This window comes from Sphingomonas mucosissima (assembly GCF_002197665.1).
Lineage (GTDB): Bacteria > Pseudomonadota > Alphaproteobacteria > Sphingomonadales > Sphingomonadaceae > Sphingomonas > Sphingomonas mucosissima.
On record NZ_NBBJ01000001.1, the window covers coordinates 901,771 to 959,441 of the forward strand.

A 57,671-nucleotide genomic window follows, 5' to 3' on the forward strand; every position below is an offset into this window, starting at 1 on the left:
TGCCGGAGGGCGAAGAGGGCCGCGAGCGGCTCCACGCCAAGATGGATCATCCTGAGTGGGAACATGTCGCGACGCTTGGCGCAACGCTCGGCGCGGACGAGCTTGCCGATCCCGCACTGCCGCTCGAGACTTTGCTTTGGCGCCTCTTCAACGAAGAGGATGAGGTGCGCGTGCTCGCCAGCACCGGCCTTTCGCGTGGTTGCCGATGCGATGCGGCTTACATTCGCTCGGTGCTGGCGAAATTCCCCGTCGAGGAGCAGCGCGCGATGGCCGATGCCGAGGGTGTGATCGGCGTCGACTGCGCCTTCTGCTCGAGCACCTTCCCCATCAAGGTTGACGAGCTGGTGGATTGATCATCGCGGCAGGATCGCTCGCAGGAAAAAGCATGCGAACCTCGGGCGATAGCTGAAGCTCTTCTCGCTCGCCCTTAAAGGCGAGGAAGCGTGACGCCGCGTTGCCCCATGTACTTGCCGGCGCGATCGGCATAGCTGATCTCGCAAGGCTCGTTGCCCTGCAAAAACAGGAACTGGCACGCGCCCTCGTTGGCGTAGATTTTGGCGGGCAGGGGGGTGGTGTTGGAGAATTCCAGCGTCACATGCCCCTCCCAGCCCGGCTCCAGCGGAGTGACGTTCACGATGATCCCGCAGCGGGCATAGGTGGATTTGCCGAGGCAGATGACCAGCACGTCGCGCGGCACGCGGAAATATTCCACCGTGCGGGCCAGCGCGAAGCTGTTGGGCGGGATGATGCACACGTCCGTCTTGCGATCGACGAAGCTGTTGGCGGCGAAATCCTTGGGGTCCACCGTGGCCGAATCGACGTTCGTGAAGATCTTGAAATCGTCAGCAACCCGGGCGTCATAGCCGTAGGAGCTAAGACCATAGCTGATGCAGCCGTCGCGTCGTTGCGCCTCGACGAACGGCTCGATCATGCCGTGCGCCAGGGCCTGTTCGCGAATCCAGCGGTCAGAAAGGATGGACATGTGCAGGCTCCCTCGGCCGCGCTCTTCGCCGTCTGGCGTTCTGCTGGCAAGTCCCGATCAGGACGTCGCGGTAGAGCATCCTGAGCCGCCCATTACCCGCGCGCCGGGGCTTCGGATGTCGGGAGTGCGATGATCGCCATCAGCCCGCCGCCGCTTCTATTGGACAGGGTGATCGTTCCGCCTGCGTCGTGCACGATCGCCTGCGCCAGGGCGAGGCCGAGGCCAATGCCACCCGTCTCGCGGCTCCGCGACACTTCCAGGCGCGTGAAGGGATCGAAGACCGCCGTCAGGGCCTCTTCGGGAATCCCGGGCCCGCGATCTGCGACGCAGACGCGGATCTGCGTTGGTTCGGCCACAATCGTCACCTCGGCATGGCCGGCGTATTTGAGCGCGTTTTCGATCAGGTTGCGCACCGCGCGCCGAAAGAGCGTCGGGCGCAAATGCAGGCGAATGCGCTCGGCTTCCTCGAACACCACCTCCGCGCCGAGATCGCGGAAATCCTCCACCACGGCGTCGACCAGCGCGGTGAGATCCACCTCGGTGATCCGCTCACTGGGGCGACCCAGGCGAGCAAGCGACAGGATATCGTCGAGCGTGCGGCTCATCTCCGCAATCGTCTCCGCCATGCGCGCCCGATCCTGCTCGTCCTCGACCGACTCGATACGGACGCGCAGGGCCGCGAGCGGCGTCCGCAAGTCATGGCCGATGGCACCCAGCATGCGATCCTTTTCGTCCAGCATCGCCGTGACGCGCTGGGCAAGGCCGTTGAACGCCACGATCACGTCGCGCACGTCGGTCGGCCCTTCCACGGCGAGCGCGGGGATTTCCTTGCGCGGCGTGAACGTTCGCGCTGCATCCGCCAAACCTCGCAAGGGGCGTGAGAGACGGCGGGTAATCCACAGAACAGGAAGCAAGATAAGGACATAGATGATGATTGTCTGGGCGAGCAGCGCCCACAGGATCCGGTTGTCCCGTCGCGGCCACGGCGCGTTGGTTGTCAGCCAGGTGCCATTGGGTAGCTGCACAGCGATCATCAGCGTGTCGCTCGTGCGACCGGCAAAGCGGTGATCGTGCCTCCGTGGGCTGCGCTCCCGTAGGCGAATGCCCGTGTCGATCTGGCGCGGCGAGATCCCCAGTTCCGATAATTGTTCGCGCAGTTCCGCCCCAACCTTGGGCATCCGTTCGAAGCCAAGAGGTATGGGGTTTGCTTCGTGGCGCCGCACGCGGCTACGCTCGCCCCGGATCGGCCGATTGCCCGCATGGTCCAGCGCGTCCGCGATGCGGATTGCGGCAGGGCGGGTCGTTTGCGCCAGGCGGAAGTTCGCGCGTTCCCGCAGCAACAGCGCGAGGTTGATCGCCTGCGCCGCGAATAGTGCGAGCGCGAGCAGAAGCGCCAATTGCCCCGACAGGTTGCGCGGAAACAGCGCCTTCACAAGCGCGTGACTTCCGCCGCCAGCGTGTAGCCGCCACCCCATACCGTTTTGATGAGCTGCGGATTTTTCACATCGGCCTCGATCTTCTTGCGCAGCCGGCTCACTTGATTGTCGATCGCGCGATCGAACGCCGCCGCCTCTCGTCCTTGCGTCAGATCGAGCAGCTGATCGCGGGTGAGGACCTGCCGCGGCCTGGTGACCAGCGCGTGCAGCAAGTTGAACTCACCGGTAGAGAGCGGAACCGCGACGCCTTCGTGGTCCACGAGCGTGCGTTCACCGGTCTTCAAAATCCAGCCGGCAAAGGCGTATGCCGTCGCATCGGGCGCATGCTGACGCGTACCGCCGGCCTGGAGCCGACGAAGCACCACCTTGATTCGAGCCGCCAGCTCTCGCGGGGAGAACGGCTTCACCATGTAATCGTCGGCGCCCATCTCCAGTCCGACAATCCGGTCGGTCTCCTCCGTTCGCGCGGTGAGGAGAATGACAGGGGTCTCACTGGTGGCGCGAATGTAGCGGCAGAGACTGAGCCCGTCCTCGCCCGGCATCATGATATCAAGCACGACCAGATCGATCGCATAGGCGCCGAGCCGCGTCCGGGCAGCCTCGGCATCGCCCACCTGAGTTACACGGAAGCCCTGTTTGGTGAGATATTGCGCGAGCGGTTCGCGGATCGAGCGCTCGTCATCGACGAGGAGGAGATGGGGCGTATCGGCCATGAGGTTGCCGTCTAGCATGTCCGCCTTCCGCGAAAAGCACCGGGCGCGAGCGGCCCGGTGCAGGAGTGATGGCGTATTACTTCGCTGCTGGCGCGTTCCGCCCTTGCGCCCACTTGCTCTTCATCTGCGCGCGGGCAGCGTCACGCTCCGCCTGATCGATACGCCCGTCCTTGTTGGCATCCACGCGGTCGAACATCGCGCCGGCGGCCGCGAGCGCCTCCGCCTTGGTGAGAATGCCGTCGCGGTTGGCGTCGGCGTGCATCATCATGCCCATGCCGCCGCGGGCGCCTGCCCCGCCGCGATGCGCCATGCCGCCGCGCCGATCTCCGCGCTTTGCCCCCATGTTCTGCCGCTCTGACTGGTCAAGGCGGCCGTCCCTGTTGGCGTCGGCGCGATCAAACCGCTGGAGGAACCGTTCGCGGAACTGCTGCTGGGTCATCTCTCCAGCCCGGGCACCGCGCCGGCCAGGGCGTTCGTCGGCAGAGATCTCGCCGTCCCGGTTCTTGTCCATTCGCGCGAACAGCGCATCGGCGGCCGCTGTCGCTTCTGCGCGGGTGATGATGCCGTCGCCGTTGAGGTCGGCGGCGGCCAGCCCGCGCGGCGCAGCGTTGCCCGCTTGCGTCGAAGTCTGCGCGCTTGCGGTGCCCGCAATGGCGGTAGCGCCGAGCGCGGCGGCGATGATGAGGCGTTTCATTGATGGCGATCCTTCGTATGGACCGGGCAGATGCCCGTCGATGGCGCCCTTATGAAACCGCGCTGTCGCGCGACTGTGCCATGGAACCCGAAAAATGTCGCAACTTGTCGCGCCAAGATGGTGCGCGGCCATACCGGGCGGCGCACCGCGTTCGCTCAGGCGAACACGGCAACCGACTGCATCTGTTCCGCGACCATTTCACCAGCGCTGTTCCAGATCCCCATTTGCTGCGATGAGCTTCCGGCGCGGGCGTAATCGGCATTTGATCGGAGCAGCCACCAGCCGTCCTCGGTGCTCGGCGTAGGCCCCAGAACATTCAGAATCCACGTCATCGAACTCATTGGAACGTTGCGGCCGAGCAGCCGCAGCGCAGCCGGCGGTAGGCAATCGCCTACGGCCATCAGCTCCACCATCGGGTGGATCCCGTCGCGCTCGTTCAGCCGCGTCCAGCGCAGCCATTCTGCGGGTTGCAGATTCGGGCCTTCCCGGCGATCCAGAAATTCGAAATTCTGCGTAAAGGCGACATGGGGATTGCCCTTGAACGTCTTCTCGTCCGGGCCGGGGCGGGCGAAATCAGGCAAGACGGTGGTGGCATAGTCCACCTCGCTTTCGATCGCGCGCATGAAGACAAAGGTGCAGCGTAGGCCAAGGCCGGCTTCGCTTTCAATATCTGCCTGGATGAACGCTGCGTTCTTTCCGCGGCGCAGCTTGTGCGGCGTCACCTGGATCGGGCCGGCGAGTGGGCCGATGAAGCTGACCTGGGCGGAACGGAGCGGTGGCAGATCAGCCTCGGACTGCATGGCGCAATGAAGCGCAATCGCTGCCGACAGGCCGCCATACGCTGTGCGGCCCTGCAGCCAGCCGTCCGGTATTTCGCCGCGCCAGCCGGTGCCTTCGGGTGCCGGAACAAGATTATCCAGGATCGTTTTCAGGCTCGTCATTCAGTTCATCCCCCCAAAATTGCCCGCGGCGAGCTGATCGCGAAGCTCGCGCTTCAGCACCTTGCCGATAGCGCTGCGTGGCAGCTCATCGGTGACGTACAGCGCGGAGAGGCGCTGCGTTTTGCCAAGTTTGGCGTTGGTCGCTGTGCGAACATCTTCCGCCGTCTCGGTGGCGCCGGCCCGCGGGACGTAGAAACCAACCGGCGTCTCGCCCCATTCATCGCTCGGCACACCGACAACGGTGCAATCGGCGACGGCCGGATGTTCGGCCAGCACCGCCTCCAGATCCGACGGATAGATATTGAACCCGCCGGAGATGATCATGTCCTTTTTGCGGTCCATCAGGATCAGAAAGCCGTCTTCGTCGAAGCGGCCGACGTCGCCGTGCCTGATCCAGCGATTGCCGTCCGCGTCATAATATTCGGACTCGCGGGTGGCGCCTTCGCGCTTGTGATAGCCGTTCATCATCGCCGGGGAGCGACCAACGATCTCGCCCATCTCGCCGGGAGCGACTTCCTTGCCCTCCTCGTCGAGCAAGATCGCCTGGTGCCCGGGCGAGAGGCGCCCAACCGTGTGAAGCTTGTCGGGGTTTTCGTCAGCCACGAGGATGAAGGAGGCACCGCCCTCGGTCATTCCGTAATATTCGACCAGCTTTCCCGGCCAGCGGTTGACCACGTCGCGCTTCAGTCTTGCCTTGAAGGGCGCCGACGTGCAGGTCTTGAAGCGGAACGATGATAGGTCGAAGCGATCGAAGTCCGGCAGCGCCATAATCCTCTGATATTGCACCGGCACCAGCATGGTGTGCGTGGCGCGATATTGTTGCGCGAGCTCCAGATAGCGGCGTGCGTCGAACTTCTTCATCAGCACCGCGGTGCCGCCCCAAGCGAGCGTCGGCAGGAAGCTGACCAAGGTGGTGTTGGAGTATAGCGGCGTGGCAAGGAGCGTCACCGCCGTGTCGAAACCCGCCGCGCTGTTGCGGGACAGGTGCTGCCACCGCATGGTGTGGCTTTGCACGATGCCCTTGGGAATGCCGGTAGTTCCCGAGGAATAGATGATGTTGAAGCCGTCGTCGGGCTTGATCTCTACCGGCTGGGGGCGCGTGCCTTCGGGCGCGAGCCACGGTTCCAGATCCTCAAGCATCACCACTGTCGCGCTGATCCTCTGTGCCGCCAGCGCTTTGGCATTGGCGGCATCGAGGAAGACGAGATTCGCGCCGCTGTCCGCGACCATGCCGGCGATCTGCTCGGGTGTTGCCGAGGGCTGGATCGGCGCGGCGATCGATCCGGCTCTCACCGCCGCGAGGAAAACGGCAGCTTGCGCCGTGCTGGGATAGCTTACCATCGCCACTGCCTGGCCCTGCGCCGTACCGTCCCGCTGAAGTACCGCGACGGCACGATCCATTATCGAGTCCAACTCGCGATAGGTCAGCTCGTCGTCGCCGTCTGTGACGGCGATCTTGTCCGGCTGCTCGGCGGCGTGGCGGCGGATCAGGTCCGGCAGGGTTCCGAATGGCTGCGCCAGCAGGTCTGCGATACTCTCCATACGACGTCGCTAGCGACACGCTTCGCCGAATGCCATACGTGACATTCAAATTCAGGAGCAGGATATGCAAGGAGGGGTTGCAATCGTTACCGGGGGCGGAACCGGGATCGGCGCCGCGGTGGTCCGGCGGCTCGCTGCGCGCGGGGTGCGGTGTGTCATCAATTACGCGCACAGCCAGGCGGAGGCAGAGGCGCTGGCAGCTGAAGTGGGCAATGGTTCGGTCGCCGTTCGGGCCGATATCGCGGACGATGCGGAATGTCGGAAGCTTGCCGCCGCGGCCGTGGACTCGTTCGGGCGGCTCGACTTTCTGGTGAACAACGCCGGTCGGACCAAGCATGTCGCACATGAGGATCTCGACGGGCTGGAGGCCGAGGATTTCATCGACATCTATCGACTGAACACCATTGCCGCGTTCCAGATGGTGCGCGCCTGCGCCCCGGCGATGCGGGAAGGGCCGATGAGCGCCGTGGTGAACGTGGCATCAATCGCCGGGCTGCACGGCGTCGGGTCCTCGATCGCTTACGCCGCATCGAAAGGCGCGTTGATCACCATGACCCAGAGCCTGGCGCGAGTTTTGGCACCATCGGTGCGGGTCAATGCCGTGGCGCCGGGCTATGTCGGCACGGGATGGTTCGAGAAGGCGCTCGGACAGGAAGGGAAGGCGAAGCTCGACCGTAACATCGCGGCGCGCACCCCAATGGCGATGGCGCCCCAGGCAGAGGATATCGCCGGACCGATCGAGATGCTGCTCGATCCCGCGAACCGGGCGATCACCGGCGAGGTGCTGCGCGTCGACGCCGGCTTCCACCTCGATACGGGCGGAAGCCGCCGTCCGGGACGCGCGGGATGACATGCGCTGGCGCGGCCCGGAACGCCTCGCCGCGGCGCGCCGATAATCAGGGCAAGGCCGCACCTCATCCATGTGCGCGGAGTGCGGCTTGCCGGGCGGTCGGGACGCAAACGGCAGGGCTAGTCAGGTCAGGCGAGCTTGCCGGATCGCCGAACAACGCCGAACAGGAAGATGGCGAAGGTCAGGCAGCACAGCAGCGAAGCGAGCAGAAACGCACCGCCCGCGTGCCCACGATCGGCACCGAACGCCAGCGACTGGGTCATCGCGAGCGGCCCGACGATTGCTGCAACGCTCGCCAAGCTCGACATGCCGCCCTGAAGCGCGCCTTGGTTCGACCTATCCACCCGCGAGGAGAGAAGGGCGTTGATGGAGGGGAACACAAGGCCGGTCAGCGCGCCAAAAGCGATCAGCGTATAGACCTGCCAGGGTTCGCGCGCGAAGACATACCCGGCAAACACCAGCGCGCCGCTCGCCAGACCGATCAGCGCTGTCCGCGCTTCACCGAAGCGCTTGATCGCGGGCCGGATCAGGACAATTTGCGCGAACATCATGCTCAGCCCGCTTGCCGCCAGCGACCAGCCCACCGCTTTCTGGTCCCAGCCAAGCGCAAGGTGGGCAAAGAAGGTCCACGTAGAGGGATAGACCATGTGGGCTATTTGCCAGACCAGCGCGCCGCCGAGCAGTACACCGGCGCCGCCGACCTGAAACAATGGAGCGAAAGCGCCGACGGCATTGGCGCGCCTCCAGTCAAACGGGCGGCGGCGATCCGGCGGCAGCGTTTCCGGCATGAAGGCGAGGATCAGCGCCATGTTGACGAAGGCCAGTCCGGCCGCAGCGAAGAAAGGCGCGCGGATGCCGAAGTCGGCCAGGAGGCCGCCGATCGCCGGACCGAGGATAAAGCCACCTCCGAAAGCGGCGCCGAGCAGCCCGAACGCTGCGCCACGCTTCTCCGGCGGTGTCACATCGGCAACTACGGCGTTCGCCGGTCCATACGTGGCGCCGGCGATCCCGGCGATCGCCCGCCCCACGAACAGCCATGTGAGGGTGGGCGCCGCGGCCATGAGTGCATAATCGACGCCAAAGCATCCGAGACTGGCCAGCAGCACGCGCCGTCGCCCGAACCGGTCGGAAAGGCTGCCGATTACCGGGCCGGCAAAGAAATGCATCACGGCATAGACCGCCAGCAAATAGCCGCCGATCCGGGACGCTTCGGCGAGCGGCACCCGGCCTAGCTCGACGATCAATGACGGCAATACCGGCAGCACGATCCCGAACCCGATCGAGTCGATCAGCATGGCGATCAGCGCAACTGGCACGGCACGATGTTCGAATCGCATCGCTCTGGCTCCCCGCGCTCCAGATAGCCGACCTGACCGCGGATGTCCCTTTGCTTCGCGCGCGGAATGTGCCATGTCGCGGCCATACCCGATCTTCAGAATGGGTTTCGGAGAACGATTGATGGCAAGTGCCGCCGAACTAGACCGCCCCGCTGGCTCGCTCGATACCTTCCGGCAGGATGCTCGGGCCTGGCTTGAGGCCAATTTCCCGCAAAGCCTGCGCGGCAAAGACAATGCAATGTCCGCTGTTGACGGCCCGACCGAGGAAACGCCGGAGCAAAAAGCCTGGCGTGAGGCGATGGGCGAGAAGGGCTGGGGCGTTCCCACCTGGCCCGCGGAATATGGCGGCGGTGGGCTGACGCGCGAACAGGCGCGCGTGCTTGGCGAGGAAATGATGCGGATCGGGGCGTGGAACCCGATCGGCGGCATGGGCGTGATGATGTTCGGCCCGACGCTGCTGGAATATGGCAGCGAGGAGCAGAAGCAAAAGCACATCCCGGGCATCGTTCGCGGTGAAGTGCGCTGGTGCCAGGGCTATTCGGAGCCGGGCGCCGGTTCGGATCTGGCGAGCCTGCAGGCCTTTGCTGAGGACAAGGGCGATCATTACATCGTCAATGGGCAGAAGACCTGGACCTCCGGCGGCCAGTGGGCCGACAAGTGCTTCGCCCTTGTTCGTACCGACAAGACGCAGAAGCATGCCGGCATCAGCTTCCTGCTGATCGACATGGACGCAGAGGGCGTCGAGACCCGGCCGATCAAGCTGATCTCGGGCGCTTCTCCGTTCTGCGAAACGTTCTTCACCAATGTGAAGGTGCCCAAGGAAAATCTGGTCGGCCGTGAAGGTCAGGGCTGGGAAATCGGCACCCGCCTGTTGCAGCACGAGCGCAACTCGCTGTCGGGTGGCGGCGGCTCGCAGGGCCGTATGAACCAGGGCGAACCCATCCCTTCGGTGGCCAAGAAGTATCGCGAAGTTGATGCGGAAGGCCGGCTCGCGGACAGCGATCTGAGGACCCGTATCATCAAGCATGAGATGGATCAGCGCGCCTTTGCCCTGACGCTGCGTCGCGCAGCGCTGGAAGCGAAGGGCAATGCTGGCCCGTCCGCGGCCACCAGCGTGATGAAGAACGTCGGTGCGCGCATCACGCAGGATCGCGCGGAACTGGCGATCGAGATCATGGGCATGCAGGGCCTTGGGTGGGAAGGTGAAGGCTTCAGCCATGAAGAGCTCGCCCAGACCCGCACGTGGCTGTGGGGCAAGGCGGTCTCGATCTACGGCGGCTCGTCGGAGATCCAGAACAACGTGATCGCCAAGCGCATTCTCGGGATGCTTGATCACCAGTGATTTCGGTTAGGCGCGGGAAGACACGCGTCGGAGAGGGCCGGGTCGAGGAGAAGCGCGCGAGACGCTTCTCCTCCCCGGCAAGTCCTTCGGATAGGGTTTGAAAAACATGGCGGCGTTGAACGACGAACAAGTGATGTTGCGTGACATGGCGCGCGAGTGGGCGGACAATGAATCCCCCACCACGGCATTCCGCAAGCTCCGCGACGCGGTTCCATCCAAGGGGTTCGATGCGGACGCTTGGACCGCGATCGGCCAAATGGGCTGGACCGGTATCGTTATCCCGGAAGAGTTTGGCGGGTCTGCCTTCGGGTATCTGTCGCTCGGCCTCGTGGTCGAGCAGCTTGGGCGAAACCTGGCGGTATCGCCGCTTTCCTCGACTGCCGTCGCGGCAAGCGCGATCGTGATGGGCGGCTCTGATGCAGCCAAGCAGGAATGGCTGCCGAAGCTGGCGTCCGGGGAAGCGGTGGCGACGCTCGCTGTTGACGAAACGCCGGTGCACGGCGGTGCGATTGCGGCGACCGTGACGGGCGGGAAGCTGAGCGGCACCAAGCGCTACGTGGCCGAGGGCGATGGCGCGGACGTTTTCGTAGTTGCCGCCGAAGATGGGTTGTACCTGGTTGCAGCCGGTGAGGGCGTTTCCGTTACCACGCGCAAGATGGTGGACAGCCGCAGCCACGCGGACATTACCTTCGACTCAGCGCCTGCAGAAAAGCTAGGCGGGACGGATCTGACCCAGGCGATCGTTGATCGCGCGACCGCGGTCACGGCAGCCGAAATGCTCGGAATGGCCGATAGCGCATTCAATCAAACGCTCGACTACCTCAAGCAGCGTGTTCAGTTCGGGCAGGTCCTTTCGACCTTCCAGGCACTGCAGCATCGTATGGCCAAGATGAAGACCGAGCTCGAGCTCATGCGGTCGGCTGTTGAGGGCGCACTGGAAGCGATCGACTCTGGGCGTTCGGATGTCGATCAGGCGGTTAGCCTCGCCAAGGCAGTTGCGAACGATACGCTTCGGCTGGTCAGCCGTGAGATGGTCCAGCTGCATGGCGGCGTGGGCATGACCGACGAATATGACGCAGGACTGTATCTGAAGCGGTCGGCCACGCTGGAAACAATGTGGGGGACAGCGTCCTATCATCGCGATCGGTTCGCCCGGCTCAATGGTTTCTGAAACACGTTTCAAAAAAATGAGTATGGCGGTGGCAGCCCGGTATGGCTGCCACCGCTTTTTTGATTCTGCCATCTTTGCTTGTGCATTTTCGCGCTTGACGCGGCGGAACCTCCATCGTCTATTCTAAAAACGGGTATGGCGCGTTCAGACGCCAACCATCGTTGGGAGAGTGGGAATGGCGAAAGCGACTTTCGTCCGGGTGAGTGCGTCTGCGCTTGCCTGGGTACTCGCAATGGGCACGGCCCAGGCACAGATCGGCGGCGATCCGACGCCGGCACAATCCTCTTCTGATGTGGGCCAGGAAAGCGCTCCCGACATCGTTGTGACCGGCACGCTTATTCGCGGCACACCGGAAAATCTCGCCGTTCCAGTTGATGTGATATCCAGCGAAGAACTTGCCCGGCAGGGCGCGCCCACCGCTGTTGACCTTCTGAAGAATTTGACAGTTGCGAACGGGACGGTGGGCGATGCCAATCAGTTCGACAATCGCGCGCAGGGGTCGGAGGGTGTCGCTTCGGTCAACCTTCGCGGCCTTGGACCGCAGCGTACGCTGGTGCTGCTGAACGGCAAGCGCATGGTGCCGTCGGGCCTTGGTATTCCGATTGTCGACGTGAACATGTTTCCCGCCGCGGCCATCGGCCGCATCGAGATTCTGAAAGACGGCGCTGCCGCGACGTACGGTTCGGATGCGATCGCGGGCGTGGTCAACTTCATCACCCGGACGGACCAGGAAGGATTTCTGGTATCCGGCGATTACCGTTGGATCCAGGGATCCAAGGGTGATTACGGCGGCGCCGCCTCTTTCGGGCATAAGCAGGACGACTTTCGGATGTTCGCGTCGGTCGGCTACCAGCGCCGCTCGGAGCTGCGCTTTACCGATCGCGATTTCGCGGTACGGCCTTACACCGAAAACCCGCAGGGAGCCTGGACCGGCGGCGGTAGCCCCGGCAATTTCGACTTCAACGGCACCGTTGGGGGCATCAATCTCACCACGGACCTGGGTTGTCAGGGGCTGGGTGGTTTTCGAAGCGCGCCGGGGTCAAACACGGATCGTTGCTTCACCCAATTCGGCGCGTTCGATAATCTCGTGGAGCCGGAAGAGCGCTTCCAGGCCTATGTCGAAAGCGAATATGACGTAGCTGACAATGCGTCGGTGCGCTTCACCGGATTATTCGCCTTTACCAACACGCGCGTTACAAGCTCGCCCAGCTACCTTCCTACGCTGCCGCCCTCCACCAATGCGGCGTTTGGCAATAATTCGCTGTTCGTGATTCCGGGCTATGCGCCCGCTTTGCGTGATTATTGCGCCCTCTACGGTGCACAAGCTGGCTGCAGCCGCAATGCCGCCGGGGCGTTGGACAGTGCCGCAGGCCTACCGGTACTGTTCCGGCCGTTCCTGAACGGGGGTAACCCGTTGTTCCAGAATGGAAGCAACGACCGTGGGTCGGCGGTTTCGAAGCGCGATACGGAGGCGTTTCGCTTCACCGCTGATCTCAACATCCGCGTCACCAGCGACATCGATTTCTCCACCGGCTTCACCTTCAGCCAATATCATCGCGATTACGACGGCACTGACGCGTTCGGCGATTTGCTGCAGAACGCTCTTGCCGGTTTCGGGGGGCCAAATTGCGCATATGCCAGCACCGCCTCTCGTGCCGGGCTGAGCGCGGCGCAGCTCGCGGGCCTGGCCGGAACGAACGGTTGTACGTACTTCAATCCGTTCTCTACGGCCATTTCGGCCAATGCGATCACGAGTGTCGCCAATCCGAACTTTGCGGGAACGCGCAACCCGGCGGGCTTCAACCTCACGCCCGGGGGAGGGCTGATCAACGACAATTCTACCATTGATCTGTTCTTCCGGACGCCCAACACGCAGTTGCGGACGCAGCAATATGTGGGTGACGTTGCGTTGTCGGGCCGTACCGGGATTCGCCTTTGGGCGGATCGTGACATCGGGTTTGCCGTTGGTGGCCAGTACCGCAAGAACACGTTCCAGCGTCGCCTGAATGCGGATGCGAACATCGCCGTCACTCCTTGCCCGGGAACGCCGCTGAACCCCAATGCGACCTGTAATCCCCAGACCGGGGCGCTTGGTTTCCTGGGCACGAACCCGGCGCAAGACGCGGACGCAGATGTCTATGCGCTGTTCGCCGAGCTTCAGGTGCCGATCATCAACGCCGTCAATCTCCAGCTGTCAGCGCGTTACGAGGATTATCGCGGCGCGGTCGGGTCCACCTTCGATCCGCAAGCCCGCCTCAAGGTGGAACTGACCGATTGGCTGGGACTGCGCGGCGGTGTCGGCACCAGCTTTCGCGGCCCGCCGCCGCAGAACCTCTCTGGCTCGGTGGTGTCGCTACAGGTGATCGGAACAGGGTTCCGCGCGGTTGAGGTGTTCGGCGATCCCAACCTGAAGCCGGAAAGTGCCACCACGTACAATGCCGGCGTGCTGATCGACAGTGGTCCCTTCAACGCCAGCCTGGACTATTGGCGCTACGACTTTGCGGGTCCGATTGAATCCGAGCCGGTGTCGGGCCTTACCACTGCGCTGTTTGGTGCATCAGGCGTCGCCAATTGCGGCAATCCGGCCTTCGCCGCGCTGCAATCGCGCTTTACGTTCAACGCTGCTGGCTGCGGCATCAACAATGTCAGCCGCCTGCGCGCGCAGATATTCAACAGCGCGGACGTGAAAACATCGGGTCTCGACTTCACGGCGAGCTATCGCGGCGAGCTTGGCCCGGTGAACGTTCAGGTTGGCGGCGCGGCCACTTACGTCATCGATTACAAGATCGACGACTTGATCGTGGAGGGCGTGCTGGTTCAGCCTGCCTTTGACGCTGTGGGCAAGCTCAACTTCCAGACGACGTCCTATCCCGTCCCGCAGTGGCGCGGAAACTGGTACGTCCAGGGCGATAGCGGCCCGCACTCGCTGCGGCTGCAATTCAACTATGTGGACGGCTACACCGACCAGCGCGGCGCTGCGATCTTCGGCCCGAACCTGGGCGCGCTTGGTGGCGCGGCACTGACGCGGGGCAAGGAGATCGGTTCCTGGCGCACCTTTGACGCGACGTACCGCTTGGCACTGGACAGCGGTACGACCTTCACGCTGGCGGCCGTGAATATCCTGGATCGGGATCCGCCGTTCGCGCGGCTGGACCCCAATTATGATGCCTTCACTGCGTCCCCGCTTGGCTTTACGCTGAAGGCCGCGGTATCGCAGCGGTTCTAAAGGCGACGGCGGCAGTGTTCATGTCGAAACATTGCCGCTGGAATGTCAGGCTGACTTGTTGCGGCGGCTTGGTTAAGCCGCCGCAAAAGCGTCAAAGATAGGAGAAAAACATGGATGCCAGCACCACGTTGTCGCACGACGAGCGCGACGCGCGGGCTATCCGAAGGAGGGGCTGGACGCTGGCATTGCTGACGATCGCCTATTTCTTCAGCTTCATGGATCGTCAGATCCTCGCGATCCTGTTGGAGGCGATCAAGGCGGACCTGCAGCTCTCGGACACCCAATTGGGGCTGCTCTCTGGCCTCGTTTTCGCGCTGTTCTACGCCACCCTCGGGCTCCCCATCGCGCGATTGGCGGATCGCTCCAGCCGCAGCAACATCATCGCCATCAGCCTTGCTTTCTGGAGCGCCATGACGGCGCTCTGCGGATTGGCGCAGAATTTCACCCACCTCATGTTCGCGCGTATCGGCGTTGGCATTGGTGAGGCGGGCTTCGGTCCGCCGAGCCAGTCAATCATCGCAGATCTGTATCCCCCGGAGAAGCGCGCAAGCGCTATGGCGATCTATTCGCTCGGCGTGCTGCTTGGGGGTGGGCTCGGCATCGTGATCGGCGGCTTCGTGGCGCATTCCTATGGCTGGCGCGTCGCGATGATGGTTGTCGGTCTGCCGGGCATTGCGCTTGCGGTCATCATGAAGCTGTTCGTCGTCGAGCCGCGTCGCGGGCTCTCGGACGGGAAGGCGCCCGCGGCGCCGGCTGATGCACCCGCGATGGGGCTCTGGAAGGGCATCATGTCGCTGTGGCACAACCGCGCGGCCTTCCACCTCGTCGCAGCGATCACGATCACCTCGCTGGTCGGCTATGCCGTCACGGGGTGGGGCCCAAGCTACATGCAGCGCTCGCTCGGCATGTCCATGCTGGACGTCTCCAAATATGTCGCGCTCCCGGCCGCCTTCGTTGCGGGCTTCTCGGCGATGCTCGGTGGTTGGCTCTGCGATCGGGCAGCGAGGAATAAAGGCGTTTACGCGCAAAGCTACGTCGTGGTGGTGATGAAGGTCCTCGCCTTCCCCTTTGCGCTCGGTTTCTATTTCCTCGACAACCTCTGGCTCGCCATCAGCAGCTACTTCGTGGCGTCGATCTTCGCCGGCGCTTACATTGGCCCGACGTACGCGATGATCCAGCACCTCGCACCCTTGCGGCTTCGCGCCACCTGGGCGGCGCTTACGCTGTTGGCGACCAGCCTCTTAGGTCTCGGTCTCGGGCCGTTCGTGGTCGGGCAGATCAGTGACGCGCTGAAGCCGACTTATGGAGATGAGTCGCTGCGTTGGGCGATGTTCTCCGTTGCCATGCTGACGCCCTGGGGCATTTTCCATTACTGGCGCGCTGGTGTCCTGATGAAGCGGCAGGAGGCGGCGGCTGCTGCCTGAGTGATCCCGCTGCCCGCGTAAGTGCCTTGTGATCTCCGGAGCGCTGCGCGCTCCGGAGTTTGCATATCAGAGATGCTAGGTTGCGCGCACCGTGATGCGCGAACCGCTAAGTCAGCGCTCGTTTGGGGCGTACGTCGGCAATCACCAGGCGCCTCCCGGCTAGCGCGCCAGCTGGGTTCGCAGTTACTCGAATTGATGGGTGATCACGCGATCGTCGAACATGCCGAAGGCAAGGGTGGAGGCGTATAGCGCAACGGCGCGCTCGCGTGGCATGGCCCAGGCCCATTTCCGCATGTCAAAAGCGGCATTCAGGAAAGCCATCACCAGCTGACTGGCGACCAGCGGATCAACTGCCCGAACCGTGCCCTCGGCGATCCCGTCGGATATCGTGCCCGCGAAGCGGCGGGCGATACGGTTCGAGCGGTCAACCATGGTGGCGCGAACCGACATGGGTAGCCCGCTGAGCGCGGTAGTGCGCAAGAGCGGCCCGGTCTGGGAGAATTGCACTTCGAGCAGCGTCACGAACATGGCGCAAAGCCGCTCCCAATGCGTTCCCCCGGCATCGTCTGCCAGCCGTTGTGCGGCGGAAATGGTGTCAAAGCTGCGACGATAGCAGGCGATCACGAGATCGTCCTTCGCGTCGAGATGGTGGTAGAAGCTGCCTTTAGTGACGTTGAGTTCGCTGGCGATCCGTTGGACGGATGCTCCCCGGTAGCCCAGCTCGTTGATCAGGCGCGTGGCGGCATGGAGAAAGGCATCGCGCCCCTCCACCGAGTCCTGTGGCAGGGCGAGCGGGTCGGGTGCCCACTGCGCGGAGCCGGCTGCAAGGCCGTGCCGAAACACGTCCATCACGCGCGCTTCCACCCGCGGCAACTGGTCCATGTCGTAGCGGTTGAGCCAGACAGGAAGCCAGAAGGTGTTCTCCATCAGCACATGCGCGCGGGCACCGTTGAGATCCGTCTGCGCCCGGGACGTCGTCGGCCCCCAGAGACCGCGCGCCCGTCGAAACACTTCGCGCCACCCCGCCATGAGGCGCCCTCGAACCGGATCCTCCATTGCGCGAAGATCGGACAAGCCGGCGATCTGCCGCTCCTCGCCGCGCTGCACGCGGGCAAGCCGCGCCATGTTGAGCGCCAGATAGCGTTCGACCCGCGCCTCCGGTGTGTCGGCCTCCATCGCGGTGTCAAGCATGACCAGCAGATAATCGAGCGTGTGCTCGAAGGCGGCCGCCGCGAGGTCTTCCTTGCGCTTGAAGTAATAGGTAACGCTGGTGGTGTTCAGCCCCACGCGCCGCGCCACATCCGCAAAGGTCATTCCCTTTGCGCTCTGTTCGTTGATCGCGTCGGCAGCTGCGGCGAGGATGGCCTCGCGCTTCGCCCGAAAGCGGCGCGTGCCGATCTCCTCTCCATCGCCGCCCGGTTCCCCCCGAGCCTGCATCCGATTGATCGTAGCACCGAATTTTCGAACGACCAGTCCCTTTTTCCATGACCGTCATCAACGCGTTCTCGAAGGCGTCCCACGCTGATTCGAACGCTTGTCCGAAGATGCGGTACGCTTTACAGCTTTGGCCAAACAGCGAAGCGGAGGGATGCGATGGACTTCACTTTGACCGAGCGCGAGACCTATTTTCGGGATCGCGTGAAGGCCTTCATCGACGCGGAGATCGCGCCGCGCCAGGCCGAATATCACGAGCAGGCCCACCAGGGCGACCGCTGGAAGGTCATCCCGGTGATCGAGGAAGTGAAGGCCAAGGCCAAGGCCGCCGGTCTGTGGAACTTCTTCATGCCGCCGCATTCCGGCCAGCAGCATGTCGACGAGACGTTCGAGTTCGAAGGCACTCAGCTCACCAACCTCGAATATGCTTTGTGCGCCGAGGAGATGGGCAAGATCGGCTGGGCAAGCGAGTGCTTCAACTGCTCCGCGCCTGACACGGGCAACATGGAAGTGCTGCACCGCTACGGCACGCTGGAGCAGAAGGAAAAGTGGCTGCGGCCGCTGATGAATGGCGAAATCCGCTCGGTCTTTCTCATGACGGAGCCCGCAGTTGCGTCGTCCGACGCGACGAACATCGAGACCCGTATTGAGCGCGACGGCGATCATTATGTGATCAACGGTGTGAAATGGTGGTCGTCGGGCGTGGGCGATCCGCGTTGCAAGATCGGCATCCTGATGGGCAAGACGAGCTTCGAGGGCTCACGCCACAGCCAGCAGAGCCAGGTCCTGGTGCCGATGGACACGCCGGGGATCAAGATCGAGCGCATGCTCTCGGTATATGGCTATGACCATGCGCCGCACGGCCATGGCGAGGTGAGCTTCACCAACGTTCGCGTGCCGGTCGAGAACGTGATCCTGGGCGAGGGCCGCGGGTTCGAGATCGCGCAGGGCCGGCTCGGGCCGGGTCGCATCCACCATTGCATGCGCACGATCGGCGTCGCGGAGGTGGGCCTTGAGAAGATGGCGAAGCGCCTTCTGTCTCGCGTCGCGTTCGGCAAGCGTATTTCCGACCATTCGGTATGGGAGCAGCGCGTCGCGCAGGCCCGGATCGAAATCGAGATGACGCGTCTTCTCTGCCTCAAGGCGGCGCAGACGATGGATGCGGCCGGAAACAAGGCCGCCAGCCAGGAAATCGCAATGATCAAGGTGTTCGCGCCCAACATGGCGCTGCGCATCCTCGACGACGCGGTGCAGGCTCATGGCGGCGGCGGCGTGGCGGAAGACTACGGCCTGGCGCATGCCTGGGCCTCGCAGCGCACGCTGCGGCTCGCCGACGGCCCGGACGAGGTTCACGCCCGTGCGATCGCGCGTAACGAGTTCGGCAAATACGGTGACTGGAAGGCCGAGATCGCCAATGATCGCGGCGCCCCCCGTGGTCCGGAAATCTCGAGCGGGGACATCGGCGTTTCGCGCTGAGCTCTCCCTTGCACAGCTGACTTGAGCCGGGGTCCGCTTCCCCTCGCGGGAGTGCGGCGAAGCGGGTCCCCGGATCAAGGCCAGCGCGACGACGGACGCAGCGTGTCCGGTGGTACCTGTTGAGAGGCCCTTGGTGGGCGCGCGATCCAGCGCCGCTGGGATGACGGTCAAAGATTGGAAGAAGAATGAAAGCCGCAGTTCTTTTCGAAACCAAGGCGCCGCTCCAGATCGAGGACGTGGTCGTTTCCAAGCCGGGCCCGCATGAGGTGCTGATCCGCACCGTGGCGTGCGGCGTCTGCCGGTCAGACCTGCACTTCGTCGATGGCGCCTATCCGCATCCGCTGCCCGCGATTCCGGGCCATGAAGCAGCGGGCATCGTCGAGGCCGTGGGTGACGAGGTGCGCACGGTAAAGGTCGGCGACGCTGTCGTTACATGCCTCAGCGCCTTCTGTGGCCATTGCGAGTTCTGCATCACCGGCCGGATGTTCCTGTGCATCAGCAGTGAGACGCGGCGTTCGCCGAAGGCCGAGCCTCGGCTGAAGATGGCCAATGGCGACAATGTGAACCAGATGCTGAACCTGTCGGCTTATGCCGAGATGATGCTGGTCCACGAGCATGCCTGCGTGGCCATCGACCCGGAAATGCCTTTGGACCGCGCGGCGCTGATCGGCTGTGCGGTTACGACCGGCGCGGGCGCGGTGTTCAACACCACGGACGTGACGCCGGGCGAAACCGTGTGCGTGGTCGGATGCGGCGGCATCGGCCTCGCCGCGGTGAACGCGGCAAAGATCGCAGGCGCGGGCAAGATCATCGCGCTTGATCCCGTGGCGGAGAAGCGCGCCGTCGCCGAAAAGCTGGGCGCGACGCACACGTTCGACGCGATGAAGGACGGCGTTGTCGGTGAGGTGGTGGAACTGACCAAAGGCGGCGTTCACCACGCGATCGAGGCGGTCGGTCGGGCGCAGTCTGCGCAGACCACGGTTGACGTGCTCCGCCGCGGCGGCACCGCGACGATCCTCGGCATGATGCCGCTCGATCAGAAGGTCGGCCTCAGCGCGATGGAACTGCTCTCGGGCAAGAAGCTGCAGGGCGGGATCATGGGGTCGAACCGTTTCCCGGTCGACATCCCGCGCCTCGTCGATTTCTACATGCGCGGGCTGCTGGATCTCGACACGATCATTGCCGAGCGCCTGCCGCTCGCGAAGATCAACGATGCGTTCGACGAATTGCGCAAGGGCGATGCGACGCGCAGCGTGATTGTGTTCGATCAATGAGCATGGCGGCGGCGGAAGATAGCGGCCTTCAGGCCGAGATCAGTGAGCGCGATCGGCTGGATATCGATCGCTTGTCGGCCTGGATGCAGGCGAACGTACCCGATTTCGCCGGGCCGCTGACGTATGCGAAGTTCGCCGGGGGGCAATCCAACCCGACGTACAAGCTGATGACGCCAGGGCGGAACTACGTTCTGCGGCGCAAGCCGATGGGGGAGCTCTTGCCCTCCGCGCATCAGGTCGATCGCGAGTATCGCGTGATGAAGGCGCTCAACGGCACGGGTTTTCCTGCGCCGCGCCAGTACGGCCTGTGTGAGGATGACAGCGTCATCGGTTCCGCCTTTTACGTTATGGAGATGGTCGAGGGCCGCACGATCTGGGACGGTGCCTTTCCCGGCATGACCGTCGAGCAGCGGCGCGACCATTACCATGCGATGATCGATACCCTGGCGGCGCTGCACAACGTGGATCACGAGGCGATCGGCCTCGGCGATTTCGGGCGCCCCGGCAATTATTTCGAGCGGCAAGTGAGCCGCTGGACGAAGCAATATCGCGGCGCCGAGACCGAGCATATGCCGGCCATGGAGCGGCTGATCGAATGGCTGCCCAGGACCATTCCCGAGCAAACACGCACCGCCATCGTCCACGGCGATTATCGCTGCGACAACATGAAGTTCGCGCCTGGGCTCGAACCGCGCGTTGCCGCGGTGCTCGATTGGGAGCTGTGCACGACGGGCGATCCGCTGGCTGATCTCAGCTATTTTCTTATCAGCTGGGTGACGCAGCCCGAGGGCCGCTCGGGGGTGATGGGGCTGACTGGGCCGGAGACGGGCATCCCGACGGTGGACGAAGTGGTCGCGCGCTATTGCGAGAAGACGGGGCGCGACGGATTGCCGGATCTGAACTGGTTGCTGGCGTTCAATCTGTTCCGCCTCGCCTCGATCGTTCAGGGCATTCGCAAGCGTTTCCTGATCGGCACGGCGTCGAGCGCCAATGCGGAAGCGACCAGCGCGCGCGTGCCGCTGCTGGCGGATGCGGCGTGGGATTTCGCGGTGAAGGCCGGGGCGTAAGCAAGGTGTCCCTCTCGGCTGTGAGGGGGAGGATAGCGGAGATCAGACTGGAGCGAGCGGCATCGTAACTGCTCCTCGCTCCGGCCTCATTCGGGCAAGCGGGAGAGCTAAAGATGTCATTGTTCGATCTGACCGGCAAAGTCGTCGTCATCACCGGCTCGTCGCGCGGGATCGGCAAGGCCAGCGCGATCGCCTGTGCCGAGCAGGGCGCCAAGGTGGTGATCTCCAGCCGCAAACAGGATGCCTGTGATGCGGTGGTCAGCGAAATCAACGAGCGGTTCGGCGCGGGTACGGCAGTAGCCATCGCCGCCAACATCTCCGACAAGGCGGCGTTGCAGCATCTGGTTGACCAAAGCCGCCGCGAATTCGGCCGTATCGACTGCCTCGTGTGCAACGCTGCGTCCAACCCTTATTACGGCCCGCAGGAAGGGATTGCGGATGAGCAATTCCGAAAGATCCTCGACAACAACATCCTGTCGAACCATTGGCTGATCACCATGGTCGCGCCCGAGATGAAGGAGCGCGGCGCCAAAGGTGAAGAGGGCGGGTCCATCATCATTGTATCGTCGATCGGCGGCCTGCGCGGATCAACGGTGATCGGCGCCTATTGCATCTCCAAGGCCGCGGACATGCAGCTCGCGCGCAATCTGGCGCACGAGTACGGCAAGCACGGCATCCGGGTGAACTGCATCGCGCCGGGTCTGATCAAGACCGATTTCGCCAAGGCCTTGTGGGAAGACGAAGACGCCGTGGCCGAGCGCAACAGCACGACGCCGCTGCGCCGTATCGGCGAGCCGGAGGAGATTGCGGGCGCTGTCGTCTTTCTGGCGTCGCGTGCGAGCGGCTTCATGACGGGGCAAACGATGGTCATCGATGGCGGCGTGACGATCTGATCTCGGCGGCGGGTCCGGTTGTCCGGACACGTTCCTTGGAAAAAGCGACAAGACAGCCCGGCCCACGCGGCGGGCGAACGGAGTGTATGATGGCTAGATTCACCGACAAATCGATCATCGTCACCGGTGCTGGCTCCGGCATCGGTCGCGCCGCTGCGACGCTCTTCGCGGCCGAGGGCGGCCAGGTAATCGCCGCCGACAGGAAGGGTGCGGAGGAAACCGCGGAGGCGATCCGCACCGCGGGCGGCGTAGCACACGCGATCGAGATGGACGCGGGAAGCGAGGAGGATGTCGTCCGCACCGTCGCGCTGGCGTGCGACAAGTTCGGTGGTCTCGACATCATGTTCGCCAATGCAGGCATTTCGGGCGGCATGGCGAACATCTTTGATACCGATGTTGCGCTCATCACCGAGGTGCTGCGCGTGAACGTGATCGGCCCGTTCCTGGCGGTGAAGCACGCCGCGCCGCGGATTGCCGAGCGTGGGCAGGGCGCCATCATCCTCACGGCAAGTGTGGCAGGCATCCGCTCGGGTGCGGGATCGCCGGCCTATTCGGCGTCCAAGGCTGGCGTCATCAATCTGGCGCAGGTTTCCGCCCAGCAGCTTTCCGGCTCCAACGTGCGCGTGAATGCGATCTGCCCGGGGCTGACGGAAACGGGCATGACGAAGCAGGTGTTCGATTACGCCCGCGACGCCGGCAAGATGGACCGCGTCGGGCGCCTCAATCCGTTGCGGCGTGGCGCCCAGCCGGAGGAGCTGGCGCGGGTGGCGCTGTTCCTCGCCTCCGACGACGCAAGCTACGTCAATGGTCAGGCGATTGCCGTGGATGGTGGCCTATCCTCCAGCCATCCCGTGACCAAGCAGGAATACGGCCGCACCAGCGCCTGATCCCGGGCAGTCGGCGGCCGCGGTCCGGCGGGCGCGGTAACGCCCCGCCCGGAGGCGGTGCAGCGCGGCGGCCGGCGTTCCACAGCGCCGGCACGCCGCCACGCGCCATCAGACCCGTTGCGCGCTGACCCAGCGATCCACCACCTTCGCCAAAACGCCCAGCGGCATGCCGCCGGCCTGCACCACGGTGTCGTTGAAGCCACGAACATCAAAGCGGCTGCCCAGCCGCGTCTTGGCGTCTTCGCGCAGGCGGTTGATCTCGTTATGCCCGGTCTTGTAGCCGAGCGCCTGACCGGGCCAGATGCAATAGCGATTGATCTCCGATCGGGCGCGGCTTTCGGTGTAGCCGGTGGCCGCCATCAGCCAGCGCACCGCCTGATCCACCGTCCAGCGCTTGTGATGGAGCCCGGTATCCACCACCAGCCGCGCGGCGCGGAAGTTCATGGATTGCAGATAGCCGATGCGGCCGAGCGGATCGTCTTCGTAATAGCCGAGTTCCGCCCCGATTTGTTCGGCGTACAAGCCCCATCCTTCGGAATAGGCGTTGAAGCCGAGGAGCGTGCGCACCAGCGGCAGATCGAACGTATATTCGCCTTGCCAGATGTGGCCGGGAATACCTTCGTGGAACGTCAGCGTCGCCAACTCGAACCGGGGCCAGTTCGCGGTATCGCGCAGGTTGATGTAATAGATGCCGGGGGTGGAGCCATCCAAGGCACCCGGTCCCGCATAGCCATTTGGCGCGCCGTTCTGGATCGCTGGCGGCACGCGCTTGATCACCAGATTGCCGCGCACCAGCTTGCCGAATGCTTGCGGCAGCCGCGGGCGCAGGCGCGCTACCACGCTGTTGAGATATTCGAGCAGCTCGGCACGCCCGGCATCAGTGTTGGCAAACAGCAGGTCGGGGCGCTTGCCGAGCTGCGCCAGCCGCTCGCCCGGTGTACCTGCGCTCAGGCCTTGCGCTCGCAGCAAAGGATCGAGCTCTGCCGCATAGGCACGGCATTGCTCGAGCCCGGAGTTGTGGATTTCATCCGGCGTCCGCTTGGTCGTGGTGCTTGCCTCGGCCAGCCAAGCGTACCGTTCCGCCGCGTCGGGCATTGTCCACATGCCGCCTTGTTCGGGCGCGCGGGGACGGAGCGCCGCCAACGCATCGGCCTGCGCGACAAGCGCGGGCGTGATGCTCTTGTCGACGATGGCAGTGGCGCGCGCGTGCCAGTCTCCGCTCAGCCCAGCCGCTTTCACCTTTTGCGCAAAGGTGTGGATCATGCCCTGATCATCCGCCGGCTGCGCTGCACCGGCGCGCAATTGCGCAACCGTTATCTCGTTGAACGGTGCCGGAAGCAGCACTCCAGCTGCCGCGTCAGCCCGAACGCGTTCGGTCTCGTCACGCAGCTGTTTTGCATAAGCGTTCAACCTTGCGAGATACGCCTCTGCATCGGCGCGGCTCGCCACCTGGTGTTTGTTCTCGAGAAGGTCGGGCGTGTCGACAAAGGCGCCATTCCCCTGCGTCACGACATAAGGCGTCGAGCGATAATTGTTGTTCGACAGGAACGCCATGTCGCCGACGGGCATGCGCCGCCAACCCTCGACGCCAATCTGGTGCGCCGCCACCACTGTTTCGACATGGACCGCAACGGCCGGAGATAGCGCCGTCTGGTCGATACGGGTGAGTTCGGCCAGCCGCCGTGTCGCGGCGGCGCGCCGTGCTGCCTCGGCAGCAGCGCTCCGATCGGTCAGCTGCGCCTTGAGCCCTGTGCGTTTTCCCTCATCCAACCCGAGGTAGGCGGCGCCTTCCGGATACTCCTTCAGCAGCGCCTCGGCGTGTTGTTGTAGCAGGGCCAGCGCCTTGCTGTCCGCACTGGTGGCAGCGCGCACCGGGAGCACGGTAGTGGCGGCAACGGCCGCGGTGCCGGCGAGAAAATCACGGCGAGCAAGGGTCATAAACAGGTCCAAACAGAAGGGGTAGTGACGAGCGCAGCAGAGTGATGCCCGGAATATGCCCTGCGCAACTGCAGGCTGGCCAGATCAGTCCCTCGGTCGACGCTGTCGGATCAACCCTTCCTGCGCGACGCTCGCGACGAGCCGTCCGTCCTGGGTGAAGATCTTGCCGTGGTTCATGCCGCGCGCGTGACCGGCCCACGGGCTGTGAGTGGCATAAAGCAGCCATTCGTCCGCGCGGAACGGTTCGTGCAGCCAGATGGAGTGGTCGAGGCTCGCGCTTTGAAAGCCGGGCGTCGTCCAGTTGACACCGTGCGGCAGCATGCACGTGCCCAGCAGGGCCATGTCAGACGCGTAGGACAGGATCGCGCGGTGCATGGCCGCGTCATCACCGATCGGTGCAACAACACGGAACCAGCTGTGCTGGATCGGATCAGTTGGGGTGGGATTGAACCACTTGCGGGGATAAACCGGCCGGATCTCGATCGGGCGCGGCCGCGTGACCATGCGGCGCTGCCGTTCCGGCAAATGGACCGCGTCCTTGGCGCGCAGCTCAGCCTCGGTCGGTAGCGATTCCGGCGCCGGCACGTCGGGCATCTGATCCTGGTGGTGGAAGCCCTCCTCCGGCGTCTGCAGCGAGCAAGCGAGATTTAGGATCGGCGCGCCTCGTTGCATTGCGATCACCCGGCGGGTGGCGAAGCTGCGCCCTTCGAAGTCGCGCACCACGCGGTAGATGATGGGAAAATCCTCGTCTCCCGGCCGCATGAAATAGGCGTGAAGCGAATGGGCGATCTTCGGTTCGTCGGTGGAGCGCTGGGCGGCCTGTAGCGCTTGCGCGATCACCTGCCCGCCGAATACGCGGCCGACACCACCCTTTGAACGGCGCCCGCGGTACAGATCGGTGTCGATTTCTTCCACGTCCAGGAGATCGACGAGATCAGCGGCAAGGGCTTCGGGGCTGGGTGTGTCGGTCATTGGTGCTCCCGCGCCAGCGGCAACCCACGGGCGCTCGCGATGCGCTGTAAATAGGTGCGCCCCTGCGGTTGGCAGGGGCGCGATATGAGGTCAGTAACCGGCCGCGCGTGCGAGACGATCGGCATGGAAGTTCGCGTCGCCGAACAGCTCGGCGAGCACGCGCTGACGCTTCATGTAGAAGCCGATGTCATATTCGTCGGTCATGCCGATGCCGCCGTGCATCTGGATGCCTTCCTGCACGCTGAGCATCGTCGCGAGCCCGGTCATCGCCTTCGCGACCGAGACCGCGGTATCCGCCTTCTCGTCACTGGCGTCGAGCAGCTGCTGCGCCTTCAGCACGGCCGCGCGCGCCACTTCCATTTCGCTGTAAAGGTGCGATGCGCGGTGCTGCAGCGCCTGGAAGGTGCCGATCAGCGTACCGAACTGCTTGCGCTCCTTGAGGTAATTGACGGTCATATCCATCGCGCCGGTGCCAACCCCGAGCATCTCGGCGGCGGCGCCCGCCTGGCTGGCGCGGAGCAGGCGGGCGAGGGGGGTGCGGCCCGCGTCGACCTCACCGATCACCGCATCGGCATCGACCTCGACGCCGTCGAACTCGATACGGGCAGCAAGGCTGGCGTCGGTCAGGCGCTCAGCAGTGGCAGTCATGCCCGCGGCATCCTTGGGCACGGCAAACAGCGTGACGCCGTTCTCGTCGTCCGCCGAGCCCGCCGTGCGGGCGGCAACGATGAGGACGTCCGCGACATGGCCGTGCTGGACGAACTGCTTGGCGCCAGTGAGCTTAAAGCCGTTGCCGGCGCGCTCGGCTTTCATGCCGACGCTGTTGCGGAACTTGGCGCCCTCATCGATCGCGAGCGCAGCGACGGTTTCGCCGGCGACGATGCCGGGGAACCAGCGCTCCGCATGCGGCGTGCCCTTCATCGCCTCAACCGCGGCGACGGCGGTCTGCAGGAATGGCGATGGGGAAAGGTTGCGGCCGATTTCCTCCAGCACGATCCCGGCTTCGACATGGCCGAGGCCGAGCCCGCCCTGATCTTCGCCAATCAGTATGCCGGTGAAGCCCATGTCGGCGAACTGCTTCCACAGGTCGCGTGAGAAGCCGGTCTGGTCCTTGTCATCGCGCAGCTTGCGCATGTGGCTGACAGGGGCGGCGTCGGCGACGAAATCGCGCGCGGTATCGCGCAGCATGGTCTGATCTTCGTTCAGGAAAAGAGGCATCATTGGTCCCTTTTACGCCCCGGCACGGGTTCGCGCCGGAGGAGGTGGGAAGGGGCGGCTGGCGCCTACGGCCGGGCCGCCCCTTCCCTTAGATGGTCTGGTGAGCGTGCCCTCCCCGTGTGGGGAGGGGCGACCCGATCACGCGCCCGGAAGCTCCAGGATGCGCTTCGAGATGATGTTGAGCTGCACCTCGCTGGTGCCGCCTTCGATCGAGTTCGCTTTGGTCCGCAGCCAGTCGCGTGCCGGCGCGCCGCCGCGCGACCGCTCGCTCTCCCACTCCAGATTGTCCGACCCGCCCGAGGCCATCAGCAGTTCGTGGCGAGCCTTGTTCAGCTCCGTGCCATAGTATTTCATCATCGACGGTTGGGCGGGGTGCGCACGGCCGGCCTTCAACTCGTCAATGAAGCGTTCGGACTGGGCCGCGAACGCCTTTGAGCGAACCTCGAATTCCGCGATCTTGGCGCGGAGAAGCGGATCAGCGAGGCGGCCGTCATGGTCGAGGCCGATGGTGGCGATGGCGCCCTCGATCAGCGGGTTCTTGCCGCCGCCGCCAAGGCCCATGTTCGAGATCATCTCACGCTCATGGCCGAGCAGGTACTTGGCGACGTCCCAGCCCTTGTTGAGCTCACCGACGAGGTTTTCTTTCGGCACCTTCACATTATCGAAGAACGTTTCGCAGAACGGCGAATAACCGCTGATCAACAGGATCGGCTTGGTCGAGACGCCCGGCGTCTGCATGTCGAACAGGACGAAGCTGATGCCATTGTGTTTGTTCGTCTTATCGGTGCGCACGAGGCAGAAGATCCAGTCCGCGTAGTTCGCGTAGCTGGTCCAAACCTTTTGGCCGTTGATCAGGAAGTGATCGCCCTTGTCCTCGGCCGAAGTGGCGAGGCTGGCAAGATCAGAGCCGGCGTTCGGCTCCGAATAGCCTTGGCACCAGCGGATCTCGCCGCGTGCGATCTTGGGCAGATGATCCTTCTTCTGCTCCTCGGTGCCGTATTTCAGCAGCGCCGGCCCGAGCATCGAGATGCCGAACGAGGAGAGCGGGTTGCGGCACCGCAGCTTCGCCATTTCCTCACGCAGGATCTTGGTTTCGGCCGCCGAGAGCCCGCCGCCGCCATATTCCTTGGGCCAATCGGGCACGGTCCAGCCCTTGGCGCCCATGGCGTCCATCCACTGCTTCTGCGCCGGGGTCATAGCGCTCTGGTCGCGGCCACCCCAGACGCTGTCTTTTTCGCTGCGGATCGGCTCGCGCATCTCGGGCGGGCAATTCGCCTCGAGCCACGCGCGCGTCTCGGCGCGGAACTGATCAAGATCGGTCATTCGCTTGCTCCTTCGCGGGTATTCTCGCGCAGATATTGGATGAGTTCGATGGTGTGGCCTTCCGGATCATCGAGGAAGGCGATGCGCATGCCGGGGAGATCCTCCGGCGGGCGAACGGATGTGGCGCCGGCGGCGATCGCGCGATCCCAGGCGGCCTGGATGTCGCGGGTCGAGAGGCCGAGCGGCCCGTGATTGTCCCCGCGCACGAGGGCGCGGTCATCGGTGTGATGATAGAGGACGAGGGTGAAGGAATCGTCGGCAAGGCCGATCAGCACCTCCTCCAGGCCCGGTAGCGCGATCCGCCTGCGTTCCGTGAAGCCGAATGCCTCACCGTAGAAGGCGAGGGCGCGCGGCAGATCCTCCACGACGAACTTGGTGAAGAGGATGCGTCCGACGGTCATTGCGCGCCTCCCGCAGCATCGTGGATGTCTCGGGCCGCCGCAATGGCGGTGCGATCGGCGTAGAGGTCGGCGATCACCTGCACGCCGATCGGCAGCCCGTCCGCGTCCTTGCCGATCGGCACGCTGGTGGCTGGCAGCATCGGGAAGGTGGCAAGGCCGGGAAAGGCGAACTGGTGGAAGAACTGCGTATCCTCGCCGTCGATCGAGAGGCGGCGGGTGGCGAGCGGGGTGAGATCGTGCGGGAAGGCCGTCATGCCGACAGTGGGCGCGATTACGGCATCATAGGTTTCGAACAGGCGACGCCACTGGCGCTGGTTGCGCGCCTGTTCGTCATGGAGGTGAAGCCAGGGTTCGAGCTCGGGCGCGGGCTCCCCTTCCGGCCGAGGTGCACGGCGCGACATGGCGACGTTGAGCATCTTCCAATAGCCGGCGTGCTGGCGTTCGAGATCGGGGAGGAGATCGTTGCTGGTGTCCACGATGGCGCCGGTTTCCCGCAAGGTCGCGGCGACCCGTTCGAGTGCATCGACGATCGACTGCTGTACCCGTGCCATCGGATGGGTGGTGAGGAGCAGGAAGCGCCAGTTGCTGCCGTGGCGGCGTGCCGGGGCGAGCGGGTGGTCGGCGACGATGCCGAGTGCGGTTTCGAGATCGTCAGCGTCGCGCGCCATCGGGCCGAGCACCGACAGAACGGTGCGCGCGCCATCCGTGCCGGGCATGTAATGGCCCTCGGTGGGGATGACGCCCCAGGTGGTCTTGTGCCCCCACACGCCATTGAAGGCGGCGGGAACGCGGATCGAACCGCCGATGTCGGAGCCGAATTCGAGCGGGACCATGCCGGCGGCAAGCGCCACGGCCGAGCCGCCGGAGGAGCCGCCCGCGACCCGATCCGGCTTCACGGCATTGTTGGTGCGGCCATAGACCGGATTGTCGGACTGGAGATCAGACAAAGCGGGGGGCACGTTGGTCTTGCCCAGGATGATCGCGCCGGCCGCCTTCAGGCGTTGAACGGTGACGGCATCTTCCGCAGCGGTGAAATCGCGATGCTCGGCAAAGCCGAAGGTCGTCGGCAGGCCGGCGACGTCATAGCTTTCCTTGATCGTCATCGGCACGCCGAGCAGCGGGCCGTCGAAGCCATCAGCGATACGCGCGTCGAGCTCGGCAGCAGCGGCACGGGCGCGGTCGAAATCACGCACCACGACGGCGTTGAGCGCACCGTCGCGTTCCTCGATGCGGGCGATCGCCGCCTCAGTCTCCGCTAGCGCCGTGGTGGCGCCGGAGCGGACCGCGGCGGCGGTTTGAAGAGCGGTGCGTTCAGTCATCGGCGCGTGCTCCTGTGCCCGCCTGCCCGGCACGCGTGGCCACGCCGTTCCCTGTGGAAGAGAGGCGGTGCGACGCAGCGGCGGGCAGGGTGGGGCACGATACGGTCACTTCAGCGCGGCGCCCGTCTCGGCCGCGGACTTCAGGCTTTCGGCGACCTTGAAGCCATGCTTTTCAAGGCCGTCGACGATCTTCTTCAGGCCGACTTCATTCTGCGCCCAGAACATCGGGCCGCCGCGGTAGACCGGCCAGCCATAGCCCATGATCCAGACGACATCCACGTCGCTGGCGCGCTGCGCCTTGCCCTCCTCGAGGATCAGCGCACCTTCGTTGACCATCGGGTAGAGCGTGCGTTCGACGATCTCCTGATCGGTGATCTCGCGCTTTGGCAGGTTCGACTTGGCGCGGAATTCCTCGATGATCTCGAGCGCGCGCGGGCTGGGCGTGGCGTTACGCTTCTCGTCGTAATCGTAATAGCCCGCGCCCTTCTTCTGGCCCCAGCGGCCTTCGGCGGCGAGCGCGTCGCGGATGCTCTCGATCCGGCTCGGGTCACGGTGCCAGCCGATGTCGACGCCGGCGAGATCGGCCATCTGGAACGGGCCCATCGGCATGCCGAAATCGGTGTGGACCTTGTCGATCTGCTGCGGCGTGGCGCCTTCCATGAGGAGCTTGTTTGCCTCGATCTGGCGCGGGCTGAGCATGCGGTTGCCGATGAAGCCGTGGCACACGCCAGCGACGACGGCGACCTTCTTGATCTTCTTGGCGAGCGCCATGACGGTGGCGAGCACGTCCTTGGCGGTCTTCTCGCCGCGCACCACTTCGAGCAGGCGCATGACGTTGGCGGGCGAGAAGAAGTGCATGCCGACCACGTCCTCGGGACGCTTCGTCACCGCGGCGATCTCGTCGACGTTGAGGTAGCTGGTGTTCGACGCGAGGATGGCACCAGGCTTCGCAATGGTGTCGAGCTTGGTGAACAGCTCCTTCTTGACGTCCATGTTCTCATACACCGCCTCGATGATGAGATCGCAGTCGGCGAGGTCCTCTAGGCTGAGCGTCGGGGTGAGGAGGCCCATCGCCTTTTCCGGCGCGTCGGGCTTGATCCGGCCCTTGGCAGCCGACGCTTCGTAGTTCTTGCGCATCACCCCGGTGCCACGATCGAGCGCTTCCTGCTGCATCTCGACGATCGTGACGGCAATGCCAGCCGACAGGAAGTTCATCGAGATGCCGCCGCCCATCGTGCCGGCGCCGATCACGCCGACCTTGTTGATCGGGCGAAGCGGGGTCTTGGGATCGACGTCATCGATCTTGGCGGCCTGGCGCTCGGCGAAGAACAGGTGACGCTGCGCCGCGGACTGGGTGCCGGTCATCAGCTTCATGAACTGTTCGCGCTCGAACTTCATGCCCTCGTCGAAGGGCAATTCGCTGGCGGCGACGACGCAGGCGATGTTGGCGGCCGGCGCATCGAAGCCGCGCATGCGGCGGCCATGCTTCTTCTTGAACTCCTCGACCGCTTCCGGATCGGGGGCAACCGTCTTGTCGCGAACGCGCGGGATCGGCTTCTTGTCGGCAACCTCGCGGGCGAAGGCGATCGCGTCCGCCTCCAGGCTGTCTTCACCGACGACGCGGTCGACCAGGCCGACCTCGGCTGCCTTCTTGGCGGGGATCGGATCGCCGATCGCAACCATCTCGAGCGCGGCCTTCACGCCCACGATGCGCGGCAGGCGCTGCGTGCCGCCAGCGCCGGGGAGCAGACCGAGCTTGACCTCGGGGAGGCCCATTACGGCCGAAGGCACCGCCACGCGATAATGGCAGGCGAGCGCTACTTCACAGCCGCCGCCAAGCGCCGTGCCGTGGATCGCGGCGACGATTGGCTTTTCGCTCGAATCCATCATGTCGATGACTTCGTGGAGCGACGCGCCCTTCGGCGGCTTGCCGAACTCGGTGATGTCGGCGCCGGCGAAGAAGGTCTTGCCGTCGCAGCGGATCACCATCGCCTTCACCGCGGGATCGTTGATGCCCTGACTGACGCCTTCCTTCAGCCCGTCACGCACGCCGGCGCCAAGGGCGTTCACGGGCGGCGAATCGGAGATGATGACGAGAACGTCGTCGTGGCGTTCGAAGCGGACGGGGGATGTCATTGTGCGTTGATCTCCGATTCAGAATGGTCGTGCGGCCGGTCAAACCAGCTCGAAAGGGATGGTCAGTTGAGCGCCGCGTAGATCATCGTCTTCAGCTCGCGCCGAATGGGATAGATCATGCTGGGCGACAGCTGCGTCATGAACACCATCGTCAGCCGCTCCACCGGATCGATGAAGAAGGCGGTGGAGAACATGCCACCCCAATAATATTCGCCTACGCTACCCGGCATCATCGAGCGGGCAGTGTCAATCGTCACTGCGAAGCCGAGGCCAAAGCCGGTGCCGGCGTTTTGCGTTTCACTGAACAGCGATTTTGACATGGCCGAAAGATCAGCGCCGCCTGGCAGGTGGTTCTGCGTCATCAGGTCAATCGTCTTGCGACCCAGAATACGCGCGCCATCAAGCGTGCCGCCATTGAGGCACATCTGGCAGAAGCGCTGGTAATCGAGCGCGGTAGAAACCAAACCACCGCCCCCGGAAACGAGGGTGAAAGGCTTCGACCACATGCTCTCCGCGGCGCGGTCGAACATCACGCGGCCCTTGCCGGGAATCAGCGTGTAGCAATCAACCAACCGGTCGAGCTTCTCTGCCGGCACGGTGAAGCCGGTGTCGTTCATGCCCAGCGGTTTGAAAATGCGCTGTTCGAAAAAGTCAGGCAACGACATGCCCGAGACGCGCTGCACCACCGCGCCGAGCACGTCAGTCGACACTGAATAATTCCAGCTCGTTCCCGGCGAGAATTCGAGCGGCAGCTTGCCCAACTCAGCGACGAAACCGTCGAGGTCGTAATTGCCGTGCCAATTCTCCAGCTTCAGCTCGCGATGCGCGGCATCGATATTGGACCGGTTCTGGAAGCCATAGGTGAGGCCAGAGGTATGCCGCAGCAAGTCGACCATACGCATCGGCTCTTCGGTCGGCCGGGTCAGGAACGGCACGCCGGCGCCGCCGCCGGCGTAGACGCCCAGCTTCTTGAACTCGGGCAGGACGTGGTGGACCGGCGTGTCGAGCGCGACCTTGCATTCCTCCACCAGCATCATGAACGCCACCGACGTGATCGGCTTCGTCATGGAGGCGATGCGGAACATGCTGCCCTCGTTGATGGCGGCGGAGCCACCCTCCCGCGCGGCGCCCTGTGAGGAAAAGTGAACGATTTCACCATCGCGCGACACGAGCAGCTGCGTGTGCGGGAAGTGGCCCGAATCGAGGTACCGTTCTTTCAGGAAGGTATCAATGTCGCTCAGGCGCTTGCCATCAAACCCATGTTTCTCGGGTGACACGATGTTCATTGCCCCTCCATACCCCGACTTCGAATTGCGCTCTTCCTATCGCTTGAGCGGGCGGTGAATCAATCCTAACGTGAGCGCATAGTGACGCGATTTTGAATGCGGGGAGATTTCGACATGGCGACGCAACCATTGCCTGCTTCATGGCCGGCCATGTCGGTGAAGCAGGCGGAGGCGGTGCTCACCGCCCCGGGCGCGAAGTTCGAGATGGAGACGGTGGACATCCGGGGCGTGCCGACCCGAATATGGAAGAATGCGCCGCCGCATATGGCGGCGCTGGTGGCGCTTTCCCGCACTCATGGCGAGCGGCTCGCCACGATCTACGAGGATGAGCGGGTCAGTTACGACGCACAGTTCCGCGCCATTGCGGCACTGGCGACGAACCTTGCCGCCGGCGGCGTTCAAAAGGGGGATCGCGTGGCGATCGCCATGCGCAACCTCCCGGAGTGGATTGTCGCCTTCTTCGCCTCCACGGTGCTCGGCGCGATCGCGGTTCCGCTCAACGCTTGGTGGACAGGCGAGGAGCTAGCTTATGGCCTGACGGACTCAGGCGCGAAGATCCTGATTGCGGACGACGAGCGGTGGGAGCGGATTGCGCCACTGCGCGGGCAATTGGTCGGCCTCGGCCGCGTTCTGGTGAGCCGCGCCAGTACGCCCCTGGACGGCGCCGAGCGCCTGGAAGACGTGATCGGTATTCCCCAGGATTGGCCGCATCTTCCATCCGGCGAGCTGCCGGCAGTCGCGCTGCAGCCCGAGGACGAGGCGACGATCCTTTATACAAGCGGCACGACGGGGCAGCCGAAGGGCGCGCTCGGCACGCACCGCAATTTCATGACCAATATTCTGTCGACCGGTTACGCCATGGCGCGCTCGATCCTGCGCCGCGGTGATCCGCTGCCCGAACCCAGCCAGAAGGTAGCGCTAACGGTTATTCCGCTGTTCCACGCAACCGCGCTCTCTTCCGGGCTGATGGGCGCGGTAGCTGCCGGTCACACCGTCATCTACATGCGGAAATTCGATGCGGTGCGCGCCATGGAGATCATCGAGCGTGAAAAGGTGAACTCCACCGGCGGCGTGCCAACGATCGCGTGGCAATTGCTGGAGCACCCCGAGCGTCACCGCTACGATCTCTCCAGCCTGGAGACGATCGGCTACGGCGGCGCGCCGTCCGCCCCCGAACTGGTCCGCAAGATCGCCGCAGAGCTGAAGTCCGCGCCGGGTAACGGCTGGGGCATGACGGAGACGACCGCAACCGTCACCACCCATTCCGGCGAGGATTATCTTCGCCGGCCCGAAAGCTGCGGGCCAGCTGTCGCGGTTGCGGACCTGAAGGTGACCGGTCCTGATGGTGAGGTGTTGCCTACAGGTGCCATTGGGGAGCTGTGGGCGCGCGGGCCGATGATCGTCAAAGGGTATTGGAACAAGCCGGAGGCGACCGCTGCCACCTTCGTGGATGGTTGGGTGCGTACCGGCGATCTGGCGCGCTTGGACGAGGAGGGGTTCTGCTTTATCGTCGACCGCGCCAAGGATATGGTGATCCGCGGCGGCGAGAACATCTATTCCAGCGAGGTGGAGAACGTCCTTTATGATCACCCCGCGGTCACCGATTGCGCGCTGATCGGCATTCCCCATCGCACGCTAGGCGAAGAGCCCGCCGCCGTAGTGCACCTGGCGCCCGGCGCAACCGCGACGGAGGCGGAGCTCCAGGCATGGGTGCGCGAGCGGCTTGCCGCATTCAAGGTGCCTGTCGCGATCCGCTTCTGCGACGAGATGCTGCCGCGCAATGCCAACGGCAAGATCCTCAAACGTGAGTTGAAAAGCTACTTCGAGGATCGCGTCGCAGCATGAAGCGTTGCATCGGCGAAACGAAAGGTCGTCGATGCACACTCACGATTTTCTACGAGGCAGACGCAGGCACGAGCTATCGGTCGAGGAGATCACCACGATCGAAGCGGCAGTCGGCGAAGTGGAAGTAGTGCCGGCGCGAACGGCGCTGGCCGATCGCGGTGATCGCCTGAAGCATAGCACGCTGCTCGTCGAAGGTTATGCCTGCCGTTACATGGATGCCCGTGACGGTTATCGGCAAATACTGTCGTACCATGTCCCCGGCGATTTCGTTGATCTTCACAGTTATCCCACACGGTACATCGACCATAACGTGGCAACCATTTCGCAGGCGACCGTGGCTTACATCCGCCATGATCAACTTGACGTGATCATGAGAGAACAGCCGCATCTGGCAACCCTGCTTTGGTTCAGCACCTTGATCGACGGGGCTGTGCATCGCGAGTGGATCTTCCGTAATGGAAGGCTCGACGCCGCCGGGCGCCTGGCGCATTTCATCTGTGAGACATATCACCGTATGCACTCGGTGGGACGGGCGGCTGATGGTCGGTGCGATCTCCCGCTAACGCAGCAGGATTTGGGCGACGTCGCTGGGCTGACCAGTGTTCACGTCAACCGCGTGCTGCGACGACTGCGCGAGGAGGAGCTCGCAACCATCGCGCGCGGTCAGCTGCAGATACTCGATATTGACCGACTCGCCCGACTGGGAGAGTTCAAGGCTGATTATCTATATCTCGGGAACGGACCCTGGCAGGAATGATCGACGGCACGCTTCCACGATCCTGTCTCATTGAGGCCCGTCGTAATCAGGCGCGAGTCAGGTCTGCGATCGCCGCCTGCAGGCTTGCGCCGCGTGGCTGACGCTTTCGCTGGCTCTCCCATTTCGCTCCAGGACGGTCTTGCTGAGCAGGTGCCGGTAGTTAGTCCGCCGGAAGAGCCGCGCGTCGCCCTGCGGCGCGATCGGTTGCTCGCGGCGCTGACGCTCACGGCGGGGATGGGTCTGATCATCGGCTTGCCGTTTGCGCTGAAGGCCGGTGCCGAATTCTTCATGCCCACCGCCGTTGCGATCGTGGTCAGCATCGCGCTGATCCCGCTGCTGGAATGGCTAGAGGCGCGCAGGCTGCCGCCGGCGATTGCCTCGTTGATCTGCGTGATCGTGTTCCTGGTCGCCGCGAACGTCGCCGTAGCCGCGATCGTGGTGCCGGCCATCGACTTCTTTCGCCTGCTGCCGACTCGGATCGATCGTATTCAGGAGAACCTGGAACCGCTGCTCGATTTGTATTCGAACCTGGAGCGTTACGCCAATCGGACGCTGCGGCGGCTTGCGGCCGCACCGGTACGCCAGTCCCCGAGTGCCGCCGTGGCGCCGCCGAGTTCGATTCTCGAACTCGCCGCCACGTCTGCTCCGGCGGCCATCATTCAGATCCTGTACGCCGTCCTGGTCACCTTCTTCTTCCTGGCGGCATGGACGCGCACCAGAACGAAGATGATCACCAATCGCGAAAGCTTCGGGGGCGCAATGGCGACCGCCCGGGTGATCCAGGACGTGGTAGACGATGTTTCCAGCTATTTGGGGACGATCACCGCCATCAACATCGCGCTTGGCCTTGTGACGGCCGGCGCGCTTCATCTGCTCGGCATGCCGTTCCCGCTGATGTGGGGCGGAATTGTCGCGCTCTTCAACTACATACCGTATTTCGGGCCGGTGATCGCGGCGCTCCTCGTGGCGCTCGGCGGATTGATGACATTCAACGATGTGGCGACGGCGCTTGCCGCGCCGGCGATCATGTACGGCCTCCACCTGATCGAGGCGAATGTCGTGACTCCGTTGATCGTCGGCCATCGCCTGACGATCAGCCCGGTACTGATCCTTGTATCCCTCAGCTTCTGGGGATGGGTGTGGGGAACGGTGGGCGCGCTGCTCGCCGTGCCGCTGCTCATCATCATCCAGACGATCATCAACGGTGCAGGCAAGCCGGACATCGCCGGGTTCCTCTTCGAACATGGTACGTTGACGCGGCAGCCGACGAAGAGATCGCGAGGATTCGGGAAAAGCGAAGATGAGGTCGTTGACAGCCCAGCGCCGGTGGCATAGTGGCGCGCCTCCACGCTGATCCAAGCGGGTGTAGCTCAGTTGGTTAGAGCGCCGGCCTGTCACGCCGGAGGTCGCGGGTTCGAGCCCCGTCACTCGCGCCACCTTCAAGGTGGAGGATCGTCCCTTGGGTGACGGTGCAGTTTCTGTACTGGTCGGCAGGGGATAACAGAAAGCGTCTGGATTGTTCGAGCGGGTGTAGCTCAGTTGGTTAGAGCGCCGGCCTGTCACGCCGGAGGTCGCGGGTTCGAGCCCCGTCACTCGCGCCATCCATGGGATGGCGGTTCCTCACATCTTCGATCAGTATAGCCCGAACGGGCACTACTCGTGCGCGAGTTGCGCGGGGACGTGCATCGGGCGGGCCGCACACGGACGGGCGGCCGCTGCCGAGCGACGAGCGGGGGCTTACCTCCAGGCGATTTCCGGCTAGTCACGATCGCTTGACCGGCGGGGAGTATCAGGTGTCGCAACGCGTAAAGGGGTGGGGGCTGTTCAAGGCGGCGCTTGGCAGCCGCAAGACGGCCGTCATGCTGGCGCTCGGTTTTTCGTCAGGGCTGCCCTTTGTTCTGCTGATCGGCACGCTGAACGCGTGGCTTGGCGAGCTGAAGGTGAGTCTGGCGACGATCGGCGTGTTGTCCTGGATCGGCCTTGCTTACGCCTTCAAATTTCTCTGGTCGCCGCTGGTTGATCGGGCACGTCCTCCATTGCTCGCGCGGCTCGGCCGGCGGCGCTCCTGGCTCGTGCTGTGCCAGGTGTCGCTCGCGATCCTTTTATGGCTGCTGGCGCTGACCGATCCGATCAACGCCATCGGCACTTTCGCTGGCTTGGCGGTTCTTGCGGCATTCCTGTCCGCGACTCAGGATGTCGTGCTCGACGCCTGGCGGATCGAGATCGCCGACGACGTCGCAACGGTGGAGTTGCTGTCGGCCGTGTACCAGTTGGGTAACCGCTTCGCCGCGCTCGCGGGGGGCGCCCTGGCGCTGGTGATCGCGGCGCGAACAGGTTGGCCGCTGGTCTATATGGGCATGGGCATCGCGATGCTGGTGCTTGTTGCAGCGACGCTCGCGGCGCCGGAAGCGCTGGATGTGCCCGAGGATCGCGCTCGTCCGCTCGGTGACCATGCCGCGCCCGATCCGCGCCGGCGCGCGATCGCGCTGGCGATCGTCGGCGTCGGCTGGGGCGCCGCAATCCTGCTGCTCGGCGCGTTCATGGTGGAGGCGCTCACCCCGCCGCCGCCGGGCGGGAAGGCGCCCTCGGCGGGGGATTTTACCAAATTGTGGGGCCCTTGGATCGTAGTGATGACGGTGATCGTGCCGGCATTGGTCGCCGCGTGGACAAACCGCGTGCGTCAGCCCACGCCGCAGGCCGGTCGCCGGGCGCTTGACCATTGCTATCGCGCGCTTGTCTTGCCGCTGGCTGAGCTGGTGGATCGCTTGCGCTGGGGTGCGATCGTCGTGGTGGCACTGATCCTCGTTTACCGCATCTGCGATTCGATTTGGGCGCCGTTTGCCTTTCCCTTCTATCTCGATTTCCTCGGCTACTCGAATGACGAGGTGGCTTTCGCGTCAAAGATGTTCGGCGTGCTGATGACCATCGCTGGCGTGGCGCTCGGCGGGCTGATGTTCACCACCCTCGGCCGCATGCCCACCATGCTGGCGGGCGCCGCCACCGCCGCGGCGTCGAACCTGTTGTACGCCGACCTGGCGACCGGCGGTGCGGGTATCGACGCCTTCGCCGGGTTCTTCGGCTTGTATGGGCTCGGTGCCGACGCGCGCATGGTTCGCCTGATGATCGCCATATCGGGGGAGAACATTGCCGGCGGCCTCGCTGGCGCGGCGTTCGTCGGCTACATCTCCTCCATCACGTCACGCACGTACTCGGCAGTGCAATATGCACTCCTGTCATCGCTGACCTTCCTCGTCGGCGCTCTGGGGCGTGCAGCGATGGGTGAGGCGATCGAGCAGATCGGCTATGCTCCGGTCTTCCGCTTTACCGCTCTGCTGGGGCTATTGGCGGTGGCGTTGGTCTTGGTCGAATGGTGGCGCGGTGCGCCGCGGGTTCGCGCACCGGAAGTGCCGCCGGAAGCATCGCTGGCCAACCCGGTCGAGGTTCCTAAGCCGTGATCGGCCGGCCTTCGTCAGCGAAGGCCATCGCAACAGCCGCAGCGCTGGCCAGCACGCCGTCTACGGTCCGCACGCCAAGAAGGTCTGCCATCAACAGATGGGCAGTTTCGGTTTGCACCTCGACGCGTGCCAGGATGGTGAGCAGGGCGGCCTCGGCATGGGTCATGCGACCGTAGCAGCACGGCGCGATGGAGATCGTGCCGGCGGCAGCCGTGGCGAGATCCACCATCAGACCACGGATCAACATCAATGGTCGCCGGAAGCGTTCGCCAAAGGCGGAGAAAACCGCATGAGCCGCGCGCGCATCGTTCAGGCCGTGTGCGCCCATCCTTCGCATCGCGAACAGGGCGGTTCGCGCGTTTGGACAGCTGGGCAAGGGGTGCGGCAAGAGAGCAAGGGTCGCTGCTGCAGACATCGTCATGGAAGAGCCTCCTTCGCCGACAAGTCTCCTCTAATCCGCTATTGCAAGTCAATCTCAAAAGTTCGTCAGCTCGGGATCTCCTCGTTTAGGGCGAGCGCCTCGCCGGCAAGGTATAGCGAGCCCGCCACCAAAACGCGGTCCACAGGTACCGAGGCAAGCGCGGTGAATGCGGCCTCGACGCTCGGCGCCGTGGTGGCCGCTTCGGCGCCATTCTCAAGCGCGACAGCCGCAAGCTCCGCCGGCTGATGGTGAGCGTGCCCCGGAACTGGAATCGCAATGATGCGCACTGATGCGGCCATGCCGATCAAGTGACGCAGCACGGCCCGCGCATCCTTGTTTGCCAGCACGCCGATGATAATCGCCGTGCGGGCTTCACGAGGCCAAGTCTGAGCGATGGCCGCAGCCGCCGACTCATTATGAGCGCCATCGAGCCATATGCCGCCCGAGGGCTCCGCGCCGGCAAGACGGGTCAACGGTCCGCGCCTCAGGCGCTGCATCCGTGCAGGCCAAAATGCGCCGCTAGTCCCCGCGGCCATATGCTCCGGGGTCATCGGCACGGCCGTTTGGTGACGTAACATGGCCACGGCGAGCGCGGCGTTGTTTGCCTGATGGCTTCCCGCCATGTTCGGCAAGGGCAGCCGAAGCGCGCCGTTATCGTCTGAATAGGTCAAGCCGCCGGCATCCACCCCGAACGACCATGCCTCGTCGGCGCGAACGAGAACAGCGCCCTTGGCACTCGCTACTGCACGAACGGCATCGTTCGCGACCGGCAGGTAATCAAGGGTCACCAACGGCGCACCAGTCTTGGCTATTCCTGCTTTTTCGAACGCGATGCGGGCGATGGGCACGGCCGGTGTGCCTGCCTCTTCGGCCAGCAGAAACGCTTCATGGTCAATGCCGAGACCGGCGATCCCGCAAACGAGGGGCCGGACGACGTTGGTCGCGTCTAGCCGCCCGCCCAGGCCCACCTCGATCACGCAAGCATCAGCCGGCGCGCGCGCAAAGGCGAGAAAGGCGGCGGCGGTGGTTAGCTCGAAGAAGCTCGCTCCGATGTCTCCACCGACATCCAGCACTTCTTCCAGCAACACGGCAAGGGCAGCATCGTCGATCAGGGTGCCGGCAATTCGTATCCGTTCGTTGAAGCGGACGAGGTGCGGGCTGGAATATACGTGAACCCGCTTGCCGGCCGCCTCCAGTATGGCGCGCAGGAAGGCACAGGTTGAACCTTTGCCGTTGGTGCCGGCGACGTGGAACACCGGTGGGAGGCCCAGATGCGGATCTCCCAGACGGGCAAGGAGCGCCGTGATGCGCGATAGCCCAAGGACGTCTGCACCGGGCGACAACGCCCAGAGCCGCGCAAGCTGCGTCTGTACCGCTGGATCACTAGAAACGGCATGGTCGGGCATTGGTGCTCCGGCTCTCCACGCACCTAAACGCAGGCGGGCCGTCACGACCCGCCGACGTTCTTTCATCTAACACCACCCTCTGCCTGAGATGGCAGAAAGCCCCTTATCAGGCCGCCTTACGCTCGGCGCAGAGATAGCCGATCACTGTCGCCAGCTGGTCGCGCAGCTCCTTGCGGTGAACGACCATGTCGATCAATCCATGCTCGAGATAGTATTCGCTGGTCTGGAAGTCGTCCGGCAGCTTCTCGCGAATTGTGTTCTCGATCACGCGACGCCCCGTGAACGCCAGCGTGGCGCGCGGCTCGGCAATGTGGATGTCGCCCAGCATCGCATAGGCGGCCATCACGCCGCCGGAGGTCGGGTCCGTCAACACGACGATATAGGGCAGGCCGGCATCGTGCAGCATCTGGATCGCCACGGTGCTGCGCGGCATCTGCATCAAGCTGAGAATGCCTTCCTGCATTCGCGCGCCGCCGCTGGCCGTGAAAACGATGAACGGTGCCCGATCGGCGATTGCCGTTTCCACGCCCTGGATGAAGGCCTCACCCACGGCCTGGCCCATCGAGCCGCCCATGAAGGCGAAATCCTGCACGCCGATCACGACGCGCTGCCCCTTGATCGTGCCCCGGGCGTTGATGAACGCGTCTTGCTCGCCCGTCTCAGCCCTGGCGGCCTTCAAGCGATCCGAATAGCGCTTCGAATCGCGGAACTTCAGTGGATCTTCCGGGGCGCTTGGTGCCGAGAGTACGGTCACGCTGCCTGCATCGAGCAGCTGTTCGAAGCGTGCCGCAGGTCCGATCCGGCCGTGGTGATCACACGATGGGCAGACCGACAGATTCTCTTCCCACTCCTTGGTGAAGACCATCGTCCCGCAGCCCTTGCACTTGTGCCAGAGATTGTCGGGAGTTTCCTTCGTTGCCGGAACAACGAACGACAAAGCGTTGCGAACGCTGGACAACCAACTCATGCGATTCCCTTCCGAGCGGCGCGTACGGCGGCCGCCAAGCCTTGAACATAAGTGCGCACATGGATCGCTGCGTCGGCGCCATGACGAGCAACCAGCTCAACAATCGCTGAACCGACCACGACGCCATCGGAGACACGGGCAATGGCTCCGGCCTGTTCAGGCGTTCGCACGCCAAACCCGACCGCGATCGGCAGATCCGTTGCCGCTTTCAGCCGAGCGACAGCCGCGTCGATGGAGCCCTGCGCCGCCTGCTGGAGCCCGGTGATACCGGCAACCGATACATAATAGACAAATCCCGAGGCGCCGTTCAGGACCTCTGGCAGGCGGGCGGCATCGGTAGTCGGCGTCGCGAGCCGTATCGGGTCTATGCCTGCGCTCCGAAGGGCGGGCCCGAGCGCGTCGTCTTCCTCCGGCGGCACATCGACGCAGATCACTCCATCGACACCAGCCTCGCGCACCGCCGCGGCGAACCACTCGGCGCCCCGACGGAGCATCGGGTTGGCATAGCCCATCAGCACCAGCGGCACGTCAGGATGCCGATCCCGAAAGTCGCGCGCGATCCCGAGGATATCGGCGGTTGTCGTGCCTGCTGCCAAGCTACGGATATTCGCCGCTTGGATGGCGGGTCCGTCGGCCATCGGATCGGTGAACGGCATGCCAAGCTCGATCACATCTGCGCCACCGGCGACCAACGCGTCCAGCACGGCCGACGTATCGCCGTCTCCGGCCGTGACGAAGCAGACGAGAGCCGGATGCTCCTTGGCGAAGGCTTGAGAGAGACGGCTCATCGCTGATCACCAACCAGCTTTGCGTCGCTGGTCAAAGTGGCTCCACGACACGCCATCATATCGCCACCCCCAGCGCATGCGCCACGGTGAAGATGTCCTTGTCACCACGGCCGCACAGATTGGCGAGGATGACCTGGTCACGCCGCATTTCCCGTGCCTTGCGGGCCACCGCTGCGATGGCATGCGAGGGCTCCAGAGCTGGAATTATACCTTCTGTCCGACACAGAAACTGGAACGCGTCGAGCGCTTCGTCATCGGTGACGGAGGTATATTCCACGCGGCCGATGTCCTTCAGCCAGGCGTGCTCCGGGCCGATGCCGGGATAGTCCAGCCCCGCCGAAATCGAATGCGCTTCGGCAATCTGTCCGTCCTCATCCTGCAGCAGGTAGGTCTTGTTGCCGTGAAGCACTCCTGGCGAGCCGCCCGCCAGACTTGCCGCGTGCTTCTTTCCCAGTCCTTCGCCGGCCGCTTCTACACCCAGCATGCGGACGTCCGCATCGTCCAGAAAGGGATGAAACAGTCCAATTGCGTTTGATCCACCGCCGATCGCCGCGACGAGAAGGTCGGGCAGGCGGCCGGTGCGGCTCAGCATCTGCTCACGCGCCTCGCGACCGATCACGCTTTGGAAGTCGCGAACCATCTCGGGATAAGGGTGCGGGCCAGCGGCGGTTCCGATGATGTAGAAGGTGTCGTGCACATTGGCGACCCAGTCGCGCATGGCTTCGTTCATCGCATCCTTGAGCGTGTTCGCACCTGAAGTTACGGCGCGAACTTCCGCGCCTAACAGCTTCATCCGAAACACATTTGGCTGCTGGCGTTCGACGTCTTTCGCACCCATGTAAATAACGCATGGGAGCCCGAAGCGGGCGCAGACGGTCGCGGTGGCCACGCCGTGCTGGCCCGCGCCGGTTTCGGCGATGATCCGAGTCTTGCCCATGCGGATCGCCAGCAGGATTTGGCCGATGCAATTGTTGATCTTGTGCGCGCCGGTATGGTTCAGCTCATCCCGCTTGAACCAGATTTCGGGGCCCATGCCGTCCGGCGCATTCTCCCGCAACGCATGCGTCAGCCGCTCGGCGTAATAAAGCGGCGACGGGCGGCCAACGTAATGCTCGAGCAGGTCCTCGAACTGCGCCTGGAAAGCGGGATCGCTCTTGGCGGCGCGATACTCGCGGTCCAGATCCAGGATCAACGGCATGAGCGTTTCGGCAACATAACGGCCGCCGTAATCGCCAAAATGGCCGCGTTCGTCGGGCTGAGCCCGGAAGGAATTTGGAGCGTTCATGATGCGGCCACCGCTTGCAGGAAGGCGGTGATCTTGTCCACGCTCTTGACGCCGGGCGCGTTCTCCAACCCCGACGAGGCGTCCACCAGGGGCGCTCCCGTGCGACGGATCGCCTCTTTGACATTCGCCGGATCGAGCCCGCCGGAAAGCGCCCAAGGCAGCAAATGCTGAAACCCGTCAAGCAATGACCAGTCGAAGCGCACGCCCATGCCGCCCGGCAGAGCGGCACTTGCCGGCGTCTTCGCGTCGAACAGGATACGGTCGGCGGCACCAATATAATCTCGCGCACCGGTCAGGTCCGCCCGGCCCTTCACGGCGACGGCGGTCCAGGTTTCCAAGCCGGTGCGTTGGCGCAGATGGCCGGTTCGCTGCGGTGCCGTTCGGTGCAGCTGAACCGCATGGAGCCGACCTGCCTGAATGGCACGCTCCAGCAATTCCTCGTCTGGATCCACGAACACGCCGACCCGGCGCACGTGGTCCGGGGCGGCTGCCGCGAGCGCAGCGGCGCCGTCGAACGACAAGTTGCGCGGAGAGGGGGCGAAGAAAACGAAGCCGACATGAGTCGCTCCGCCGTTCACCGCAGCGGCAAGGGCCTCCACAGTAATAATCCCGCACACTTTTACGTCAGTCACCGTGAGACCTGCGCGTCGGCTCGAAGCTTGTCCCCGATGCCGGGCACGCTTCTCCTGGCGAATATCAAAGGTGCTTCCCTCAGGTCAGAGTGTCGCGACGATCGCACGAGCCGCGGCGTCGGGATCTTGCGCCTGCGTGATGGGCCGTCCAACCACCACCACGGAGGCACCGCGGTCGAGCGCCTGCCGCGGCGTGACGACCCTTTTCTGATCGCCGGTGACGCCATCGGCCGGGCGAACACCCGGCACGACGAAGAAGCCCGCCGGCCAGCACCGGTGCGCTGCCTCCACCTCTTCGCCAGAACAGACAATCCCGTCCACACCCGATCGCATGGCAAGCTCGGTTAGTCTCAGCACGTGATCATGGGCCCGCCCCTGAACGCCGGTGGCGGCCAGATCATTGTCGTCAAGGCTGGTCAGCATGGTGACCGCAACGACTTTGGTGGCGGCTGGCGCTGCCGCCTTGGCGTCCTCCATCATCGCTTGCCCGCCAGATGCATGAACAGTCAGGATCGCCGGCGCCAAACCGCTGAGCGCCTGAATGGCCTTTGCCACGGTGTTAGGAATATCGTGCAGCTTCAGGTCGAGAAAGATCGGCAGCCCGACATGGCTCATCTCGCGGACGCCATGCGCACCATTGGCGGCAAAGAATTCGAGGCCCAGCTTGAGACCGCCGACGTGGTTGCGAACGCGCGCCGCCATCGTTTTTGCGCGCTGCAGGTCCGGCGTGTCGAGAGCGACGAAGATGCGGTTGGACATGCGTCAGGCGACCTCTGGAGAATTGGATACCGCAGGCGTGGGCGGCACAGGCTGCTCGGGAATACTGGCGGGCTGGAGCGTTGACGGCATTTCGAGCGCGCGAAGATCCGCAACGGTGCGTTCGGCGGCGGCGAGCCGCTGGCGCAGCCGCCAGCGAACAGCGCGCTGATACAGAAACGTTGGCAGGAACCCCGCCAGAAACGTCACCAGCAGCAGAACCGGGAGATTCACCTCCGCAACCAGATTGCCAAACAATGAAATGGGCACCCATTTCCAATTGCCGAAGGTGAACAGGGCTGCCGCGAACGCGATCAACGCCCAGAAGAGGATTTTCAGGAACTGCATGAACTAGGCTCCGGCATGGCGCGGACGCTATTACGACGAGCGCCCTTTGACCAGCCTCAGCCGACCTCGGCGCGCAACGAGGCGATCAGCGCGTTGGCCGTTTTCAGCCGCGGCTCCTCCTCGTCCAGGATCGCGTGGAATGCCCGGCGCTTGGCTGCCGTGACGATCCCAGGCTTTAGCCTGGTGTCCGGTGGCAGTGCGGAGACGATGATGTCGATCATCCGCTCGGCCCCGTGCAGCCTGCCCCAGAGATAATCGTTCTCGCGGTAGGCACGGCTGAAGAATGCGCCGAAATTGCTGAACTGTATGCCCTTCAGGGTGGCCTCCGCGCCGCCCGGTCGGATTGCCACGCAATCATCAGGCGCGATGCGATCGATTTTGACGGGATCGAATTCGTCCACGCCAGCGCCCTGCAGCAGCGGCAGTGTCGCCAGGTCGACATAGGGAAACCCGAGATAGTGCAGCAAAAGCGTGCGTCGCGGCGCCCGTGGCAATCCGGCGAGTGCTTCGGCCATGCGCTCGTCCGTCTCGGCATCGATCCGCGTCAGAGCGAGCGATTGGGCAAGTTCATCGAGCAGGTCGGAAGCGTCGCCCTCCAAGGAGCGGACTGTGGCGCGCAGATGCTGGTGCGGCTCCGGCAATTTGCGCTCCAGATACGCTGCCAGCGAGTCATAGATCGCCTGCCGTACACGTAGCAGCACTTCCTCGTCGTGTTCTGCCTCAAGTTCAACCAGTCGCCGCGCAAGCACGCGGAGGCGGCGGATCCTAAAGCCAATGTCGAACGTGCGGAGGAAGTCGATCGACGCCGCGCTCGATGCATCCGAAGGCTTGGCTTCATCATAGCCGCGCGACAGCAAGGCCGCCTCGATGCGGTCGCGGATCTTGGCCCAGCGCTGTGGCCCTGGCTCACCACCTGCCGCATGCAGCAGCGCGGTTATCGTCTCTACCACCCCCGCGATCTTCAAATGTGCATAGGGGGCGTAGCTGAACCCTGCACCAGCGGCAGCGGCCATTTGCGCGCGCCGGCGCCATCCGGAGAGACGGGCGGGCGTGGGGCGGTCAAGGAAGAAGGTGCGACCGAAAAGCGCTTCCACTTCGGCTTCGATGGCAGGACGCATCGCATCGGTGATCGACCGCATCCGCTCGATGCTGCGAGAACGGGACGCGAGGTCCTCAAGATTGTCCCGTATCGGCTGCTTGCGCGGGAGTTCGCTGATCGCCCCCAATATCGTCTGAAAGAAGCCGGGCTGTCCGTCGTTGCCCCTTGTCAGCCGGAACTTCATGCCCGGGGAGGGATCGATATAGACGAACCGGCGGTCCACCGCCCGCCGCGCAGGACGCTCGGTCAGCGCCTTGATGGCGGGCCGAAAGGGCGCGTTGGCCAGGACCGATCCGTCGATCAGCGCCGCTTTCTCCACGGCGTTCGCGGCGGCGTGGTGCGGCAGCACGCGCTGAACAAAGGCGCTGCGGCTCGGCCAGGCAGCCGCGCGCGCTTCCAGGACTTGATCGAGCTCGGTAACGCTGAACGGCGGAAATGCGCCGGGAAAGCTCGAGGTCGCGCGTGCCGCAAACGCCAGCTCGGGGGCTGCGGCAAGCGTTTCGCAATCTCGGCCATGGTCAGAGAAAGACAGGATCAGCCGATGTTCGGTTTCCACCACCTCCGCCGGAGAATGCAGCTGCAAACGTTCAGGATGTCCTGTGAAGTCGGTCACTGTCACGAATAGATCGAGCGGCTGTCCTTCCGGCAGAAGGCGCGGGCCCCGCGGCGCCGCAGCCATGGCATCGAATGCGTCGAGCAGCATTGCGGTGAAGCCGGGGCCATCGAACGGCGGCTCAAACCAGCGCGATCGAACGAAGTGCGAGAGTTTGGCCTGCACCTCGTCACGCGTGTCCTCGTCGAGCCCCTCCAGCTTGTCCGCACTGCGCCCCGCCGCCATCCATGCAAGGGGGAGCGCCCAAGCCTTGGAGAAGCGCGAGGCGGGCGCCGTGCCGGGCGCGATCAGCGCCTCCACATCGGCCTTCTCCAGCCAGAGGTCTGTCAGCGGATCGAGCGACTGGCCGGCACTCAGAGCCTGGGCGAGAAAGATCCCGTTGATTCCACCGGCGCTCGCACCGGCAATGATGTCGGGGAGGACACGCAAGCGGATGCCGGTATCCTGCATGACGTCATCAATTAGGTCGGCGTATACGGCGGCGCTGGCGGACACGGCATCGCCGGCCTGGCTTGCGCGGCTGGCGCGCGCCACGTGCCAGATCTCCTTGGTGATCCCGTGCATGTAGACGGCAAGGCTGATCCCTCCATAGCAGACCAGCGCGAGCCGCAGTTCGGCGTCGCGGATCATACCGGGTGCACATCGGCCCAGATAGGCAAGTGATCACTGGCCTTCCGGGCTGCGGCACTATGATGAACCCCGGACTCGACGATCTTCAGGTCTTCGGACACCATGATGCGGTCCAACCGGCCGACTGGGCGACGGGCGTGAAAGCTCGGTCCTGTTTCCGCAAAAGAGAAGTCCCGGCCGAAATCGCGCAGGCACCCGGCGGCGCGCGTCCATTCGTTGAGATCGCCCATCATTACCGTCGGCCGCGGATGCGTGCTCGATGCCACATGGCTAAGAATCGCGGCTGCTTGGCGACGCCGCCACAAGCCGGAGAGATCCAGATGCATGCCGATGACGCGCAGGATCGAATCTTTCACCCGAACGTCGGCCATGACAGCACCACGCGGTTCGAGTGAGGGCAGGTGGATCAACTCGCAATCAACGATCTGGCTCTCCTTGCGCACCAGGAGGGCGTTCCCGTGCCATCCCATGGAGCTTGCGCGCACGCCAAAGCCAACCGACTTCCAATCGCTATGCTCCTCCAGCAGATGCTGTGTGATCACGGCGGCGCGCCCGCCGAAGCGGCGATCCGCTTCCTGTAGGGCGATCACATCCGCGTCCACTTCGCGCAGCACTTCAAGAATGCGTTCGGGATTGCGACGGCGGTCAGTGCCGACCGCCTTTCGCATGTTGTAGCTCGCGACACGAATCATTGCGGTGGTGAAACGCCCTTCTTGCCGGCAGGTTGCCGCCACTGTGTCGTGTGCCGGTCACCGCATCGATGCGCCCAAGCCGCGGCGGGTGCAATGGCCGGCGCTACGAGAGCGTCACCTGGCCCTTCACCTCGCGTTTGCTTCGATCGAACACTCGGCGCGGCGCCGCGCGTTGGGAGAGGTAGCGGCCGCGCGGATATGATCCGCCAGATCGGAGTTATGCGTTATGGCATTGATTTCCTAAGAGGTTTACCGCCGCTGCGATGTTGTTCGATTATTTTACGGGCGCCACATCCGGCTGGCGTACAGAAGCAAAGATCCGGGCCCGCCGCGTGATGGGGGAGCAGGTCGATGATCCGATCGGCTACGTCGACAAGAGGCTGACGCTCGTTCGCGTCGGTTCATTCGAGCGGCGACGCTGGGCCTATATCCGGACGCTGGTTGTTCGGTTCGTGGCAGAGGAGGAGCAGAGGCTTCGGCCCGCCCGCCGTCCACGTAGCGCCAGATGATGGTGCCGGTTGCAGGAATCGAACCCGCGACCTTCGGTTTACAAAACCGCTGCTCTACCAGCTGAGCTAAACCGGCATGGTCGCCGGCTCATGCGTCAGGATACGCCGAAGGTCCAGCCTTCCGTTGCTCTGATTTCTTCGTTCAGGCCGGTCGGACGCCATAATTCTTCTCGATCGGCGCAGGCGCGCAGCCATGCGGCGGCCAGGATCGCATCTGTTGCATGGTCGTCATATCGGCTGAGCGGCACGTGCGGCGTACTGCCGAGGGCTGCCAACGCCGCGTCCAGAGCGACAGCGTCGCGCAGCTTGCTTCGGCCGCGAGGCATGCCGGCGGCGCGCGCGGCGACGGCGGTGTAGATCTCAACCAGCACCGCGCCCCTCCGAGGTAAGGGGTCGAATGGCCAAACCGGCACTCGCCCGGCAAGATGATGAAGCATGCGCATGCCCGCAAAGCTCGCCTTGGCCACCTGCGCCGCACCGATCGCGTCGAAAACGGTGGTCGGCTTCGTCGCGTGGCCCTCCGCCATCTCGCAGGCGCGCCAGTGCAGGAAGTCCCGCTTCGTCCCGTCCGCCGCGCCCAGGTAAAAATGCCGCCCGCGGCGCTGCTCCAGAAACGAGGCGGCGCCCAGGTCCTCGTCGCTGCTCTGCGCATCGACATACGCCCACAACTCCCGCGCGCTCGTGGTCTGTGTCTCACCGGGCAGATGCGCGCCCCGCGCAACGAATGGCGCTGAAAAGCTGCAGTCGATCCCGACTAGCAAGGGCGCCTCCGCATGCACCACCAGCCAGTCCAGGATCTGGGAGCGGGACCATATTCCGTCAGGCGCATGGATGAGCCGTGGTGCCTCCGTTCCGGTTCGGCACAGCGCCAGCGCGATGCCCTTGTGCCGCCGGCCTTTGGCGCCCGACCAGTCAATTGCTGCGAATTGAGAGAAGTGTGTCAGGGTCGTCTCTCATCATGTCGGCTGCGCTTGGTGGTCTCTCTGCCGAGCGGGTCGGGCCACGTCGCGAACGGTGTGGACCCTTGGGCAGAATCCGTAGCCGAGGCGTGGCGCGGGTTCGTGCGGCAAGCCGAACGCGAAAGCCACGACGTCACCCCCGTCGTTCATTGCCCGTCGCGGATTACGTCCGCGGTGAAGCGAGCAATGTCGAACCGGGCACTTGCGCCATCCTCGCCACGCCGGACGATCACCAACTTCTGTGAGGGCACCACCATCACATACTGCCCGCGATTGCCCTGTGCCGAATAAGTGCCGGCCGGCAGGCCTTGCTTTGGCCCGAAGAGCCACATGGTCGCGCCATAGCCCGCCCCTTCGGCCGGCTGCGGCCCGCTCGGCGCGGTCATGTAGCGCATCCACCCGGCGGGCAGCAGGCGCTTACCCTGCCAGACGCCGTCCTGAAGCCATAACTGCCCCAGCCGGGCGAGATCGCGTGCCGTCGTGTATACTTGGCTGGAAAGGATGAAATTGCCCTGCCAGTCAGTACCCGCGGTGGTGTGCTGCATTCCCAGCGGCTCGAAAAGCCGCTGCGGCCACCTGGCATAGCGCTTGTCGTTGTTCATCGCAGCCCGCACGGCGCGGGCGGCAAGCATGATATCGTTGTTGGCATAGCGAAAACGCGTGCCCGGCTTCACTTCGAGCGGCCATCCCGCGGCCTGCTCCGTCACCGTGGTTCCGCCGAAGTAGATCGCGTCGGTTCGATTGCCATAATGGTCGCTGTGCAGACCCGACGACATCCGCAGCAGCTGATCGAGCGTGATGCTGCGCCGGGGATCACCGGCGACCCGCCATTCCGGGACCTGGGCCGGCTTCTGCGGGTCGATACGCAGCTCCTGCACCGCGATGCCCACCAGCGTGCCGGCGATGCTCTTCGCCACGGACCATGTGCGATTGGCAACGAACGGACCAAAGCCGCTGGCGTATTTCTCGCCCACGATGCGGCCGTCGCGAAGCACGACCACGCCGACCGTCTCGCCCTTGTACGTCGCCCGATCGAATGCCTTGTCGATTGTGGCAGCAAGCGCGACGGAGGAGCGCGGAGCGATGCCGCCGTCTCCCAGCGGCCACGGACGGGCGTCGGCCGGGGCTGGCAGCTGCCCCTGCCAGGTTCCGGCCGGCCACAGCCGCGCGGTCCCGCCGATCGGCGCCAGTACGCAGCCGAGGCCAGGTGCCCAATCCGCGCGCCGCGGGGGCAAGTCGCCCGGGAAGGACACCAGCACGCTCCGGGCCTTGCGGTCCACCGTTGCTTTCAGCCGCGGCAGAAGCGGCTGGTATTCGGAATAGATACCGCGCAACTCCAGCGCTTCGACCTGCGCCTCCGTCCGTCCAGCTGCGATCACTCCTTCGCATAGCGCCTGCGCCTTGTACCCGGCGGCAAGGGCATTCTCATATGCGGTCGATCGCTCGGCGGCGATCACCTGGGCGGACGCGGGCGACGAAAGCAAGCCAAGCGCCACCACAGCCCCCGGGAGCGTCCTGGAGAGGACCCGCGCTACTCGGTACCGAAGGGTAAAGCGCGTCATGTGCGCAATTGCCATTGTTTGTTGAGGCACGCCAATCTTCCCCACCATTGCACCGAGCTTCAACTATTCTTCCTCTTCAAAATCGGCCACGCCCAGAGACGCGCTGCCATTCGCCGAAATGGCCAAACAACGCACGTCCGCTAGTGGCTACACCACGATCCGTACCGGCACACTCTTCCCGGCGGGCGTCTTCGATTCCTCGTCGTGCCAGCTCAGCGGCACCAGCGGGTTCATTTCGGGATAATAGCCTCCGATGCATCCGCGCGGCAGCAGAAAGGGCGTGACCGTCAGTCCGCCGACCTGCCGGTCCATGCCATCGTCGGCATCGCTGGCGAGCCCGACGATCTGCCCCTGCTTCAGTCCCGCGGCGGCGATATCGTCCGGGTTCATGAGCAGAACATCGCGCGTCCCCTCGATCCCGCGCAGACGATCGGAATAGCCATAGATGGTGGTGTTGAACTGATCGTTGGAGCGCAGCGTCATCAGCCGCCAGCGCCCGTCCTTGTCCTCCGTGCCCCAGCTGTTCAGCTTCTTAGGCAATGTGAAGTCTGCCTTGCCGCTCTTCGTCTTCCACACCCGCTCACGCGCGGAATTACCGCGGTAGAAGCCGCCCGGCGTGAAGACCCGTTTGTTGAAGTCGTGAAACTGCTCGGGATAGGTTTCCTCGATGGCGTCGCGGACCAGGCCGTAATCGGCGACCCAGTCGTCCCAGCGCACTTTCGGGTTCGGCGGCAGCGTTGCCTTCGCGAGCCCGGCGACGATGGCGGGCTCCGACTTCAGGTCCGGCGAGGCGGGCGTGGCGCGACCGATGGAGCCATGAATGCAGCTGAGGCTGTCTTCCATCGTGACAGCCTGCGCCCCCGTTACCTGCATGTCCTCTTCCGAGCGACCAAGGCAGGGCAGCAGATAGGCGACCTGGCCATTGATCAAGTGGCTGCGGTTCAGCTTGGTGGCGATCTGAACGGTGAGGCGCAGCGTTGTCCAGGCAGCCTCCATCCGTTCCTGCTCCGGGATCGCACGAAGGAAGTTTCCGCCCAAGCCAATGAAGGCTTTCACCTCTCCGCTCTGTATCCCCTCGCACACATGCACCGTGGTTCGGCCCTCATCACGGGGCGGCTCAAAGCCATATTGCTCCGCCAGCCTGTCGAGCGGCACCAGCTCGGGCTTCTCCGAGATTCCCACCGTGCGCTGCCCCTGAACGTTCGAGTGGCCGCGTACCGGCGAGATGCCGGCGCCGTCTCGGCCGATATTCCCCTTCAGCAGGAACAGGTTGACCAATTGTTTGATGTTGTCGCTGCCATGGACGTGCTGGGTCAGCCCCATGCCATACATCGCGATCGATCGCTTCGCCTCGATATAGACGTCTGCGGCAGCTTCGATGTCGGCGCGCACGAGGCCGCTCTCTTGCTCGATTTGCTCCCAGCTGGTGCCATCCACATGCGCCTTTAGCGCGTCAAAGCCGTCTGTATGCTGCTCGATGAAGTCCACATCCAAGACGTGGATCTTCTCCGCAGCCCAGCGCTCGGCCTCCTTCGCAAATACGTGCTTCATCATGCCGGTGATCGCAGCGATATCACCGCCGGTCTTCACCTGGAGATACAGGCAGGAGATCGGCGTTGCTGCGGGCGTGAGCATTTCTTTGGGGCTCTGCGGGTTCTTGAAAACCTCCAACCCTTTTTCGCGGATCGGATTGAAGGTCACGATCTTGCAGCCGCGCTTCACTGCTTCCTGTAGCGGGTGAAGCAGGCGAGGGGAGTTGGTCCCGGGATTCTGCCCGAAGAAGAAAATCGCATCGCACAGGTCGAAATCCGAAAGGATGCAGGTGCCCACCGGCGATCCCGTCACATCTTTGAGGGCGACGGAGGTGGTCTCATGGCACATGTTGGAGCTGTCGGGCAGATTGTTGTGCCCGTAGAGCCGCGCGAACAGCGCGTACATGTAGCTCGTTTCCAGGCTTGCCCGGCCCGAGGAGTAGAAAATGGCGGACTTGGGGTCGATCGCCTTCAACTCACGGCCGATCGCGTCGAACGCCTCGTTCCAGCTGCACGGCACATATTTGTCCGTTGCATGATCGTAGCGCATCGGATGCGTCAGCCGCCCGGTCTGCTCCAGATCGTAATCCTTCCAGCCCTTCAGCTCCGTGACGGTATGTTCGGCAAAGAACTCGGGGGTGCAGCGTCTGCTGGTCAGCTCCCACAGCGTCGCCTTGGCGCCGTTTTCGCAGAATTCGAACGTGTGCGGATGCTTGGGCTTCGTCCATGCGCAGGAGACGCACATGAAGCCGCCGGGCTTGTTCTGGCGCCGCAGCGCGTCAAGCGCGGCGGGCTTCGGCCGTTCACGCAGCGCTGTTTCCACGATGCCGCGCACCGAACCCCAGCCGCCCTCCGTGCCTGAATAATGGACGGTGCCCTGTTCCGCGCCCTTGTCCCGTTCCGTGCCCATCACCGTCTCCTCGCTTGATGACAGAACCACCGAGCACCGGCGAGGATGCATGGCGATCGCCTGTCAGGCCAGCCGATGCGCCGAGCCGCTATCGTCCGGACTGCCGGCGCGCTGACCAAAAGGCGAGCCGCTTACGAATCTCGCGCTCGAATCCTCGCTCGTTGGGCTGGTAAAGCGCTTCCGGGGCGCTGGCCGCGATGTCGTCGGGATAGAATTCCTGACCGGAAAAGGCGTCGGGCCGGTCGTGATCATACTGATAACCGTCGTGATATCCCAGCTCCTTCATGAGCGCGGTTGGCGCATTGAGGATGTGCTTGGGCGGCGGCAACGAGCCCGTCTTTCGCGCCAGCGCGGCCGCTTTGTCGAACGCAAGATAGGCCGCGTTGGACTTGGGTGCGGTCGCCACATAAGCGATCGCCTGCGCCATGAAGAGCCGGCCTTCCGGCAAGCCGGTCCGCTCGAATGCCTGCCACGCGGTCAGCACCTGAACCATCGCCTGCGGATCGGCCATGCCGACATCTTCCGACGCCGCGCACAACAAGCGGCGAAAGACCACCGCCGGATCCTCACCGCCCGCCAGCATCCGCGTCGCCCAGTACATGGCAGCGTCCACGTCGCTGCCGCGCAAGCTTTTGTGAAAGGAGCTGAGCATGTTGAAATGCTCTTCCTGCCCCTTGTCGTACAGGGGCGCGCGCGCCTGCACGATCTCCGCCAATCGCTGAACATCGAGCGGGTGATCGGTGCCGATCGCGAACAGATCATCGCAAAGCCCCAGCAGATAACGCGCGTCGCCATCCGCCATTCCGATCAATGCCCCGCGTGCGACGGGATCGAGCGGCAACGGCTTCCCGAAGTGCTGCTCCGCGCGGACTATCACTTGCTCCAGATCGTCCTCGCCGAGCCGCTTCAGCGTGAAGACCTTGGCACGCGAGAGCAAGGCGGACACCAGGCTGAAGCTGGGGTTTTCCGTCGTCGCGCCGATCAGCGTGAACGTTCCGTCTTCCAGCGCCGGCAGCATCGCATCCTGTACGGGGCGGGAGAATCGGTGCAATTCGTCAATGAACACGGCAGTGGCGCGGCCGGTCGCCCCCCGCAGCCCCGCCGCGGCCGCGATTGCCTTTCTCAAATCCGCCAGTCCCGTCGACACGGCGGACAGCTGCATGAATTCATATCCGGCCTCACGCGCGATCAGGCGCGAGATGGTCGTCTTGCCCACGCCGGGCGGGCCCCACAGGATCATCGACGATAGCCGGCCAGCCGCGATCATACGGCCGATCGCGCCGTCGGGCGCAGTCAGGTGTTGCTGCCCCACCACATCGGCAAGCGTGGAAGGACGCAGGCGTTCGGCCAGGGGAGCGTCCGCCGCTGGTGCGGCGCTTTCGGCCTGCGTTCCGAAACCGGCGAAGAGATCAGCCATGCGGCTCACATAGGCGCTGCGCCGAAACTTTCCCAGCAGGGTTGACGCGCGCGACCCAAGATATATCTTGTAACTATCTTAAGGAGTGTTTGACATGGAAACCGAAGAAGCGACGGGCAGGGGCGCCAAGCGGGTCGGACCTCGTCGCGCTGCCGCGCGAAAGGCTGCACGTGAGGCGGGCGCCGGCGAGAAGAAGCGCATGGGTCGGGCTGCTCGTGTTGCGGCTGGCGTTGCCGCCGCGGCCGCCGCGGCCGGCGGTGCAGCTGCTGCGCGCGGCGGGAAAGTCCGCGGGCCTAAAGCCGGCGTTGGTCCCAAGGCAGCCAAGGCCCGTGCCGGCCGCGCTGCGGGCAAGGGGATGGGCAAGCTCGTCGGCCTGCGTCGCGCCCGCATGTTCGACAATGGCGAGCTTCGCCTCGTGCTCCTGAAGCTGATCGCGGATGAGCCGCGTCACGGCTATGAACTGATCAAGTCGATCGAAGAACTGGCCGGCGGCGGCTACGCGCCCTCGCCGGGCGTCATCTATCCCACGCTCACCATGCTCAGCGAAAGCGGGCACGTGGCGGGCGACGATGATGGCGAAGGCCGTCGTCGCTTCTCCATCACCGGTGCCGGCAGCGCCGAACTGGTCGAGAACGAAGAGCGGGTCGGCAAGCTGTTCACCCGCCTGTCCACGGTCGGGGAAAAGCACAAGCGCACCGATGCAACGCCGGTGCGCCGTGCGATGATCAACCTGAAGGTCGCGCTTCAGGATCGCCTCGGGCAAGGCGAGACCAGCGATGAAACGCTGCTTCAGGTCGCAGCGTTGATCGACGAGGCCGCGCAGAGGATCGAGCGCCTCGGCTGATTGCTGATCGCCCGGCGGCCCAGAGTCGCTGCCGGGCTATTCCTGCGGCGGGATGGTCGCGGGTGCGTCGCCCGCCTGTAGGCCATGCCGCATCAGCATCGGCACGTTGGCGATCGCGAATACCAGCGTCAGCGGGATCGCGCCCCAGAGCTTGAAGCCGACCCAGAAGTCAGTGCTTGTGTTCCGCCACACGGTTTCGTTCAGCACGGCCATGAACACGAAGAACAGCGCCCAATTCCGCGTCAGCTTGCGCCAGCCCTCTGCGGTCAGCCCAGGATAGGCACTCTCCAGCAGCATTTGTAGCAGCGGGCGCCCGGTCGCGAGGCCGATGCCCAGCGTTGCCGCGAAGATGGCGTAAACAAATGTCGGCTTCATCTTGATGAAGCGTTCGTCCTGGAACCAGATCGTCAGCCCACCGAACACGATCACCAGCGCGCCCGAGATCAGCAGCATCGGCGGGATGTGCCGGGTTTTCCACCAAGAGATGGCAAGCGCGACAACCATCGCGAGCATGAATGCGCCGGTCGCGGCGATGATGCGTGCGATGGCTGGGCCCGGCGTCAGGAAATTGAACGCGAAGAACACGAGCAGCGGCCCGTAATCGAGCGCCAGCCGCAGGCCGGGGGAAGGTTTGCGCGCTTCGGTCAAGTTATACTCCGTTCGCCTGCCGCGCGGCAGCAGGCGTTCTTCTATCCCCGCCGTCGTACCAGCAGGGTCACGACATGATCACAACAGCCGAGCGTCGCCGGGGTTCATCACCCGCGATCGACGCCGGCGATGATGCGGCTCACCTCATTGGGATCGAACGGCCGCAGATCGTTCATCGATTCGCCAACGCCGATGGCATGGATGGGCAGGCCATAACGCTCCGCCGCTGCCACCAGCACGCCGCCGCGTGCAGTGCCGTCGAGCTTGGTCATGACGAGGCCCGTCACACCCGCCACTTCCTTGAACACCTCGAT

48 protein-coding genes and 3 tRNA genes (2 of these 51 only partly in view) are annotated in these 57,671 nt (G+C 64.3%); 18 read left to right on the top strand and 33 right to left on the bottom strand.

Annotation, left to right across the window (positions count from 1 at the left end):
* A protein-coding gene (gene hslO, locus SPMU_RS04315) for an Hsp33 family molecular chaperone HslO (protein WP_211275739.1) crosses the window boundary here: on the top strand, nucleotides 1-353 show its final stretch. Its footprint begins 556 nt before the window's first position; 353 of the gene's 909 nt are visible here — the last part of the coding sequence; its start codon lies off the left edge, out of view; it ends in the stop codon at nucleotides 351-353.
* A gap of 74 nt (nucleotides 354-427) precedes the next feature.
* Here hslO and dcd read toward each other — a convergent pair whose 3' ends face one another.
* The 6 genes from dcd to SPMU_RS04345 form a co-directional block, all read right to left on the bottom strand.
* Nucleotides 428-982: a dCTP deaminase gene (gene dcd / locus SPMU_RS04320; RefSeq protein ID WP_088332243.1), complete on the bottom strand. Its 555-nt coding sequence runs from the start codon at nucleotides 980-982 to the stop codon at nucleotides 428-430.
* A gap of 92 nt (nucleotides 983-1,074) precedes the next feature.
* Entirely contained in the window at nucleotides 1,075-2,415 is a 1,341-nt protein-coding gene (locus SPMU_RS04325) for a sensor histidine kinase (RefSeq protein ID WP_245832750.1), read from the bottom strand.
* Nucleotides 2,412-3,131 (bottom strand): response regulator, encoded by a 720-nt coding sequence (locus SPMU_RS04330; RefSeq protein ID WP_088333157.1) that lies wholly within the window; start codon nucleotides 3,129-3,131, stop codon nucleotides 2,412-2,414. Before SPMU_RS04330 ends, SPMU_RS04325 begins: the two co-directional genes overlap by 4 nt.
* 76 nt (nucleotides 3,132-3,207) lie before the next feature.
* Nucleotides 3,208-3,825 carry an EF-hand domain-containing protein gene (locus tag SPMU_RS04335; RefSeq protein ID WP_169715634.1) on the bottom strand — a complete coding sequence of 206 codons (618 nt, stop codon included), beginning with the start codon at nucleotides 3,823-3,825 and terminating at the stop codon, nucleotides 3,208-3,210.
* Nucleotides 3,826-3,980: 155 nt separating this feature from the next.
* Nucleotides 3,981-4,766 (bottom strand): thioesterase family protein, encoded by a 786-nt coding sequence (locus tag SPMU_RS04340; protein ID WP_088332249.1) that lies wholly within the window; start codon nucleotides 4,764-4,766, stop codon nucleotides 3,981-3,983.
* Nucleotides 4,767-6,308, bottom strand: coding sequence for a class I adenylate-forming enzyme family protein (locus SPMU_RS04345; RefSeq protein WP_088332251.1), 1,542 nt, complete (start codon nucleotides 6,306-6,308; stop codon nucleotides 4,767-4,769).
* A 64-nt stretch (nucleotides 6,309-6,372) separates the two neighbouring features.
* On the opposite strand from SPMU_RS04345, the gene SPMU_RS04350 reads away from it, so the two are divergent.
* The gene (locus tag SPMU_RS04350; protein WP_088332253.1) at nucleotides 6,373-7,158 is read left to right on the top strand and encodes an SDR family NAD(P)-dependent oxidoreductase; all 786 of its coding nucleotides are present in this window, start codon (nucleotides 6,373-6,375) and stop codon (nucleotides 7,156-7,158) included.
* A 128-nt stretch (nucleotides 7,159-7,286) separates the two neighbouring features.
* On the opposite strand, the gene SPMU_RS04355 is transcribed toward SPMU_RS04350, so the two are convergent.
* The gene (locus tag SPMU_RS04355) at nucleotides 7,287-8,495 is read right to left on the bottom strand and encodes an MFS transporter (RefSeq protein WP_088332255.1); all 1,209 of its coding nucleotides are present in this window, start codon (nucleotides 8,493-8,495) and stop codon (nucleotides 7,287-7,289) included.
* Nucleotides 8,496-8,616: 121 nt separating this feature from the next.
* On the opposite strand from SPMU_RS04355, the gene SPMU_RS04360 reads away from it, so the two are divergent.
* The 4 genes from SPMU_RS04360 (at nucleotide 8,617) to SPMU_RS04375 (ending at nucleotide 15,658) form a co-directional block, all read left to right on the top strand.
* On the top strand, nucleotides 8,617-9,837 hold the full coding sequence (locus SPMU_RS04360; protein WP_088332257.1) for an acyl-CoA dehydrogenase family protein: 1,221 nt from the start codon (nucleotides 8,617-8,619) through the stop codon (nucleotides 9,835-9,837).
* Nucleotides 9,838-9,943: 106 nt separating this feature from the next.
* Nucleotides 9,944-11,008, top strand: a complete 1,065-nt coding sequence (locus SPMU_RS04365; RefSeq protein ID WP_088332259.1) for an acyl-CoA dehydrogenase family protein — start codon at nucleotides 9,944-9,946, stop codon at nucleotides 11,006-11,008.
* A gap of 175 nt (nucleotides 11,009-11,183) precedes the next feature.
* Nucleotides 11,184-14,234, top strand: coding sequence for a TonB-dependent receptor plug domain-containing protein (locus tag SPMU_RS04370; RefSeq protein WP_088332261.1), 3,051 nt, complete (start codon nucleotides 11,184-11,186; stop codon nucleotides 14,232-14,234).
* Between the two features lie 110 nt (nucleotides 14,235-14,344).
* Nucleotides 14,345-15,658: a spinster family MFS transporter gene (locus tag SPMU_RS04375; protein ID WP_088332263.1), complete on the top strand. Its 1,314-nt coding sequence runs from the start codon at nucleotides 14,345-14,347 to the stop codon at nucleotides 15,656-15,658.
* A 183-nt stretch (nucleotides 15,659-15,841) separates the two neighbouring features.
* Here the strand turns inward: SPMU_RS04375 and SPMU_RS04380 are convergent, their stop codons facing one another.
* The gene (locus SPMU_RS04380) at nucleotides 15,842-17,095 is read right to left on the bottom strand and encodes a TetR/AcrR family transcriptional regulator (protein ID WP_088332265.1); all 1,254 of its coding nucleotides are present in this window, start codon (nucleotides 17,093-17,095) and stop codon (nucleotides 15,842-15,844) included.
* 156 nt (nucleotides 17,096-17,251) lie between these two features.
* Between SPMU_RS04380 and SPMU_RS04385 the strand changes: the two genes are divergently transcribed.
* The 5 genes from SPMU_RS04385 to SPMU_RS04405 all read left to right on the top strand — a co-directional run bounded on the left by SPMU_RS04385 (nucleotide 17,252) and on the right by SPMU_RS04405 (nucleotide 22,689).
* On the top strand, nucleotides 17,252-18,568 hold the full coding sequence (locus tag SPMU_RS04385) for an acyl-CoA dehydrogenase family protein (RefSeq protein ID WP_088332266.1): 1,317 nt from the start codon (nucleotides 17,252-17,254) through the stop codon (nucleotides 18,566-18,568).
* Nucleotides 18,569-18,753: 185 nt separating this feature from the next.
* The gene (locus SPMU_RS04390) at nucleotides 18,754-19,842 is read left to right on the top strand and encodes a Zn-dependent alcohol dehydrogenase (protein WP_088332268.1); all 1,089 of its coding nucleotides are present in this window, start codon (nucleotides 18,754-18,756) and stop codon (nucleotides 19,840-19,842) included.
* Entirely contained in the window at nucleotides 19,839-20,909 is a 1,071-nt protein-coding gene (locus tag SPMU_RS04395; protein ID WP_088332270.1) for a phosphotransferase family protein, read from the top strand. Before SPMU_RS04390 ends, SPMU_RS04395 begins: the two co-directional genes overlap by 4 nt.
* Nucleotides 20,910-21,022: 113 nt before the next feature.
* Complete coding sequence (locus SPMU_RS04400; RefSeq protein WP_088332272.1) at nucleotides 21,023-21,802, top strand: SDR family NAD(P)-dependent oxidoreductase; 780 nt, start codon at nucleotides 21,023-21,025, stop codon at nucleotides 21,800-21,802.
* 89 nt (nucleotides 21,803-21,891) lie between these two features.
* On the top strand, nucleotides 21,892-22,689 hold the full coding sequence (locus SPMU_RS04405) for an SDR family NAD(P)-dependent oxidoreductase (protein WP_088333158.1): 798 nt from the start codon (nucleotides 21,892-21,894) through the stop codon (nucleotides 22,687-22,689).
* A 108-nt stretch (nucleotides 22,690-22,797) separates the two neighbouring features.
* Here SPMU_RS04405 and SPMU_RS04410 read toward each other — a convergent pair whose 3' ends face one another.
* The 8 genes from SPMU_RS04410 to SPMU_RS04445 form a co-directional block, all read right to left on the bottom strand.
* Entirely contained in the window at nucleotides 22,798-24,627 is a 1,830-nt protein-coding gene (locus tag SPMU_RS04410; protein ID WP_088332274.1) for a DUF885 domain-containing protein, read from the bottom strand.
* A gap of 84 nt (nucleotides 24,628-24,711) precedes the next feature.
* The gene (locus tag SPMU_RS04415; protein WP_088332276.1) at nucleotides 24,712-25,599 is read right to left on the bottom strand and encodes an acyl-CoA thioesterase; all 888 of its coding nucleotides are present in this window, start codon (nucleotides 25,597-25,599) and stop codon (nucleotides 24,712-24,714) included.
* 90 nt (nucleotides 25,600-25,689) lie between these two features.
* Complete coding sequence (locus tag SPMU_RS04420; RefSeq protein WP_088333159.1) at nucleotides 25,690-26,817, bottom strand: acyl-CoA dehydrogenase family protein; 1,128 nt, start codon at nucleotides 26,815-26,817, stop codon at nucleotides 25,690-25,692.
* A 138-nt stretch (nucleotides 26,818-26,955) separates the two neighbouring features.
* Nucleotides 26,956-28,140, bottom strand: coding sequence for an acyl-CoA dehydrogenase family protein (locus SPMU_RS04425; protein WP_088332278.1), 1,185 nt, complete (start codon nucleotides 28,138-28,140; stop codon nucleotides 26,956-26,958).
* Complete coding sequence (locus SPMU_RS04430; protein ID WP_088332280.1) at nucleotides 28,137-28,541, bottom strand: VOC family protein; 405 nt, start codon at nucleotides 28,539-28,541, stop codon at nucleotides 28,137-28,139. Before SPMU_RS04430 ends, SPMU_RS04425 begins: the two co-directional genes overlap by 4 nt.
* Nucleotides 28,538-29,860, bottom strand: coding sequence for an amidase family protein (locus SPMU_RS04435; protein WP_088333160.1), 1,323 nt, complete (start codon nucleotides 29,858-29,860; stop codon nucleotides 28,538-28,540). The genes SPMU_RS04430 and SPMU_RS04435 overlap by 4 nt, the downstream gene beginning before the upstream one ends.
* Before the next feature lie 105 nt (nucleotides 29,861-29,965).
* Nucleotides 29,966-31,996, bottom strand: a complete 2,031-nt coding sequence (locus tag SPMU_RS04440; RefSeq protein ID WP_088332282.1) for a 3-hydroxyacyl-CoA dehydrogenase NAD-binding domain-containing protein — start codon at nucleotides 31,994-31,996, stop codon at nucleotides 29,966-29,968.
* A 62-nt stretch (nucleotides 31,997-32,058) separates the two neighbouring features.
* Nucleotides 32,059-33,282, bottom strand: coding sequence for a serine hydrolase domain-containing protein (locus tag SPMU_RS04445; RefSeq protein ID WP_088332284.1), 1,224 nt, complete (start codon nucleotides 33,280-33,282; stop codon nucleotides 32,059-32,061).
* A gap of 114 nt (nucleotides 33,283-33,396) precedes the next feature.
* Between SPMU_RS04445 and SPMU_RS04450 the strand changes: the two genes are divergently transcribed.
* The 6 genes from SPMU_RS04450 (at nucleotide 33,397) to SPMU_RS04475 (ending at nucleotide 39,339) form a co-directional block, all read left to right on the top strand.
* On the top strand, nucleotides 33,397-35,127 hold the full coding sequence (locus tag SPMU_RS04450; protein ID WP_088332286.1) for a class I adenylate-forming enzyme family protein: 1,731 nt from the start codon (nucleotides 33,397-33,399) through the stop codon (nucleotides 35,125-35,127).
* A gap of 31 nt (nucleotides 35,128-35,158) precedes the next feature.
* Nucleotides 35,159-35,884, top strand: coding sequence for a Crp/Fnr family transcriptional regulator (locus SPMU_RS04455; protein ID WP_088332288.1), 726 nt, complete (start codon nucleotides 35,159-35,161; stop codon nucleotides 35,882-35,884).
* 120 nt (nucleotides 35,885-36,004) lie between these two features.
* Complete coding sequence (locus SPMU_RS04460; protein ID WP_425442142.1) at nucleotides 36,005-37,219, top strand: AI-2E family transporter; 1,215 nt, start codon at nucleotides 36,005-36,007, stop codon at nucleotides 37,217-37,219.
* A 24-nt stretch (nucleotides 37,220-37,243) separates the two neighbouring features.
* Nucleotides 37,244-37,320: transfer RNA gene (locus SPMU_RS04465), tRNA-Asp, on the top strand.
* Nucleotides 37,321-37,408: 88 nt separating this feature from the next.
* Nucleotides 37,409-37,485 (top strand) — tRNA-Asp (locus SPMU_RS04470).
* A 192-nt stretch (nucleotides 37,486-37,677) separates the two neighbouring features.
* Complete coding sequence (locus tag SPMU_RS04475; protein ID WP_342746429.1) at nucleotides 37,678-39,339, top strand: AmpG family muropeptide MFS transporter; 1,662 nt, start codon at nucleotides 37,678-37,680, stop codon at nucleotides 39,337-39,339.
* On the opposite strand, the gene SPMU_RS04480 is transcribed toward SPMU_RS04475, so the two are convergent.
* The 15 genes from SPMU_RS04480 to SPMU_RS04555 form a co-directional block, all read right to left on the bottom strand.
* Entirely contained in the window at nucleotides 39,329-39,760 is a 432-nt protein-coding gene (locus SPMU_RS04480; protein ID WP_211275707.1) for a DUF6628 family protein, read from the bottom strand. The two genes, SPMU_RS04475 and SPMU_RS04480, sit on opposite strands and share 11 nt — an antisense overlap.
* Before the next feature lie 65 nt (nucleotides 39,761-39,825).
* Complete coding sequence (locus SPMU_RS04485; RefSeq protein ID WP_088332290.1) at nucleotides 39,826-41,166, bottom strand: bifunctional folylpolyglutamate synthase/dihydrofolate synthase; 1,341 nt, start codon at nucleotides 41,164-41,166, stop codon at nucleotides 39,826-39,828.
* 106 nt (nucleotides 41,167-41,272) lie between these two features.
* Entirely contained in the window at nucleotides 41,273-42,133 is an 861-nt protein-coding gene (gene accD, locus SPMU_RS04490) for an acetyl-CoA carboxylase, carboxyltransferase subunit beta (protein ID WP_088332292.1), read from the bottom strand.
* A complete protein-coding gene (trpA, locus tag SPMU_RS04495) occupies nucleotides 42,130-42,921 on the bottom strand; it encodes a tryptophan synthase subunit alpha (RefSeq protein WP_088332294.1) in 792 nt (263 codons plus the stop codon). The genes accD and trpA overlap by 4 nt, the downstream gene beginning before the upstream one ends.
* Nucleotides 42,922-42,976: 55 nt before the next feature.
* Nucleotides 42,977-44,206 (bottom strand): tryptophan synthase subunit beta, encoded by a 1,230-nt coding sequence (gene trpB / locus SPMU_RS04500; RefSeq protein ID WP_088332296.1) that lies wholly within the window; start codon nucleotides 44,204-44,206, stop codon nucleotides 42,977-42,979.
* A complete protein-coding gene (locus tag SPMU_RS04505) occupies nucleotides 44,203-44,838 on the bottom strand; it encodes a phosphoribosylanthranilate isomerase (RefSeq protein WP_088332298.1) in 636 nt (211 codons plus the stop codon). Before SPMU_RS04505 ends, trpB begins: the two co-directional genes overlap by 4 nt.
* Nucleotides 44,839-44,922: 84 nt before the next feature.
* Nucleotides 44,923-45,597 carry an orotidine-5'-phosphate decarboxylase gene (gene pyrF / locus SPMU_RS04510; RefSeq protein WP_088332300.1) on the bottom strand — a complete coding sequence of 225 codons (675 nt, stop codon included), beginning with the start codon at nucleotides 45,595-45,597 and terminating at the stop codon, nucleotides 44,923-44,925.
* Between the two features lie 3 nt (nucleotides 45,598-45,600).
* Nucleotides 45,601-45,942, bottom strand: a complete 342-nt coding sequence (locus SPMU_RS04515; RefSeq protein ID WP_088332302.1) for a LapA family protein — start codon at nucleotides 45,940-45,942, stop codon at nucleotides 45,601-45,603.
* Between the two features lie 56 nt (nucleotides 45,943-45,998).
* Nucleotides 45,999-48,284 carry a patatin-like protein gene (locus tag SPMU_RS04520; protein ID WP_088332304.1) on the bottom strand — a complete coding sequence of 762 codons (2,286 nt, stop codon included), beginning with the start codon at nucleotides 48,282-48,284 and terminating at the stop codon, nucleotides 45,999-46,001.
* A complete protein-coding gene (locus tag SPMU_RS04525; protein WP_088332306.1) occupies nucleotides 48,281-48,976 on the bottom strand; it encodes an endonuclease/exonuclease/phosphatase family protein in 696 nt (231 codons plus the stop codon). The genes SPMU_RS04520 and SPMU_RS04525 overlap by 4 nt, the downstream gene beginning before the upstream one ends.
* Nucleotides 48,977-49,485: 509 nt before the next feature.
* Nucleotides 49,486-49,561: transfer RNA gene (locus SPMU_RS04535), tRNA-Thr, on the bottom strand.
* A 19-nt stretch (nucleotides 49,562-49,580) separates the two neighbouring features.
* Nucleotides 49,581-50,429, bottom strand: coding sequence for a hypothetical protein (locus SPMU_RS04540; RefSeq protein WP_088332310.1), 849 nt, complete (start codon nucleotides 50,427-50,429; stop codon nucleotides 49,581-49,583).
* 161 nt (nucleotides 50,430-50,590) lie between these two features.
* Nucleotides 50,591-52,006 (bottom strand): serine hydrolase domain-containing protein, encoded by a 1,416-nt coding sequence (locus SPMU_RS04545; RefSeq protein WP_088333164.1) that lies wholly within the window; start codon nucleotides 52,004-52,006, stop codon nucleotides 50,591-50,593.
* A 147-nt stretch (nucleotides 52,007-52,153) separates the two neighbouring features.
* Nucleotides 52,154-54,448, bottom strand: coding sequence for an FdhF/YdeP family oxidoreductase (locus tag SPMU_RS04550; protein WP_088333165.1), 2,295 nt, complete (start codon nucleotides 54,446-54,448; stop codon nucleotides 52,154-52,156).
* A gap of 88 nt (nucleotides 54,449-54,536) precedes the next feature.
* Nucleotides 54,537-55,865, bottom strand: coding sequence for a replication-associated recombination protein A (locus SPMU_RS04555; protein ID WP_088332312.1), 1,329 nt, complete (start codon nucleotides 55,863-55,865; stop codon nucleotides 54,537-54,539).
* A 94-nt stretch (nucleotides 55,866-55,959) separates the two neighbouring features.
* Here SPMU_RS04555 and SPMU_RS04560 point away from each other — a divergent pair, with 94 nt between their 5' ends.
* Nucleotides 55,960-56,709 carry a PadR family transcriptional regulator gene (locus tag SPMU_RS04560; protein WP_245832752.1) on the top strand — a complete coding sequence of 250 codons (750 nt, stop codon included), beginning with the start codon at nucleotides 55,960-55,962 and terminating at the stop codon, nucleotides 56,707-56,709.
* Between the two features lie 36 nt (nucleotides 56,710-56,745).
* Here SPMU_RS04560 and SPMU_RS04565 read toward each other — a convergent pair whose 3' ends face one another.
* Together SPMU_RS04565 and ftsY are read right to left on the bottom strand one after the other, a co-directional pair.
* Entirely contained in the window at nucleotides 56,746-57,357 is a 612-nt protein-coding gene (locus SPMU_RS04565; protein ID WP_088332314.1) for a septation protein A, read from the bottom strand.
* 107 nt (nucleotides 57,358-57,464) lie between these two features.
* A protein-coding gene (ftsY, locus tag SPMU_RS04570; RefSeq protein WP_088332316.1) for a signal recognition particle-docking protein FtsY crosses the window boundary here: on the bottom strand, nucleotides 57,465-57,671 show its final stretch. 723 nt of this gene lie beyond the right edge of the window; the window shows 207 of its 930 coding nt (coding positions 724-930); its start codon lies beyond the right edge, outside the window — the gene reads right to left on this strand; the stop codon is at nucleotides 57,465-57,467.

Coding starts and splice junctions, on each gene's coding strand:
- dcd (WP_088332243.1), bottom strand. CDS start 982: ATGTCCATCCTTTCTGACCGCTGGATTCGCGAACAGGCCCTGGCGCAC.
- SPMU_RS04330 (WP_088333157.1), bottom strand. CDS start 3,131: ATGGCCGATACGCCCCATCTCCTCCTCGTCGATGACGAGCGCTCGATC.
- SPMU_RS04335 (WP_169715634.1), bottom strand. CDS start 3,825: ATGAAACGCCTCATCATCGCCGCCGCGCTCGGCGCTACCGCCATTGCG.
- SPMU_RS04340 (WP_088332249.1), bottom strand. CDS start 4,766: ATGACGAGCCTGAAAACGATCCTGGATAATCTTGTTCCGGCACCCGAA.
- SPMU_RS04345 (WP_088332251.1), bottom strand. CDS start 6,308: ATGGAGAGTATCGCAGACCTGCTGGCGCAGCCATTCGGAACCCTGCCG.
- SPMU_RS04350 (WP_088332253.1), top strand. CDS start 6,373: ATGCAAGGAGGGGTTGCAATCGTTACCGGGGGCGGAACCGGGATCGGC.
- SPMU_RS04355 (WP_088332255.1), bottom strand. CDS start 8,495: ATGCGATTCGAACATCGTGCCGTGCCAGTTGCGCTGATCGCCATGCTG.
- SPMU_RS04360 (WP_088332257.1), top strand. CDS start 8,617: ATGGCAAGTGCCGCCGAACTAGACCGCCCCGCTGGCTCGCTCGATACC.
- SPMU_RS04365 (WP_088332259.1), top strand. CDS start 9,944: ATGGCGGCGTTGAACGACGAACAAGTGATGTTGCGTGACATGGCGCGC.
- SPMU_RS04370 (WP_088332261.1), top strand. CDS start 11,184: ATGGCGAAAGCGACTTTCGTCCGGGTGAGTGCGTCTGCGCTTGCCTGG.
- SPMU_RS04375 (WP_088332263.1), top strand. CDS start 14,345: ATGGATGCCAGCACCACGTTGTCGCACGACGAGCGCGACGCGCGGGCT.
- SPMU_RS04380 (WP_088332265.1), bottom strand. CDS start 17,095: ATGCAGGCTCGGGGGGAACCGGGCGGCGATGGAGAGGAGATCGGCACG.
- SPMU_RS04385 (WP_088332266.1), top strand. CDS start 17,252: ATGGACTTCACTTTGACCGAGCGCGAGACCTATTTTCGGGATCGCGTG.
- SPMU_RS04390 (WP_088332268.1), top strand. CDS start 18,754: ATGAAAGCCGCAGTTCTTTTCGAAACCAAGGCGCCGCTCCAGATCGAG.
- SPMU_RS04395 (WP_088332270.1), top strand. CDS start 19,839: ATGAGCATGGCGGCGGCGGAAGATAGCGGCCTTCAGGCCGAGATCAGT.
- SPMU_RS04400 (WP_088332272.1), top strand. CDS start 21,023: ATGTCATTGTTCGATCTGACCGGCAAAGTCGTCGTCATCACCGGCTCG.
- SPMU_RS04405 (WP_088333158.1), top strand. CDS start 21,892: ATGGCTAGATTCACCGACAAATCGATCATCGTCACCGGTGCTGGCTCC.
- SPMU_RS04410 (WP_088332274.1), bottom strand. CDS start 24,627: ATGACCCTTGCTCGCCGTGATTTTCTCGCCGGCACCGCGGCCGTTGCC.
- SPMU_RS04415 (WP_088332276.1), bottom strand. CDS start 25,599: ATGACCGACACACCCAGCCCCGAAGCCCTTGCCGCTGATCTCGTCGAT.
- SPMU_RS04420 (WP_088333159.1), bottom strand. CDS start 26,817: ATGCCTCTTTTCCTGAACGAAGATCAGACCATGCTGCGCGATACCGCG.
- SPMU_RS04425 (WP_088332278.1), bottom strand. CDS start 28,140: ATGACCGATCTTGATCAGTTCCGCGCCGAGACGCGCGCGTGGCTCGAG.
- SPMU_RS04430 (WP_088332280.1), bottom strand. CDS start 28,541: ATGACCGTCGGACGCATCCTCTTCACCAAGTTCGTCGTGGAGGATCTG.
- SPMU_RS04435 (WP_088333160.1), bottom strand. CDS start 29,860: ATGACTGAACGCACCGCTCTTCAAACCGCCGCCGCGGTCCGCTCCGGC.
- SPMU_RS04440 (WP_088332282.1), bottom strand. CDS start 31,996: ATGACATCCCCCGTCCGCTTCGAACGCCACGACGACGTTCTCGTCATC.
- SPMU_RS04445 (WP_088332284.1), bottom strand. CDS start 33,282: ATGAACATCGTGTCACCCGAGAAACATGGGTTTGATGGCAAGCGCCTG.
- SPMU_RS04450 (WP_088332286.1), top strand. CDS start 33,397: ATGGCGACGCAACCATTGCCTGCTTCATGGCCGGCCATGTCGGTGAAG.
- SPMU_RS04455 (WP_088332288.1), top strand. CDS start 35,159: ATGCACACTCACGATTTTCTACGAGGCAGACGCAGGCACGAGCTATCG.
- SPMU_RS04480 (WP_211275707.1), bottom strand. CDS start 39,760: ATGACGATGTCTGCAGCAGCGACCCTTGCTCTCTTGCCGCACCCCTTG.
- SPMU_RS04485 (WP_088332290.1), bottom strand. CDS start 41,166: ATGCCCGACCATGCCGTTTCTAGTGATCCAGCGGTACAGACGCAGCTT.
- accD (WP_088332292.1), bottom strand. CDS start 42,133: ATGAGTTGGTTGTCCAGCGTTCGCAACGCTTTGTCGTTCGTTGTTCCG.
- trpA (WP_088332294.1), bottom strand. CDS start 42,921: ATGAGCCGTCTCTCTCAAGCCTTCGCCAAGGAGCATCCGGCTCTCGTC.
- trpB (WP_088332296.1), bottom strand. CDS start 44,206: ATGAACGCTCCAAATTCCTTCCGGGCTCAGCCCGACGAACGCGGCCAT.
- pyrF (WP_088332300.1), bottom strand. CDS start 45,597: ATGTCCAACCGCATCTTCGTCGCTCTCGACACGCCGGACCTGCAGCGC.
- SPMU_RS04515 (WP_088332302.1), bottom strand. CDS start 45,942: ATGCAGTTCCTGAAAATCCTCTTCTGGGCGTTGATCGCGTTCGCGGCA.
- SPMU_RS04520 (WP_088332304.1), bottom strand. CDS start 48,284: ATGATCCGCGACGCCGAACTGCGGCTCGCGCTGGTCTGCTATGGAGGG.
- SPMU_RS04525 (WP_088332306.1), bottom strand. CDS start 48,976: ATGATTCGTGTCGCGAGCTACAACATGCGAAAGGCGGTCGGCACTGAC.
- SPMU_RS04545 (WP_088333164.1), bottom strand. CDS start 52,006: ATGACGCGCTTTACCCTTCGGTACCGAGTAGCGCGGGTCCTCTCCAGG.
- SPMU_RS04550 (WP_088333165.1), bottom strand. CDS start 54,448: ATGGGCACGGAACGGGACAAGGGCGCGGAACAGGGCACCGTCCATTAT.
- SPMU_RS04555 (WP_088332312.1), bottom strand. CDS start 55,865: ATGGCTGATCTCTTCGCCGGTTTCGGAACGCAGGCCGAAAGCGCCGCA.
- SPMU_RS04560 (WP_245832752.1), top strand. CDS start 55,960: ATGGAAACCGAAGAAGCGACGGGCAGGGGCGCCAAGCGGGTCGGACCT.